At 37.7% G+C, this 57,671-nt stretch carries 54 protein-coding genes (1 of these 54 running past the window's edge); 23 read left to right on the top strand and 31 right to left on the bottom strand.

Annotated elements, in window-relative coordinates:
- Positions 1 to 62: 62 nt before the first annotated feature.
- Positions 63 to 980 carry a phosphate ABC transporter substrate-binding protein gene (locus ND855_RS00885; RefSeq protein WP_265356772.1) on the bottom strand — a complete coding sequence of 306 codons (918 nt, stop codon included), beginning with the start codon at positions 978 to 980 and terminating at the stop codon, positions 63 to 65.
- A gap of 106 nt (positions 981 to 1,086) precedes the next feature.
- Between ND855_RS00885 and ND855_RS00880 the strand changes: the two genes are divergently transcribed.
- On the top strand, positions 1,087 to 2,439 hold the full coding sequence (locus tag ND855_RS00880; protein ID WP_265356771.1) for an OmpA family protein: 1,353 nt from the start codon (positions 1,087 to 1,089) through the stop codon (positions 2,437 to 2,439).
- On the opposite strand, the gene ND855_RS00875 is transcribed toward ND855_RS00880, so the two are convergent.
- Both ND855_RS00875 and ND855_RS00870 read right to left on the bottom strand, forming a co-directional pair.
- Positions 2,436 to 3,704, bottom strand: coding sequence for a lysophospholipid acyltransferase family protein (locus ND855_RS00875; protein WP_265356770.1), 1,269 nt, complete (start codon positions 3,702 to 3,704; stop codon positions 2,436 to 2,438). The two genes, ND855_RS00880 and ND855_RS00875, sit on opposite strands and share 4 nt — an antisense overlap.
- Positions 3,705 to 3,752: 48 nt before the next feature.
- Complete coding sequence (locus tag ND855_RS00870) at positions 3,753 to 6,089, bottom strand: sulfatase (RefSeq protein ID WP_265356769.1); 2,337 nt, start codon at positions 6,087 to 6,089, stop codon at positions 3,753 to 3,755.
- An 83-nt stretch (positions 6,090 to 6,172) separates the two neighbouring features.
- Here ND855_RS00870 and ND855_RS00865 point away from each other — a divergent pair, with 83 nt between their 5' ends.
- From ND855_RS00865 to ND855_RS00850, 4 genes are all read left to right on the top strand, one after another.
- Complete coding sequence (locus ND855_RS00865; protein WP_265356768.1) at positions 6,173 to 7,039, top strand: alpha/beta hydrolase; 867 nt, start codon at positions 6,173 to 6,175, stop codon at positions 7,037 to 7,039.
- Positions 7,040 to 7,052: 13 nt separating this feature from the next.
- Entirely contained in the window at positions 7,053 to 7,490 is a 438-nt protein-coding gene (locus tag ND855_RS00860; protein WP_265356767.1) for an FAS1-like dehydratase domain-containing protein, read from the top strand.
- 17 nt (positions 7,491 to 7,507) lie between these two features.
- Positions 7,508 to 7,927, top strand: coding sequence for a MaoC/PaaZ C-terminal domain-containing protein (locus ND855_RS00855; protein WP_100725826.1), 420 nt, complete (start codon positions 7,508 to 7,510; stop codon positions 7,925 to 7,927).
- Positions 7,928 to 8,066: 139 nt separating this feature from the next.
- Positions 8,067 to 8,492 (top strand): PH domain-containing protein, encoded by a 426-nt coding sequence (locus tag ND855_RS00850; protein WP_265356766.1) that lies wholly within the window; start codon positions 8,067 to 8,069, stop codon positions 8,490 to 8,492.
- 117 nt (positions 8,493 to 8,609) lie between these two features.
- On the opposite strand, the gene ND855_RS00845 is transcribed toward ND855_RS00850, so the two are convergent.
- The 8 genes from ND855_RS00845 to ND855_RS00810 all read right to left on the bottom strand — a co-directional run bounded on the left by ND855_RS00845 (position 8,610) and on the right by ND855_RS00810 (position 16,756).
- The gene (locus ND855_RS00845) at positions 8,610 to 9,194 is read right to left on the bottom strand and encodes a WG repeat-containing protein (protein WP_265356765.1); all 585 of its coding nucleotides are present in this window, start codon (positions 9,192 to 9,194) and stop codon (positions 8,610 to 8,612) included.
- A 17-nt stretch (positions 9,195 to 9,211) separates the two neighbouring features.
- Entirely contained in the window at positions 9,212 to 9,880 is a 669-nt protein-coding gene (locus tag ND855_RS00840) for a M15 family metallopeptidase (RefSeq protein WP_265356764.1), read from the bottom strand.
- Positions 9,881 to 9,973: 93 nt separating this feature from the next.
- Positions 9,974 to 10,855: a VanW family protein gene (locus ND855_RS00835; protein ID WP_265356763.1), complete on the bottom strand. Its 882-nt coding sequence runs from the start codon at positions 10,853 to 10,855 to the stop codon at positions 9,974 to 9,976.
- Positions 10,845 to 12,116: a hypothetical protein gene (locus tag ND855_RS00830; RefSeq protein ID WP_265356762.1), complete on the bottom strand. Its 1,272-nt coding sequence runs from the start codon at positions 12,114 to 12,116 to the stop codon at positions 10,845 to 10,847. Before ND855_RS00830 ends, ND855_RS00835 begins: the two co-directional genes overlap by 11 nt.
- A 5-nt stretch (positions 12,117 to 12,121) precedes the next feature.
- A complete protein-coding gene (locus ND855_RS00825; RefSeq protein ID WP_265356761.1) occupies positions 12,122 to 13,414 on the bottom strand; it encodes a discoidin domain-containing protein in 1,293 nt (430 codons plus the stop codon).
- 68 nt (positions 13,415 to 13,482) lie between these two features.
- Positions 13,483 to 13,797, bottom strand: a complete 315-nt coding sequence (gene trxA, locus ND855_RS00820; protein WP_100716857.1) for a thioredoxin — start codon at positions 13,795 to 13,797, stop codon at positions 13,483 to 13,485.
- 68 nt (positions 13,798 to 13,865) lie between these two features.
- Complete coding sequence (locus tag ND855_RS00815; RefSeq protein WP_265356760.1) at positions 13,866 to 14,873, bottom strand: MBL fold metallo-hydrolase; 1,008 nt, start codon at positions 14,871 to 14,873, stop codon at positions 13,866 to 13,868.
- Positions 14,874 to 14,893: 20 nt separating this feature from the next.
- Positions 14,894 to 16,756: a gamma-glutamyltransferase family protein gene (locus ND855_RS00810; protein ID WP_265356759.1), complete on the bottom strand. Its 1,863-nt coding sequence runs from the start codon at positions 16,754 to 16,756 to the stop codon at positions 14,894 to 14,896.
- A 357-nt stretch (positions 16,757 to 17,113) separates the two neighbouring features.
- Between ND855_RS00810 and ND855_RS00805 the strand changes: the two genes are divergently transcribed.
- Positions 17,114 to 18,166 carry an SDR family oxidoreductase gene (locus tag ND855_RS00805; protein ID WP_265359318.1) on the top strand — a complete coding sequence of 351 codons (1,053 nt, stop codon included), beginning with the start codon at positions 17,114 to 17,116 and terminating at the stop codon, positions 18,164 to 18,166.
- Between the two features lie 195 nt (positions 18,167 to 18,361).
- Entirely contained in the window at positions 18,362 to 18,955 is a 594-nt protein-coding gene (locus tag ND855_RS00800) for a DUF4269 domain-containing protein (RefSeq protein WP_322113551.1), read from the top strand.
- Here ND855_RS00800 and ND855_RS00795 read toward each other — a convergent pair.
- A complete protein-coding gene (locus tag ND855_RS00795; RefSeq protein WP_265356757.1) occupies positions 18,952 to 19,557 on the bottom strand; it encodes an alpha-ketoglutarate-dependent dioxygenase AlkB family protein in 606 nt (201 codons plus the stop codon). The two genes, ND855_RS00800 and ND855_RS00795, sit on opposite strands and share 4 nt — an antisense overlap.
- A 141-nt stretch (positions 19,558 to 19,698) precedes the next feature.
- Here ND855_RS00795 and ND855_RS00790 point away from each other — a divergent pair, with 141 nt between their 5' ends.
- Genes ND855_RS00790 through ND855_RS00775 form a run of 4 tightly spaced genes read left to right on the top strand, consistent with a single transcriptional unit; the run spans position 19,699 to position 21,915 of the window.
- Complete coding sequence (locus ND855_RS00790) at positions 19,699 to 19,935, top strand: hypothetical protein (RefSeq protein WP_265356756.1); 237 nt, start codon at positions 19,699 to 19,701, stop codon at positions 19,933 to 19,935.
- Positions 19,935 to 21,077, top strand: a complete 1,143-nt coding sequence (locus tag ND855_RS00785) for a suppressor of fused domain protein (protein ID WP_265356755.1) — start codon at positions 19,935 to 19,937, stop codon at positions 21,075 to 21,077. The genes ND855_RS00790 and ND855_RS00785 overlap by 1 nt, the downstream gene beginning before the upstream one ends.
- Before the next feature lie 60 nt (positions 21,078 to 21,137).
- Positions 21,138 to 21,719, top strand: coding sequence for a hypothetical protein (locus ND855_RS00780; protein WP_100716866.1), 582 nt, complete (start codon positions 21,138 to 21,140; stop codon positions 21,717 to 21,719).
- A gap of 25 nt (positions 21,720 to 21,744) precedes the next feature.
- A complete protein-coding gene (locus ND855_RS00775) occupies positions 21,745 to 21,915 on the top strand; it encodes a hypothetical protein (RefSeq protein WP_165779507.1) in 171 nt (56 codons plus the stop codon).
- A 137-nt stretch (positions 21,916 to 22,052) separates the two neighbouring features.
- Here ND855_RS00775 and ND855_RS00770 read toward each other — a convergent pair whose 3' ends face one another.
- Positions 22,053 to 23,072 carry a synaptic vesicle VAT-1 family membrane protein gene (locus tag ND855_RS00770; RefSeq protein ID WP_265356754.1) on the bottom strand — a complete coding sequence of 340 codons (1,020 nt, stop codon included), beginning with the start codon at positions 23,070 to 23,072 and terminating at the stop codon, positions 22,053 to 22,055.
- A gap of 77 nt (positions 23,073 to 23,149) precedes the next feature.
- Between ND855_RS00770 and gcvT the strand changes: the two genes are divergently transcribed.
- The 5 genes from gcvT to ND855_RS00745 all read left to right on the top strand — a co-directional run bounded on the left by gcvT (position 23,150) and on the right by ND855_RS00745 (position 29,046).
- Positions 23,150 to 24,262, top strand: a complete 1,113-nt coding sequence (gene gcvT / locus ND855_RS00765; protein WP_265356753.1) for a glycine cleavage system aminomethyltransferase GcvT — start codon at positions 23,150 to 23,152, stop codon at positions 24,260 to 24,262.
- A 24-nt stretch (positions 24,263 to 24,286) separates the two neighbouring features.
- Complete coding sequence (gcvH, locus tag ND855_RS00760) at positions 24,287 to 24,679, top strand: glycine cleavage system protein GcvH (RefSeq protein WP_135619853.1); 393 nt, start codon at positions 24,287 to 24,289, stop codon at positions 24,677 to 24,679.
- A 16-nt stretch (positions 24,680 to 24,695) separates the two neighbouring features.
- The gene (gcvP, locus tag ND855_RS00755) at positions 24,696 to 27,611 is read left to right on the top strand and encodes an aminomethyl-transferring glycine dehydrogenase (protein ID WP_265356752.1); all 2,916 of its coding nucleotides are present in this window, start codon (positions 24,696 to 24,698) and stop codon (positions 27,609 to 27,611) included.
- 14 nt (positions 27,612 to 27,625) lie between these two features.
- Positions 27,626 to 27,952 carry a (2Fe-2S) ferredoxin domain-containing protein gene (locus ND855_RS00750; protein WP_265356751.1) on the top strand — a complete coding sequence of 109 codons (327 nt, stop codon included), beginning with the start codon at positions 27,626 to 27,628 and terminating at the stop codon, positions 27,950 to 27,952.
- A gap of 317 nt (positions 27,953 to 28,269) precedes the next feature.
- Positions 28,270 to 29,046, top strand: coding sequence for a c-type cytochrome (locus ND855_RS00745; RefSeq protein ID WP_265359317.1), 777 nt, complete (start codon positions 28,270 to 28,272; stop codon positions 29,044 to 29,046).
- Between the two features lie 43 nt (positions 29,047 to 29,089).
- Here the strand turns inward: ND855_RS00745 and ND855_RS00740 are convergent, their stop codons facing one another.
- From ND855_RS00740 to ND855_RS00720, 5 genes are all read right to left on the bottom strand, one after another.
- A complete protein-coding gene (locus tag ND855_RS00740) occupies positions 29,090 to 31,543 on the bottom strand; it encodes a C1 family peptidase (RefSeq protein WP_322113550.1) in 2,454 nt (817 codons plus the stop codon).
- Positions 31,540 to 32,187, bottom strand: coding sequence for a hypothetical protein (locus ND855_RS00735; RefSeq protein WP_265356749.1), 648 nt, complete (start codon positions 32,185 to 32,187; stop codon positions 31,540 to 31,542). The genes ND855_RS00740 and ND855_RS00735 overlap by 4 nt, the downstream gene beginning before the upstream one ends.
- A gap of 172 nt (positions 32,188 to 32,359) precedes the next feature.
- Entirely contained in the window at positions 32,360 to 34,060 is a 1,701-nt protein-coding gene (locus ND855_RS00730; RefSeq protein WP_265356748.1) for a hypothetical protein, read from the bottom strand.
- 37 nt (positions 34,061 to 34,097) lie between these two features.
- Positions 34,098 to 37,472: a methylmalonyl-CoA mutase family protein gene (locus tag ND855_RS00725; protein WP_265356747.1), complete on the bottom strand. Its 3,375-nt coding sequence runs from the start codon at positions 37,470 to 37,472 to the stop codon at positions 34,098 to 34,100.
- A gap of 102 nt (positions 37,473 to 37,574) precedes the next feature.
- Positions 37,575 to 38,396 (bottom strand): lysophospholipid acyltransferase family protein, encoded by an 822-nt coding sequence (locus ND855_RS00720; protein WP_265359316.1) that lies wholly within the window; start codon positions 38,394 to 38,396, stop codon positions 37,575 to 37,577.
- 71 nt (positions 38,397 to 38,467) lie between these two features.
- On the opposite strand from ND855_RS00720, the gene ND855_RS00715 reads away from it, so the two are divergent.
- Together ND855_RS00715 and ND855_RS00710 are read left to right on the top strand one after the other, a co-directional pair.
- Positions 38,468 to 39,475, top strand: coding sequence for a phosphatase PAP2 family protein (locus tag ND855_RS00715; protein WP_265356746.1), 1,008 nt, complete (start codon positions 38,468 to 38,470; stop codon positions 39,473 to 39,475).
- A 3-nt stretch (positions 39,476 to 39,478) separates the two neighbouring features.
- Entirely contained in the window at positions 39,479 to 40,756 is a 1,278-nt protein-coding gene (locus tag ND855_RS00710) for an oligosaccharide flippase family protein (RefSeq protein ID WP_265356745.1), read from the top strand.
- Here the strand turns inward: ND855_RS00710 and ND855_RS00705 are convergent.
- Positions 40,734 to 41,360 carry a hypothetical protein gene (locus tag ND855_RS00705; protein ID WP_322113510.1) on the bottom strand — a complete coding sequence of 209 codons (627 nt, stop codon included), beginning with the start codon at positions 41,358 to 41,360 and terminating at the stop codon, positions 40,734 to 40,736. The genes ND855_RS00710 and ND855_RS00705 overlap by 23 nt on opposite strands.
- Here ND855_RS00705 and ND855_RS00700 point away from each other — a divergent pair.
- Positions 41,317 to 42,789 (top strand): hypothetical protein, encoded by a 1,473-nt coding sequence (locus ND855_RS00700; protein WP_265356743.1) that lies wholly within the window; start codon positions 41,317 to 41,319, stop codon positions 42,787 to 42,789. The genes ND855_RS00705 and ND855_RS00700 overlap by 44 nt on opposite strands.
- On the opposite strand, the gene ND855_RS00695 is transcribed toward ND855_RS00700, so the two are convergent.
- From ND855_RS00695 to ND855_RS00680, 4 genes are all read right to left on the bottom strand, one after another.
- Positions 42,780 to 43,685, bottom strand: coding sequence for an ATP-binding response regulator (locus ND855_RS00695; RefSeq protein ID WP_265356742.1), 906 nt, complete (start codon positions 43,683 to 43,685; stop codon positions 42,780 to 42,782). The genes ND855_RS00700 and ND855_RS00695 overlap by 10 nt on opposite strands.
- Positions 43,686 to 43,747: 62 nt before the next feature.
- The gene (locus ND855_RS00690; protein WP_265356741.1) at positions 43,748 to 45,112 is read right to left on the bottom strand and encodes a PDZ domain-containing protein; all 1,365 of its coding nucleotides are present in this window, start codon (positions 45,110 to 45,112) and stop codon (positions 43,748 to 43,750) included.
- A complete protein-coding gene (locus ND855_RS00685; protein ID WP_265356740.1) occupies positions 45,099 to 46,556 on the bottom strand; it encodes a S1C family serine protease in 1,458 nt (485 codons plus the stop codon). The genes ND855_RS00690 and ND855_RS00685 overlap by 14 nt, the downstream gene beginning before the upstream one ends.
- Positions 46,549 to 47,424, bottom strand: coding sequence for an LIC11113 family protein (locus ND855_RS00680; protein WP_265356739.1), 876 nt, complete (start codon positions 47,422 to 47,424; stop codon positions 46,549 to 46,551). Before ND855_RS00680 ends, ND855_RS00685 begins: the two co-directional genes overlap by 8 nt.
- A gap of 172 nt (positions 47,425 to 47,596) precedes the next feature.
- On the opposite strand from ND855_RS00680, the gene ND855_RS00675 reads away from it, so the two are divergent.
- From ND855_RS00675 to ND855_RS00665, 3 genes are read left to right on the top strand one after another with little or no spacing between them, the layout of a single operon-like run.
- The gene (locus tag ND855_RS00675; RefSeq protein ID WP_265356738.1) at positions 47,597 to 48,448 is read left to right on the top strand and encodes a sulfurtransferase; all 852 of its coding nucleotides are present in this window, start codon (positions 47,597 to 47,599) and stop codon (positions 48,446 to 48,448) included.
- A gap of 60 nt (positions 48,449 to 48,508) precedes the next feature.
- Positions 48,509 to 50,743 (top strand): alpha-glucosidase, encoded by a 2,235-nt coding sequence (locus ND855_RS00670; RefSeq protein WP_265356737.1) that lies wholly within the window; start codon positions 48,509 to 48,511, stop codon positions 50,741 to 50,743.
- 13 nt (positions 50,744 to 50,756) lie between these two features.
- Complete coding sequence (locus ND855_RS00665) at positions 50,757 to 51,584, top strand: metallophosphoesterase (RefSeq protein WP_265356736.1); 828 nt, start codon at positions 50,757 to 50,759, stop codon at positions 51,582 to 51,584.
- Here the strand turns inward: ND855_RS00665 and ND855_RS00660 are convergent.
- The 7 genes from ND855_RS00660 to flgN form a co-directional block, all read right to left on the bottom strand.
- Positions 51,581 to 51,988: an OsmC family protein gene (locus ND855_RS00660; protein WP_265356735.1), complete on the bottom strand. Its 408-nt coding sequence runs from the start codon at positions 51,986 to 51,988 to the stop codon at positions 51,581 to 51,583. The genes ND855_RS00665 and ND855_RS00660 overlap by 4 nt on opposite strands.
- Entirely contained in the window at positions 51,985 to 52,659 is a 675-nt protein-coding gene (locus ND855_RS00655) for a lysophospholipid acyltransferase family protein (protein WP_265356734.1), read from the bottom strand. Before ND855_RS00655 ends, ND855_RS00660 begins: the two co-directional genes overlap by 4 nt.
- 61 nt (positions 52,660 to 52,720) lie before the next feature.
- Positions 52,721 to 52,960 (bottom strand): carbon storage regulator CsrA, encoded by a 240-nt coding sequence (gene csrA, locus ND855_RS00650; RefSeq protein WP_012390131.1) that lies wholly within the window; start codon positions 52,958 to 52,960, stop codon positions 52,721 to 52,723.
- A 3-nt stretch (positions 52,961 to 52,963) separates the two neighbouring features.
- Positions 52,964 to 53,425: a flagellar assembly protein FliW gene (fliW, locus tag ND855_RS00645; RefSeq protein ID WP_265359315.1), complete on the bottom strand. Its 462-nt coding sequence runs from the start codon at positions 53,423 to 53,425 to the stop codon at positions 52,964 to 52,966.
- 52 nt (positions 53,426 to 53,477) lie between these two features.
- Positions 53,478 to 54,743 carry a flagellar hook-associated protein 3 gene (locus ND855_RS00640; RefSeq protein ID WP_265359314.1) on the bottom strand — a complete coding sequence of 422 codons (1,266 nt, stop codon included), beginning with the start codon at positions 54,741 to 54,743 and terminating at the stop codon, positions 53,478 to 53,480.
- Between the two features lie 5 nt (positions 54,744 to 54,748).
- Positions 54,749 to 56,662: a flagellar hook-associated protein FlgK gene (gene flgK, locus ND855_RS00635; RefSeq protein WP_265356733.1), complete on the bottom strand. Its 1,914-nt coding sequence runs from the start codon at positions 56,660 to 56,662 to the stop codon at positions 54,749 to 54,751.
- A 9-nt stretch (positions 56,663 to 56,671) separates the two neighbouring features.
- On the bottom strand, positions 56,672 to 57,184 hold the full coding sequence (flgN, locus tag ND855_RS00630; protein ID WP_265355780.1) for a flagellar export chaperone FlgN: 513 nt from the start codon (positions 57,182 to 57,184) through the stop codon (positions 56,672 to 56,674).
- 86 nt (positions 57,185 to 57,270) lie between these two features.
- Between flgN and ND855_RS00625 the strand changes: the two genes are divergently transcribed.
- Positions 57,271 to 57,450: a DUF1289 domain-containing protein gene (locus ND855_RS00625; RefSeq protein WP_265356732.1), complete on the top strand. Its 180-nt coding sequence runs from the start codon at positions 57,271 to 57,273 to the stop codon at positions 57,448 to 57,450.
- A gap of 1 nt (position 57,451) precedes the next feature.
- Here ND855_RS00625 and ND855_RS00620 read toward each other — a convergent pair whose 3' ends face one another.
- Positions 57,452 to 57,671 carry the 3' portion of an LIC10235 family protein gene (locus tag ND855_RS00620; RefSeq protein ID WP_012390137.1) on the bottom strand. It continues 68 nt past the right edge of the window, so the window shows 220 of its 288 coding nt (coding positions 69-288); the start codon falls outside the window, past its right edge; its stop codon occupies positions 57,452 to 57,454.

The raw sequence follows: 57,671 nt of genomic DNA, 5'->3' as shown, positions 1-57,671 counted from the left end.
CATTGCTGACCGTATGGAACGATTTGGTTTCGTATTTTAATTTGAGAGGTTATTACCTACCCCTATTTCACTGGCTCTGCAGAAACTTCCACTTCGGGCAACGAAGACCTTAGATACCCTGATTGTAACACAGCCACCTGCCCTTGTTCGCTTGTGAGATACGTCACGAAGGCATCTATTTTATCACCTTGGTCTGTTTTATAGATGATAAATAGTTCACGAGCTAGTTTGTATTTACGATCATAAACATTACGAATGGATGGAGTCACATAAGGTTCATCTTTTGATGATGTTTTTGCATACTCAAGTGCTTTTAACTTATCTTTGTGATCCACAAGAGCAGAACCCATTCCCATATAACCGATGCTATTTGGATTTTCTTGGATGTACTTTGCCATTTCAGCATTGTCCTTCACAATTTTAGCATTGGGTGAAAACACATTGGATTTATAGGTATTAAATTCTTTATCACCCAAATCCCTTCTTTTTAGAATATGATTTTGAAAGTAGTCTTGTGTACCAGATTTGTCATTTCGAATTACGATGGAAATAGGTGCATCTTGGCCTCCTACTTCTTTCCAGTTTTTGATTTTCCCAGAAAAAATATCAGATGTTTGCACCAGGTGGAGTTTGGAAACAGGATTGTTTGGATTCACAACAATAGCCACACCGTCGTAAGCTAGACGTACAATTTCCAGGTTTCCAGTTTTTCGTAAATCATCATACTCAGCTTGGTTCAGTGCTCGAGAAGAAACTGCCATATCAATTTCTCCCTTTCGTAATCGGTCAATTCCAGATTCCGAACCACCACCTTCGACTGTTACACGAACATTTGAATTGACCTTCTCATATTCAGTACCCAAAAATCGCATCATACTATTCATGGTTTCTGATCCAGCCACTTTAAGGGTTTGTTTGTCCTTACATGCGACAAAATTAATTGTAATCAAAATGTAAAAAAGCAGAGAAAGGTTTTTCATCGTAAATCAGGTAAAGCCCAAATTCAATCCTCCGTCAATCGCAAAAACCCGTTGTTTTTTCCAAAACCCCTCTCAGTTTTTCGAAAAAAACCCCGATCTTTGCAAAGTGAAGACCAAAGGCCATTCGATCCTCATTTGTTTTGTAACAATCCTACCATTCTTGGAATTGTTTGCAGGCCCGCCTGAAAAAACCCAGTTCCAGTGGAAATGGACCAATAACCAAGTATTGGAACTGAATGAATACCATGATGTTTTCTTTCGTGTAGGAACAAAAACCGTTGAACGAGAAGATAAAAACCGAGTTGTGATGAAAACCAAACAATGTTCGCATGACTCTTGTTTGGTGAATGCTTGGTTTGATACTTATATGAGGTATGGTAAAACTTCAGGTCCATTTTGGAAGGACAAAGAATTTTTATCCGATTTTACACTCTTTCGAAATGGTCGTTATGAAGTACCAAACGAATTTATCATGCCAAACCTTCGTAGTTTTCCTTCCTTCCCTGAAAATGCGGTTTCCGTATCCGATGTTTGGAAATTACCTGCAGAAGAGTCCTTTGACTTTTCTAGTGAACGTATCCGAGTCAAAGTCACACCCGAATATACCTTCCAAGGAATTTTTCCATGGAAAGAAGGGAACTATTCAGGTAATTGTGAAAAAATCACTTACACTTACCCTATTTTTTATACAAAATCTGAATCAGATAAGATGGCACCTAACGTTCCTTATAAGATATTTGGTTTTGCAACAGGAACTGTTTTTTTCAATGCAACCAAAGGTGTGCCTGAATTCAAAGAAGTTAAACTTTCTTATACCTTCATATATCCAAATGGCACAGTCCAAGAAGCAAACTTTCATATCAAAGGAGTTTATTTTTTACGGAACCAAGTGAATGCAAAAGATAAAGAGTCCATTCGCGAAGATATCCTAAATGATTTGATTGTAGGTTATACAAAAGATGGATACCCAAATGGTGTTCCAACTGGACCTTCGTATCGACCAGGGAATCAAAATCCAGATCCAAATTCTCTTTCCACTCCCGTTACGGAAAGTGAAGACCCAAACAAAATTGCAGACCAATTGCCTGTAAAAGTGCGTACTTCGGAAGATGGGATCGTGTTTTCATTGGATTCCATTTTATTTGATTTTAATGATAGCAAATTAAAACCAGATGCAGAATCCGCAGTTGCCAAAATTGCAGAAATTTTAAAAAAATACCCCGATCGTGAAATCAGAGTTTCTGGTCACACGGACAATATTGGAAAAAAAGAGTACAATCAAAAATTATCTGAGGAGAGGGCAAAGTCCGTTTTACATTCATTAGTTGATAATTACAAAATGGATGAAAAACAAATTTCTTTTCGAGGGTATGCCGATGATTTACCTATTGTTCCAAACGACTCAGAAGAAAATCGTCACAAAAACAGAAGGGTAGAAATCACACTCGTTCTCGATTAACCAATTTGTAAATCAAGTCCTACTGAATAAGGTGGAACCAAAGGTTCACTTTCCTTTTTTCCACGTTCCATCAGTTTTTCCATTTCCTTTCTGATATCACCAAGCAACAAATGATAACTATCTTTTTTGTTTGTTTTGTATTTTTCAAAATAAGGAGCAAGCGGAATGGAACGTGATGCGTAAACATACGCTTTTTTGGCTCTCATTTCTGATTTTCCGAATATATGCCTTTCAAAACTACATATCCACTCCATGAGTCGTTCTGCAGATGGCCATTGGATGAGATTTTTGGGCTGGGTGATGAGAAATGCATAGGCAGTCTCTACCAATTGTTTGGCTCGGCGGATATTTTGATCCGTTAGGTGTTTTGGGGTAGATTCCAATGGAATGCCCGCATCAATTCGGTCCAAAGCATGGAATAAAATTCGGATCTTTTGGATGGCATTGTCTGAATCTTGGAATTTGATATGTAAAATTTGGCCTGCCAAGTTCAGAGCAGTGTGCCTTGCCCTTCCCAATCGATAGTCAAAATCCTTTCCATTGATTTCTGATTTTGGGATCCCAAGTTCAAATTCCGTTTCTTCTAACATTACACGACCCACAGTCAAAAATCTGCGAAGAACCGTCCTCCCACCTGGGTATAATTTTAACTTACGTTCGATCCGTGATAAAGATGTTTCAATGTCTTTTAAGATGGAATCTCGTGTGCCGGAAATTTTATATTTCACAAAGGTTGGTTGTAAAAAAAGTTCAGCATGTGGATCTTTTTTTTTGGCTTCTTCCAATCCCCAATATATGAGTTGTGCTGTACTCGGTAAAAAGGAAACCAAATTATCATTTTCTCCTGACATGATCCCTTCAGGATACATAACAAGTTTTCCGCCATTTTCGGATAATATTTGTTTGGTGGTTCGAATCATCTTTCGATTGGAACTTCCATGTAATACAGAAAATGCTCCAACACGTTTGATGAGTTCACCAACAATTCCAAATCCCCAATTGAAAATACTACGTGATGCCATATAATGAAATCTTGTTCCAATTGAATTGGCAACTTGGTAAGCGATGATGGATTCCATATCCGTGGGTTGGTTAAAAAGATACACAACTCGTTTGTCTTTTGTTTCTTTCAGACGAAGTTCATCTTCTTTGGAAATCACCACTCCATCTAAGTTAAACAAAAGTTTTGTGAGAATGGGAAAACCCAAATCCAATCCCAAAGCAACAGGAAATTCAAAACGAGGAGCGATAAAAGTATCTTTCATAGAACTGTGTAATTAGACTAAGGAAAATGCCATATTCTCTACGAGCAATTATTCGTGAATGTATCCCCAGGTTTCTAATATTTTTTTCACTTCCTTTCCCATCTCTTTTTGTACTTCCGACTCACCTGATCCACTGAAAGCTCCATCGTTGTAAACCCATGGAAGTGGTGATGCGTACAGACCATCAGGTTGTCGTTCCGATACGATTAAGTCTTCGATATGAGTCATTGACTTTTGGAATTCCAATCCATACTTTCCAAAACGAACAGGGATCGTTTTTCCATTCCGTGTGAATTGGAAGTAGGCACCGAGTTCGGGGTTCACTGTCCTCAGAATGATTTCTTCAGACAGATCTTGTTTTGGTTCTTTGGATGAGGCATTGGAACCCTTACGATCCTTCGATTCTTTTGTTACGGAAATTGTTTTGGCAGAACCAGAAGCGATTTGCACTGTCGGAGGTGCAACCCAATCATAAACAGAACCTTGTACACTCATTGACATAAAATCACGACAGACAGTTTCCTCACAAGGAGGGATCCAAATCCGAAGTCCATTCCGTTTGAGAAAATTTTCATTACGGAAGTCCGCCCTTGCTTGTTGCAAAAGAATTTCCCCTTCTGTTCCAAGACTTAAGTTTCGTAACTCCTTAGGATCTTGTTTTAAGTCGTAAAGTTCTTCTGCCATGGTATGAGGTTCACCTGCGGAAGTTCGCCTAACAGTCGTAAATCCAGGATACCTGCGAATGTATTTATAATTCTCAGTTCTAACAGATTCTGACATTCGTCCCTCTGTATAAATATAGGTCTCCTTGGGACAAGGAGTCGAGTTTCGAATGCATGATGCATAATCGACACCTTGGTAAGTCGAATTTTTAGGCAATAAATCCAAAAATCCTAATATGGTAGGTGCTAATGATAATAGAGAAGACTGGCCTGAAATTCGAATTTGTGAGTTCTTTCCTATGTTATCGACAATGGACTTAGGCAGTTTGATAAAATATGGCACATTGATTTCTTCATCATAATGAGTTTCCCCATGGCCAAACCTTGTTTGCATGATGAAGTGGTAACTATAATCATGTTCTGGACTAAAGAGTTCCCCGTGGTCCCCAGTTACAATGATCATCGTTTCATCATAGGTTCCAAGTTCTTTCAATTTTCTTACTAACCTGCCAATTTCCCTGTCCGTATAATGCATTTCACCTAAGTAACGTTGCACGGGAGATTCATATCGAAAAAATTCCGAATCAGGGATAATACTTCTCACTACCTTCATATCTTCTGGAGGAGGTGAATAGGATGCATGTGGAGTGTTCAAATTAAAGTGCAAAAAATATGGGATGTCTTTTTTTTCAGTCACAAACTCAATCGCATGGTTTGTGAGAATTTCTGTATCCACAATGTCCATCCCTACTTGGTAGGAATTGTGAAACCCCAAATCCAAACCCACAGTTGTATAATCCAAAAAGAAAACATTATTCATAATGGTCTTTGAATAATAACCAGCTTCCCGAAAGGTTTTTGCTAAATTATCTCTTTTTTTACCGTAATACACTTTTCGTTGGTATGGTTTTGTCGAAAACCATGAATTCCCCAAACCAAGGTTAGATGAATATTCGGAATGGAAAAAAGACATCATGGAAGGTTTTGTCCAATTTCCATTGGCAAAAGGATTTTCAAAAAACACTGATTCTTTTGCCATCTGGTCAATGTTAGGAGTTACGGAATGGCGAAATCCGTATGCTCCAATAAAATCCTTCCTTGCAGAGTCAATGACAATGAGAATTACAGACTTAGGTTTTTGAGCGGAAACCAGTGTATCTAACCATTCCCATGGGTATAACAAAGGTTCGCCGATATACAAATCACTATCTTTACTTTCCCAAACGAGACGTAAATCACCTTCGAGTGTAACTAACGTTTCCTTCTTATTCCATTGTTCTTTAGCGGCGCCAGTAAAATCCCATTCTTCGAGGATTTGGGACTGGGTATATAATTTCAATTTTCCGGAGACAGAGGGTTGGAATTCTTTTTCGCCTAACAAACCAACAAGTGATGAAAATTTGTATTTCCCTTTTGGAAGGGTAAATTGGTATTCTTGGCCTGGTGGGAAATAAATGGCATCAAGGGAATGGTTTAAAAAAATCTCTTTGTTTGTATTGAAGGTGATTTGCGTATTTTCCCATTTTCGAGAAAGAGGAAGGCCACTTTGCCTACCTGGATTTTTTTTCCAATGGTATGTGCGATTGTCTGTTCCGATTTTGAATTTGGACTTAGCATTTTTTAATTCCAAAACCAAATCCACTGGGAAACGGGATTCCGATTTGTTCAAACACTGAATGAGACAAAAACAAAGGATGGGGGCGAAGGTTAGGATCTTTCGCATTTGGAACCAGTTTGCAAAACAGGTTTCCTAAGAATAGGAAAAGTTGTTTCTTTTTAGGTTTCCATCATCCATCCTTGACATCTATGAGTAATTGGGAACAAGCCTACTCCCGCGTGGAGTCTACCTTTCTAAACAAAGATGGTGGTAAAATTTATTACCAGATCTACCGACCTAAGTCAGGAGTCAAACGTGTGCTCGTTGTCCACCATGGGATTGGGGAACACGGCGGACGTTACAATTTTTTGTTAGAAGCAATGGCGGAACGTAATTATGCCATTTACCTCATCGACTGCCGAGGCCATGGTAAATCCGATGGACGCCGAGGTGTCATTACCCATTTTTCTGATTTTTTTGCAGACTTAAAACAACTCATTGATATCGCCAAACAAAACGAAGGTGTCAGTAAAGTTACCTTACTTGGACACTCAATGGGTGCTGCGGTTACGTTTCTTTATACAGCGACTGACAACTACCAAAATGATTTGGATGCTTACATTTGTAGCGCCCTTCCCATCAAAGTCAAAACTGACCTTGTGATGGACATTAAAAAAGCAGCAGGTGGTTTTTTAGCAAAAGCTTTGCCAACTCTCACCATCCCAACGGGACTCAATGTGAACCTCATTTCACGTGACAAATCAATTGTGGATGCCTATGTCAAAGACCCACTCGTACATGGAAATGTATGTACGTATCTTGGTGATTACCTTCTTAACTGTTACACACTTGCTTTGGAATCTGCAGAGAAAATCAAAGTTCCAATCTATATGTTCCATGGAAAAGAAGATCAAATTGCTCTTCCAGAAGGAACTGTGGATGCATTTGAACGTGTCGCCTCAAAAGACAAAACCATGAGACTTTTTGATGATTTATACCATGAAACCATGAACGAACTTCCTAAAGACAGAGCTCTCGTCTTTAAAGAGTTAGTTGCATGGATCGACAAACACTAAGGAGAAAATGCCAATGGCAATAACAAAAGATATAGTTGGAAAAAAACTAGATCGTTTTGATTTCACAGTGGAACGAGGAAAAATTAAAGAATTTTGCCTCGCCATCAACGAAAAAAACCCAATCTATTTTGACGTAGAAGAAGCAAAAAAAGCAGGATACTCTGATGTTCCCGCTCCCCCTACTTTCCCTACTGTCATCATGTTTTGGGGTTACCCAAAAATTTGGAACGATATGGCGGAACTCGGTATCGACCTTTCCAAAATCCTTCACTTGAAAGAAGAATATACGTACCACAAAATCCTTTATCCGGGCAAAGTGTACGCACAATCTGAAATCTCCGACGTAAAAGTGGGAAGAGCAGAAATTGTAACTTTCAAAACAACAATCTATGATGAAAAAGAAGATCCTATCCTTTCAGCAGAGATGGCGATTTTCATTCGTAAGGATTAATTCCAAGGAGGTAAACTATGGCAAAAATTCAATTTGATAAAGTAGAAGTTGGTCAAACTCTTCCTCCACTCGATATCCCTGTGATCGAACATGCAAATTTAGTTCGTTATGCGGGAGCATCTGGAGATTTTAACCCAATCCATAACGACCCTGATTTCGCAAGAAAAGCAGGACTCGATGGAACCATCTCACACGGTATGTATGTGATGGCACAAGTGGGAAGACTTTGTACTTCTTGGGCTGACCAAAAAGACATCGCTTATTTTGGTGTGACATTCAAAGCTATGACAAAACTCGGCGAAAAACTCACAATTGTGGGAACCATCAAAAAGAAATTTGAAAAAGATGGTAAAAAAACAGTAACCGTACTTGTAGAAGCAAAAAACGAAGCTGGCGAAGTAAAAGCTGGTGGAGATTTAGTCGTTAACGCAGTATAGCCAACTAATAGCACGCAGGTCATGGAATGGAGTAAAAACTTTTTCATGATTCTGTGTGTTTGATTGAGAAATATTCTTACTACAAACAATCATCGTAGATTCAATAGAGTAATGGAAAACAAATACCAAGGAATCCTACATGTTAAGCGAAAACACAGTCAAATCTCAAATACTTTCCCTCATCTCTCACCTTCCTCATCTCAACATTGATATTTTATACCTTTACGTTCCAGAGTTCAAAATCCTCCACCAATTCTTAGAGGAAGATGAAATCGTCGATGGTTATACCATAAGCATTCTGGAAACCAAACAGAAACGCTACACTGCAGGAAAATGGTTATTCGTTTTAACAAATAAAAGGTTTCATTTGTTACGGAATCCAGCCTTTAGCGAGCCAACTCATATTCCAATCGAATTCAATTCGATCAAAACTTGTAACACAAAAAAAGGATGGTTCTTTGGAAAAATCTTTCTAGAAACTCAAGGTGAAACATTTGGATTGATCCAAATTGGCAAAAAAGATTATTCCTTCTTTTTACCAGTGTTGACACCGCATCTAAAATAACGATTGTGGGTGCGAATCACAATAAGGAAATTTTGAAGTCAATTTTAGCTTTTATTTTCTTTTAAATCATCCATTTTAAAATTGTACACCAATCCGCTTTATTCACCCCAGTTCCCTCTATTGTAACTTTACCGTCACCGATTTCCCTGTTCGTTTCACTTCCACACTTCGTTTTCTAGAATCAATGGTTAGGATTGCCTCATATTCGATCGGTAGGACTAGTTTTCCTTTTTTGTCGATCAGCCCAAAAAGACCTCCCTCGATTCGTTTATGTTCCCCTTCCGGTATCAGCTGACATCCGTTACATACTATGGCATATCCATTTTCAAATGGGTAGGCAAAATCATACTTTGCCTCGATGACCTTTTGACAACGTTCATTGTGAAACCCCATCTTTCCCTCTTCCACATACCGTGCTCGCGATTCCACAATGTAGTCAGGACCATTGTCATAGAGAAAACTTTCTAATAAAAGTTGGTTCTTTGTATTGATACAGACCCATTTGTTTTTTGAAACCACAAAGGCCACACCCGATTTGGTAAATTCCATAGTTTGTTCGTACTGAGGTTTTATGACTACTTTGCCTTTTTTGTCTTTGAAACCATACAATCCACTTTCTTCAAAGGAAGTGATCCCTTCTGATTGGGCAAACAAGGAACCAGTCAATAGCAATAACGAAATGAAAAAATACTTTTGTAACATTTATTTCCTCGATAAAACTAATCTTCTAATCTTTCAAACGGAATGTCCAACACTTCAAATTCATTACATTCCAAAAAATCAAAATGCCACCATTCTGTTTTGTTCACACGAAAACCAAATTGAGATAGTACTTGGATGAGGGTATCTCGATTTTTTTTGGTAATTGGATCTGCAACAGGAGCCTCTGCCCAAGCTGCTTTCTCAAAAGAATCATATTTGGTTGGCATTTTGAGTTCTTGTTTTGTATTTGTATCCACTAAAGTTAGATCAATCGCACAACCTTTGTTATGCCTTGATCCTGTTTTAGGTGAGGCAACATATCGGGTATCTTTAATAATTTCATAAAAAGTAACAGTTGCTCGGTAGGGTCTATAGGCATCATAAATTTGTATAGAATAACCAAGTTTTAAAAATTCCATTTGGGCATTGTGTAGGGCTTCGGCCACTGGTTTTCTCGCAAATGCTTTTGCTACTTTATAAATCTTTTGCCCCGTAAAATTATCAGTTGTTGCATATTTGATATCCAATAGAATCTCAGGAATCGTTTCTAAATTGACTAACTCTCGATTGGGATCATTTTGATAAGAGGATTTGTATTCTTTTTCTCCGAATACAAGAAGACCTGTTGGTTTTGGTTCTGCCTCTATCGAGAAAATGATGAGAATAATCATTTGGAATATTCTCATACAAACGGAGATCCATCTACATTTTATATCCATCATCCTTCTATTGCCAATTCCATTTGTTTTGTTTGTGAACCATTTCCATTTTAATTGATTTTAGCCAGAAGTTGAGACTTTGGTTTCCTTAGATTCTAAAAGTGGTTCATACATCATCCAAGCGATGTTTTCAGTCACCAATTGGTCCTCGATCATTCCATTTGTTTCTTTGGAAACTACCTTCCTACGAATGGTATTTCGTCTTGTATAACCACCCCACGGTTCTGCACAAAATGCATGGTAAGATTCATACACGAAATAAGAATAAGGAATCTCTAATTGGGTTTTCCATTCACCATATAACTCATCTTTGTCGATCCAAAGGTGGAGGACAAATGGTTGTTTTGTTGTGTTTTGGATTTGTAAATCAATGTAATTATAAGATAATGTAGCACCTGATCCAAAAGGAAGTGTACGATTGGAATCTGGAAAGATATCAAAACTATGGCGCCATCTTTCTTTTACAGTTAACGGTGTGTGTAGTGTCATCCAATAGATTAAATTTGCCATCTGGCAAAGTCCCCCACCCGTTCGTTCTACAAAACTTCCGTTTTTCAATTGCATCCCTGGCAGATATCCTTTTTTTTTCGTAGGTTTTCCTACCAGATACCAAAAGGAAAATACTTCGCCTGGCGATAATATGATTCCATTTAACTTACTTATGGCAATCGAGAGATTTACTTTTTTGTTCTCTTGTAAGTACATAGGTACATCTTTCAGTTTACGGTAAATGGGAGAATGATGAGTGAAGATGGAAATAGGATACTCTTTTTCCAAACTGTCCGAATGAATACGATGAGTTGCAAATGTATTTCGTTCGCATAACCAACGCAAATATCGTTTCCACTGAAAATAAAGTTTTCCTAAAAATAAGCGGAGTTCACTTCTGTGTACTTTTTTTGGAAATACTGAAGAAGAACGATTCCAGATTCTAAATTCCATAATTTTGTTTTCTCTGGATAAAACTAGGTCGTTTACGATAGGGATTTTTCCAAGACTTGGCCACAGAAAGTAGTTTTGAATTTCTTTTTTCCAACCAATGGATATAATGATTCCATTCGTCTTCTAAAACCAATTGGTACTCACCTAAAGGTTCAATATAAGAAAAAATATCCAAACCATTCTCCTTACTTGCTCTAAGGTTTTCCATTCTGATTCCATATACAAGACGATAAATCTTTGTCTGAAATGGCATTTCGCGAATCGCCTTTTCATCTGGTTCCCATGACATACAGTCTCTTCGGAAATGGAAATGATAGTACTCACAAAAACCATGGTGGGCAACTAGTAAACCATTGTCTGGTATGGATGCTGCTTTTTCTCCCGGATTCCACATCAATTCATAAGGATAACTAAATAGATGCGGGGATTGGACTAAGGTAGTAACCCACAATATAAAACTCATCAGTGTGATAAATCCTTCTTTGCGATTACCTAAAGTAAATAGAGAGCCAATTAGTAGTATAGAAATTAGGATCCGAAATTGGATATCGGCAAAATGAAAGATAGGTACAACAAGTAACAGACCCAAAAAAGAAATGGTTTTCTCAATAGGTTCATGGGACAACAGGGAATTTTTTCCAAAAACCAGACGCATCCAGTCCCATAGTATCCCAAATCCAACCATACCATAGGCTGCAAAGATCGGAAACGTTTTAGTATCTACCACCAAACGTTCATTTGTTTCTGATTTAACTAAGAGAGGTAAAACCAAAGCAGATAGAAAAAGAATCATATCATACTTTCTTGGGAGATGGAATAATATCCAAACTCCAAGTCCTATTACACCAACCATCGCGTGAAACCATGTAGCAAAAACTAAAAATATCAATGAACCAATCCATCTGATGATAGGTCTTGAGATCAATTTTGAAAAATATAGTGCGATACTAAGAAAGAGAAATCCAAGAGCCCAGGCTTGTTTTGGATATAAAAAACCCAAAACAAAAACCATGGCAGAAGGAAAAACATTCCATTTGTCAATCGGTGTCTTTAATAAAAAACGAGAGAGATAAAGACAAAATAGGAGCCAAACAACCGTTACTAATTGAAAGTAAAATAGGTTATCTTCACTCACTCCCATAAGAGAGAAAAGAAAGGCAACAATCCGAAAAACAGGAGACCTATCTGGTGAATGCAATTCCCCCGTTTCTAAAAGGGAAATTGCTTGGACACCATACCAATAAATATCTTTTCCAAACAAAGGTATTAATTCGAAATTTGGACTTTTTTGCCGACCATCTGGATGCCATTCCCAGATTTTTTCACAAGCAGGGTATCACCAAAGATCACTGTCGATTTTTCTTCAGTGGTTTCTGAATAAGGGCTGTTTACATCCAAACTTTGGGTTACTACCTTATGATCCCTGCCAAAAATTTTGATTTTGGCTTCAGTGGCATTCGCCTCCAAAAAAACCCAATTTCCATCTAACACACGTTTCTCTTTTAAATCATCTAACCAAATCACAAATGAACCATTTGATCTAAATACATAATCCATTCTGCCTTCTGGTATATCTGCAAAGTAAGCTTTGTTGACAATGCCTGCCAAAATTGTGTTTTTTGATTTTTTCAAGATTTCATCTTTGAATTGATTTGCATTTTGGTCCATCACAGTGAAACGTTTTCCATTTTCACCTAAGAAAATGATCTCAGCAATGACCGTGTCTTTCCAAGTTTTTCCTGTCCTTACCTTTTGAATGGTAAATGTGAAAGTTTTGCCAGAAAGAATTTTAGGAAAAAATATCCTTTGCCCACCTTGTTTGTCAGCGATCGGAAGCGTAAAAGAATCAGTCCCATTTGAAACAAGTAATTCCGTTACAGATCCATTCTTATAAAAAAGTGCATCTAATCTTTGGTAACCGTTAAAGATTTCGATTCCAGCTAAATCAATTTGTTTCTCGAGTTCTACTTGGAAGGATTCACCAACTCCATCCGTTTTTACACCTTCCACCCATGCAAAATCGATACTTCCATCAAACATACCATAGGCGGGATAATTCGGAAGCGTACTACTTGCTGTAACTTGTCCTTCTATTGGTTCTGGGTATACAACATCGAGTTTTTTTCCATTTTTAAAAAAAGAAACAGTTTTGATTCCATTTGCTCCATCGGGCAAAAGATAAATGACATGAATTCCATTGGATTTGATTTTTAGAGGAGTTTCTTTCGAACAATCAAAATTAGTAGCGTAACTTCCATCTTTGTAAAGAGAAACATATCCTTTTTTCTCTTGGCATTCAATGGAGATTTCATTGAAGTAAGCACGACCATCGGTTTTTCCTGCTTGGTTCCATTTGGCACCATTGGAAAAAAAGATAGTAATCCCATCCAAACTTGTCTCCGGTTTCCAAAGTTTCCCTGGAATGAAAACATTGATTGGATTTGTTCCATCTGCAGATGACGCAGCTTGGATCCGTTCAATGACAATCGAAGTTTCGATTGGACTGTTTTTACAAATTAAGATAACAAATGACAAAAGAGTAAAAATTACTTTCTTCAAGAAGGATTACCTCAGCAGAAACAAAGTTTCTGATTCTCTTTTGTTTGATTCAAGTAAAAAAAGATTCGCTAAATGAAACCACCAAAGACTTTTTTAAACTCCTCACTTCGCATAGCACCAGAAATACGATGAACTTCTTTTCCATTCTTAAATAAAATGAATGTCGGGATTCCAGAAATTCCATATCTGTTTGCAATCTCTTGTTTTTCATCCGTATTCACTTTAATGATGGAAACTTTCCCTTTCCAATCTTTGGCAAGTTTTTCAAGTTCTGGAGCCACCATCTTACATGGTCCACACCAAGGTGCCCAAAAATCCACAAGGATTGGTTTCTCATGAGTTTGGAGTAAGGTTTCAAAACTTTTGGGATAGGTTTCTGACATATTCTCCCTCCTAAACATTAGACTATATACCCATAAGGGTATATAGAAAAAATCGCAAATCCATTCCTTTAAAACAAATCAATGGATTCAAAACCTTGCAATAACTGAACTTGGATTTGATCCTTGGTTGTCCTTTGTAATAAAATATTCATATTCGAATCAAAATCATCACCTAATTTTAAATTAGGCTCCAATGGTTTTGCCAAAGGTAAGAAAAAATTATCCCAATGGATGGGTATGACCAGACTAGGTTTTAATTTTTGTACCGTTTCATTATAATAAGATTCTTGAAAGGTTATCGGTTGTAATGACAACTGCGCTATGCCTAAGAACAGTACGTCTGCATTGATTCGATCATAAGCTCCAGCTAGGTAATTAGTGCTACTTTTGATCACGATTCTGTGTTTCCCATGTTCGATGAGAAAATCAAATGTTCCTCCTTCTATGTATTCCATTGCTTTCAATGGTTGGGAAAGAGGTGAAGTGATATCAGGAAAATTTGGATCAGTGGCATTTGTTTTTCCAAAAATCTTAAAAGGAGGAGTGTGTTTTGATTCTAAAACAGTAATGGAAAATTTTCCTAGTTTGATTGGTTTTCCCAATTGGAATTTTTCCATATTTTCCTGATTTAAACCAGCACCAATTCCAACATTAATCGTGGAACTGGAGCCATATAACTTTGCATTGGTGAACTTAGCAACATAGGGTGCATCCATGACATGATCATAATGAGAATGGCAAACAAAAACTCCTTTTAATCGGTAGATCTTTGCTTTTTCTAAAACTGATTTGATGAGATGAGGATTAGATTCAATTTTAGAAAAGGCAGTTTGCCACAAAGAAGGTCTCGAAAAAAAACCATCCGTCAATATTTGTGTTTCACCATCATCTAATAGGATCGATGAAGTACCTAAGAAAGTGGCCCGAATTTTCCCTTTTCCAATAATTGTATTTGAATTTTCATGAGGAAAAAATGATTCATAAAAACTTAAGTTCCCAGAAGCCTGAAAACTACATTTTACAAACAAAAATAAACAAATTCCTAGGAAAAGAATTTTCGTTGTTAGTTGATTCATTGGCCTCATTTGTATTTCCCTTACTTGCCTTCAGCCCAAGATTCTTCTCTCGGATCAGCTACACCCAATAATCTATTGTTTTTAGTATCATTTAACACAGCACAAACGGCACCAAAATCATTATCAAAATGACCTTTTTCATAAACCTTATACCCTTTTTCCTTCAATGCATCGGAAACAGATTGGTACAAAGATGATTCCAATTCAATTCCTCCAGGTCTATAAACATGTGGAGAAAAACTATCGGGCCAATTTACAGAACGAAACCTTGGAGCTTCTACTGCTTTTTGAGGGTCCATCCCAAACACAACTATGTTTAAAAAAAACTGAATCATCGCTTGGCTTTGTACATCACCACCTGGTGTTCCAAAACTCATCCATAACTTTCCATTCTTTAAAACCATACCTGGGTTAGGTGTAATTCGAGGCCGTTTGCCAGGGACAAGAGATGATGGATGATTTGGGTCCAAACGAAATTGAGTCATACGAATGCCAAGTGTAAGACCCGTTCCAGGAACCATTGGTGACTGAGGAAAATCACTTGGAGTTAAGGAAACTGCATTTCCAAATGAGTCAACGATACTGATATATGTAGTATCTTTCCCATATTTAATTTCACTTACAGAATGATTCTCTTCATTGTTAGATGGAATTGTTTTAGAGTTTGGTTTTTGTTTGGAATACAACCAAGGATTTCCAAATGGAGGAGTTTTACCAAATGCAGATTTTTGGAAAAGTAAACGTCGTATTTTTGCATACTGTTTTGATAACAAACCATCCAATGGAACATCAAAATACTTTGGATCCCCAAAATATGTTTCACGGTCGGCTATTGCAAGTTCAATGGCTTGTGAGACTGTGTGAATGTATTCAGGAGAATTATGACCCATTGATTTTAAATCGATACCATCTAACATTTGCAAAACCATAGGAACAACTGGACCTTGTGTCCAAGTTTGGTTTGCTAAAATTTGGTAATCACGGAACTCACCTACAACTGGTTTTTCCCATCCTCCAGAATAATTTGTGAGATCTTCTTTCGTAAACAGACCACCCTTTTCTTCGTGAAGTTTGACAATCACATCGGATATTGGACCTTTATAAAAATAATTTCTTACAGCTTCTAATGCTTGTTTTCTGGAATTTCCTTTTTTAAGTGCTAACTTCTCTTCATTTGCCATCAACTTCCATGTACTAGCTAAATCACTTCGTTTTGTTAGTTCACCTTCACGAATGGAATACCACCATTTTTTTTCTAAATACACTTCGGAATTATATGGCATTAAAATTGTGAAACCCAATCTTTTATACAAAGGTAAATCTAAATTCTTCACAAGGATTTTGTTTGCAGGGAAACCCTCTTCTGCCGTTTGGATTGCTGGTTCCACTAATTCAGAAAACGATTTGGTTCCATGATCCTGTAACAAACGTACAATGACATCCGGTGATGCAGGTAACAATTGCGACAAAATAGAATTTTTTGGCATCACCTCATAACCTTTCTCTTTAAACCACTGAATCGTTGCTTTTTTGGGAGCTGTTCCTGCTCCTATATAACTTTTTACTTGTCCCGATTTTTTATCGTAAACCAATGTTGGTGCAACTGATGGAAAACTAGCGGCTTCACCATTTGTTACATTTAACACTAGTAAGGCCGCAACAGCAGCATCCACTGCATTACCACCCTCTTCTAAAACTTTGATAGCCGCTTTTGTCGCTATCGGATTTCCAGTGGCAACCATATATTTTTTGCCAACACTCACATCTCTTGAACTACCTTGAGGATCCACATAATTGGAAACAATAGGTCTCCTGCTCCCTAAACATTGGAAGAAAATCAGTGAACAAATAATGAAAAAGTTGTGTTGGATCATTCGATTCATAGGTAACCTATAACTAGAAATTTCTAATTACTCTAAATGAAATTTATTTCATGTCGAATATTTTTTTGGGGCGCCATTTCCGGCTCTACGCTGCAATCTTTGTTTCACAAAGGATTTCCGCTGCGATCCGGGGCGCAAGTCTACCATTTAACTTTGATTTGCAAGCGAGAGGGATTTGGAGGACTTGGTTTCACTTTGCCACTTGGTGGAAAAGTGAAACGGGAGCGAACGCGGACTCCGGAAAAGCCCGGACCCACCGGGTCTCGCCAAACAAAAACAAACAAAAGCAATTTTTGTTTTGTATGATCCCATTCGATTTACATTCGGAAAAGGAATGAATTGAGTCTAAATCATAATATGAAATCGATCAATGCAGAAAAGCCCGTTGTTGTCACTGGAGGTTCAGGATACATTGCTTCCTGGATCGTTAAATATTTGTTAGAAGATGGAAAGAAAGTTAAAACTACAATTCGAAGTTTAAAAGATACTTCTAAAATTCAACATTTATTGGAATTAAAAGAAAAGTTCAAAGACAATCTAACCCTGACTGAAGCTGATTTAATGTTGGAAGGTAGTTTTGATAAAGCGATCGAAGGTGCAGAGTTGGTCATCCATACTGCATCACCTTTTTTTGTGGCAGGAGTCAAAGATGCAAAAAAACAATTAATTGACCCAGCCTTACAAGGGACAAGGAATGTTCTGGAATCATGTAATCGAATTCCATCTGTCAAACGAGTTGTTTTGACTTCGAGTGTTGCCGCCATTCATGGAGACAATATAGATTCTTTGTTAGTTCCTAACCAAACATTTACGGAAGATCATTGGAATACAACAAGTAGTTTGACTCACCAACCATATGCTTATTCCAAAACATTAGCTGAAAAAGAAGCATGGGAAATTCAAAAGAAACAATCTCGTTGGGATTTAGTAGTCATCAATCCTTCCTTTGTGATGGGCCCATCAGTTTCCAAACGTTTGGATGGAACTAGTGTTGAGTTTATGCGAAACATGTTAAAAGGAATTTTTCGTACGGGTGTTCCCGATACAAAAATGGGATTTGTGGATGTAAGAGATGTTGCAAAAGCTCATATCTTAGCAGGCTTTAATCCTAATGCGAAAGGAAGGCATATCACTTCTGCCGAAGTATTGCCTATGTTAGGTTTTGCAAAAATCATTAAGGAAAATTTTGGAAACAAATATTCTGTTCCAACTGGTACTCTTCCAAAAGCACTCGTTTATCTCATTGGTCCATTTTTTGGTTTATCTTGGGGTTATACCAAAAATAATATTGGGCAACCTTTAAACTTAAGTAATGAATATAGCAAATCGGATTTAGGACTCACCTATCGTTCGCTAAAAGATACAATTATTGACCATGTCAACCAAATGGAAACAGCTGGTTTGTTGTAACCTTTCAACGTGTAACATACTTGGTTGAGGATTGGTGAAACTGCGAAGTTTTCTTGAAAATTTTAGGTAAGTTTGAATTCCCAAGAGACAAGCGTTAGATTTTATGGTAGGAGTTCGGGCAGGAAATTTCACCCACAAGCCCACCTCCACCACCCAATTAGGGTGGGGGCCGGTAACGGACACATGAGACATAATATGCAATCGTTAGAAACCAATCCGTTTTTGTTACCTGACTACTTGCAGATGGGAAATCCCAGACAACAAGAATTGTGGGAAGATTTAGAGAAATGGAAAATTCTAAAAAACTTAATTGGTTTTAAACCTACTCTTGCTGGGACAATCCCCATCGGAATTGATACAAAGACCAGTGATGTTGATATTTTGGCGAAATTCAATGTTCCTTCTCATTTACAAAAAATCTGTTATGCAAAGTTTCGAAATTTGCCCAATTATTCCTTTTCCGAAAAAACAATCTCCCTTCGGGTAACACTGATTTGTCGATTCTCCACTCCTAAATTTAATTACGAAATATTTGCACAGTCAATTGAACCAACTGAACAGTATGCATGGATTCATATGATGGTAGAACAAAGATTTTTAAACCTTGCAAACCATTCTTTTCGCGAAAATATTCTTCACTTAAAAGAAAGTGGTAAAAAAACAGAACATGTTTTTTGTGAATTATTGGGTTTAAGTGGAGATCCTTTTAAAACATTACTCCAATGGAATCAGAAATCGGATGATGATTACAAAGAATTATTATCCAAACAAGGATATTTAAACTTCTAAACAATCCCAAATTGGCGAAAGGTCAAATTGATCCTAGGCCGTTTGATCTTGAGAGTTTTTGGTAAAGAATGAAGCCAATGGCCTTGGATTTCATCTTTCATTAGCAGTAAACTTCCTGGTTCCAATCTCAATTCCACAAGAGTATTTTTTTTCTTATGTTTGAATCTAAAAATACGCTCTATACCCAAACTCACAGAAGCAATCGTTGAATTTTGTTTGAGAGAAGTTTCATCATCACTATGCCACGCCATTCCCTCCGATCCATCATGGTATAAATTTAAGAGGCAAGAATTGAATGTTTCATTTGTTTTTGTTTCAACTTTCTCTTTTAAACTGAGAAGTTCTTTTGTCCAAGGGATGGCTGTTTTGGTTGTTCCCGAATACCGATACGAAAATCCATTTTCCGCATACCAAGCAACACTCCTTTTCGTGATGATGTGTTTGCCATACAAGATCGCTTCATCTTGTTTCCACTCGATCGAATTTTGAAAGGTCTCAAAAAATTTATGGCTCGTTTCTGAATCTAAAAAATCTGGGATGTACAACAAAGTTCCGTCAAAAGGCAGAAGATTGGTTGTTGGATTTTGTTGGAATAAATTCATATGCCTAAGGTTTTTTCAGAATATGGAAAATGAGTTTGCGATTGCCCTTGAACAACATACTAGAAATCACTTAAATTTCATCCCTTTTTGTCGAAAATTTTAGTTGGATTCCCTTCGATCCATTAGAATCTATACGATAGTATGACCCCTACGCGAACAATACAAGCTTTCATCGATGCCAAAAAAGAAAACACCACACCTTCCGCAGAGGTTTGGAATTCTTTAAAAGGATACCGCCAATGGAACGAACCAGAACTCATTGGTCTAAGGAATGCTTCCGGGTATTATCCTGATATTTACTTTGAAACTGGAATGGATGAAACCATTTCCAAACTACTCGCAAAATTTAAAGAGAAAGTGGTACCACACAAATTTTAATGAATCCCATCACCCCAAAAGTTTTATACCAAGAAGCAAATCCTTACGGTTCATTCACTGCCTTCCTAGAAGATGATGGAAGAACCATTTATTTATACTTACAATCACATAACAATCCAGAGTGGCCGATGAAAACACTTTGGGTTCGTAACTTAATCGATGCACCTGATGCGAGAAAAGAAGAAGATTTTGATTTGGGACTTGCTCCAGTCTTAACTCAATCAGAAATCACTGATCCAAAAGCGCAGTCTACTCTATCGGAAGACCAAATCCATTTTATTTGGTCAGAAGAAGGAGATGCAGTCGCCTTATTTGTTGATGAAGAATTACAAGCGTATCTTCCCTCTTGGTCTGGGATTAAAGGCATTCATGGTTATTCGAAGTTTGCGAAAGAAGAAGCACCCACTGCGTCTCCACTCGGTGATCCGAACAATGGTGTGATTGCAGAACGTGTAAAAGGGAATCGTAAATACTGGGAATCTGTTGCTGAGAAAGACCATTGGAAAAAAGCACAAAAACTAAGATTGGAGTTTTTAGAATCCAAACTTGGAAAACACGAGACCTATTGGTCTGCAGATGGAGGAAAGTATCCATCACTTGGAATTGCTTCCTTTTTACCGAAAGAATTTCCTGGGATTAAAATTTTTTCAACGATTGGGATGAGTGTACAAAACCAACCAAGTATTGAACTCTATCACAAAGACTATGAAAACTTTTCACGTATAGAACTTGTATTTGCCATCCAACTCTTAAAAGATTCTCCAGATAAATCAGAAACATGGATCCAACATGTTTTAGGTGAGATGGTGAAGTTTCCTTGGAATACAGGCATTTGGTTTGGTCACTCGCATACGATTCAAAATCCACGCAAAGATCCTGATCAATTGTATTTGGATTTCAATTGGTTTGTGTTTAGAAATATCACAGATGAACTCGACCAAGGTTCGAATGAAGTGTTGCCAAAACTGAACGGACTCATCACTGAGAATGGAAAACGTGCAAACTTTCTTTTTTTAACTCCAATATCAACTGAAGAACGAATTTGTTTTATGAGAGAAGGATCACAAAAGTTTTGGGAGACTTGGAAAAAAGAAGGTTATACTTTTTTTCATGATTCCGAAAGGCGAATGTTAGAATTCTAGTTCTAATTTTTAAAAAAAATCCGAATCAAACTCTAAAATCTGTCCGTTACTCAATATGATATGGCAGAGACGTATACAAAGTATTTCAATTTAGAGTTTGAACCCTTTTCTTTAGAAAGAATCCTCGAAGAAAGACAAGATTCCGCAGGATTTTTCCTCTCTACCGTATTCCAGAAACGGTTTTCAGAAGAAGTGAATCTAAAACGCCACGAAGACCAAAAATTATGGATCCAATCAAAGAATCTTCGTTACGTAGTTCTAGATGGAATCCAAAAAATTTCCGATGAAAATGGCAGATTAGAACCAACCAACATCCTCTACTTACTTGTTTTTTTTGATTTTAACTCCATCACAGAGTATGGATTCGAAGAAGTCTGCAATGTGCTCATCAAACGTTATGATTTGCCTTCTCTCATCCTTAAAATGCCTGACAATGACCATTTAGAAATATGGGGAAAGGATCATTCGAGAAAAAGTTATAAGAATGTGATCCATCCTAACATTGAATCACTGATGAAAGCACTCTTTGATTCGATCAATAAGAAGGATCATTTTCAATTCATTGGCATTGAAAGATCAAATTCGGAAAAAAAATCAGGATTTTTAATGACGAGAAGGGGTTTTACACGGGCAATTGCGTAAATTTTTCCCATTGATACCCTTATAAATGAAAAAACCCGCAGGTTTTGCGGGTTCACACAATCTTACTTCGATAGTTTCGAAGGAAGAATCGAATCTAAGTTATTTCTTAGATTTTTTCTTTGCAGCTTTTTTCTTAGCGGCTTTCTTTTTTGCGGCTTTCTTTTTAGCAACCATTGTGATCGTCCTTATCTTTTGATTTCAAAACACGGCTGTCCTTGGCAAACAGAGAGTGAATTGATACGACATAATTAAATCATATCATTTTAAATGTAAAGAAATTTTATTTTTTGCATGAATTTTTATTCAAAATAAAAAAACAGGCTAATACTCATTCTACGGAACATTGATAACAATCTTACCAATTGTTTGACCTGATTGCATTGTACGGAGTGCATCATGCAAAGAATCGAACGTAAACTCATGCCCAATCGTTTGTTTTGGTAAAGAATGCATCATTAAATCCGAAAAATGTTTTCGAAGATCATCAATTTCATTCCACAACCATATTAAATTGAATCCCATCACCGATTTATTGTCTGAAATCATTGATAATGGATCAATTTTTGGTCTTGTGAGGTATGAAGACACGATTGAAAACCAATTGATGAATGATTTTGAAGGTGTGAAGTTTGCACTTCCATACGTTACAAGTCTTCCCATTGGTGCTAAAAGATCATAACTGTCCTGAAAATAACGACCACCTAAACATTCTAAAACGATTTTTAATGGTGCTCCATCTAGAATTTTTTTCATTTCAACTTTAAAATTAGGAGATCGAACGAGAAATTTTTCATAACCAACCTCTTTTAGGATCGAAAACTTACGAGAATCACCTACAAGTCCAATCGCAATTGCTTTTTTTTTCTGAATGATATGACCTGCCATGATACCAACACCACCTGCAGCACTATGAACTAATACATGATCTCCTTCTTTTACTTGTGCGAGTGGAACAAGTGCATAGTATGCAGTGAGTGCTTGCACTGCAAATGATGCTCCATCTTGCATACTCCAATCCTTTGGAAGTGCAAAAATTGTTTTTTCTGAAATGTTGAGATGAGTTGTATATGCACCAAAGCGAGTCACACCAAAAACAAGGTCGCCAACCTCAAAATCCTTAACATTTGGGCCTATTTTGATGATTTTTCCTGAAAATTCTAATCCTGGAACAAAACTTTCTTTTGGAGTTGCTGAGTACAAACCATAAACAGAAAAAACATCCGCAAAGTTTAGTCCAATCGCTTTCACTTCGATTGTGACTTCATCTCCTTCAGGAGGAGGTAAGAGTTCTTTTTTTCTTTGTAAGTTGCGGATGGATCCAGTTTTTTCGATGCGGTAGGCTTCTCTATGCATAATGAGTTAAAAAAAATTCAATTCCAGTACCATGAAACCATTTTTCTATGGTATAAGAGTCTACATAAGAGAATACCGTGGAACTAAAACAAACACCCTTACACTCAATTCATAAAGAAATGGGAGCCAAGATGGTTCCTTTTGGCGGATGGGATATGCCTGTTCAGTATACAGGGATCATCCAAGAACATCTAACAACTAGATCGAACGCAGGTCTCTTTGATGTGTCCCATATGGGTGAAATTTTTGTCACCGGAGATGCCAAAGATGTTTTGGAATTTTTAGAATCTGTCACATGTAATCTCATTTCTTCCATGAAAGATGGCCAAGTGCAATACAATGCAGTTGTGAATGAGAATGGTGGGCTAGTTGATGATATCACTGTTTATAAATTCAATGATTCAAAATATATGATTTGTTCCAATGCATCCAATTATGAAGCCGTTACCAAACATTTACTTAAATATGTAAAAGGAAACGTAACTGTAGTTGATGATAGTAAAAATTGGCACCAAATTGCCTTACAAGGCCCAAAAGCAGATGAAATTTTTGCAAACTACTTAGGAAAAGATTTATCTTCCATCCTTTATTATCATTTTACAGAAATGAATTGGAAAGGAGAGACAATCATCGTGTCTCGCACCGGTTATACGGGAGAAGATGGATTTGAAATTTATACATCTAACCAATTGGGTGTCAGTCTTTGGAAAGAATTATTAGATGCTGGAAAAAACTTGGGACTTGTTCCCGTTGGTCTTGGTGCACGTGATACACTTCGTTTAGAAGCCAAGTATCCTTTGTATGGACATGAATTGAACGCAGAGTGGACACCAGTAGAATCTGGAATCAATTTCATCGTAAAAGAAAAATCTAAACCTTACCTTGGGTATGAACGGATCATCGCAGATAAAAAAAATGGCCCAAAAGCAAAAGTTGTGGGGATCCGATTGATGGAACCAGGAGTTTTACGCGAAAATTTTCCCATTTTTTCCGCGGAAGGGAAAGAAATTGGCAAATCAACCTCAGGAACCCACTCCCCAAGCCGGAAGGAATCCCTAGGACTTGCTTATCTTCAGACCGAATTCACAAAAAACCAAACGGAAGTATTTGTGGAGATTCGTGGGCAGAAGAAATTGGCTAAAGTAGAGACTGGTGCCTTCATCCAAGGCAGTGTCCGAAACAATCGCTAAACCAAAGATGTAAGGAAAAAAACCATGGCAGACACACAAGCAAAAGACGGTTATTATTATACAGAAAAACATGAATGGGTGAAGGTAGAGGGTGATGTAGCTCTTGTTGGAATCACTGACTTCGCACAAAATGCATTAGGTGACATTGTTTTCATCGACCTTCCAAAACCTGGAAAACAAATCAAAGCAAAAGATAGTTTAGGAACGATCGAGTCTGTAAAAGCAGCAGAAGATTTATATTCCCCTATCTCTGGTGAGGTGGTGGAAACCAACGCGTCTCTTGGTTCCAATCCACAATCTGTGAATGCTGAACCTTTTGATACTTGGATGGTAAAATTAAAAAACATCCAAACATCGGAGCTAGGAGGCCTACTCTCCGCCGCTCAATACAAAGAATACGTTTCCAAATTGGATTAATAGGAGTTATTTTCAAGTGAGTTCCGTAAAACCTTCATCGCCCATCCATTCCCCTTACGAAGAAACATTAGAACCAAGTGACACATTCTTACGACGTCATGTTGGTGTGACAGAAGAAACTGTTTCTGAAATGCTTTCTATCATTGGTTATAAGGAATTGGATGATCTGATTAGTGATGCCGTACCCGAAAACATTCGGTTACGTAAAGAACTCGATTTACCAAAACCAATTGGAGAATATGCTCTCCAAAAAGATTTAAAGAAGATTGTTTCCAAAAACAAAATCTACAGATCCTATTTGGGACTTGGATACTATTCTTGTATCACTCCACCAGTGATCCAAAGAAACATTTTAGAAAATCCAGGTTGGTACACTGCGTACACTCCGTACCAAGCAGAGATTGCGCAAGGAAGGATGGAAGCACTCATCAACTTCCAAACGATGATCACAGATCTAACAGGGATGGAAATTGCCAATGCATCTCTCCTTGATGAGGGAACAGCTGCGGCAGAAGCAATGAATATGTTGTATTCTTTAAAAGAAGACAACCAAGGAAAATCTTTCTTTGTTTCGCAATCGGTTCACCCACAAACCTTAGATGTGATCCGCACTCGTGCCATTCCACTTGGAATCAACATTGTTGTGGGCTCGTTTAAGAAAATGGTTCCTTCCAATGATTTTTTTGGAGCGATTGTCCAATACCCATCTACTGATGGAACCATTTATGATTTTAGCGAATTCATTGAAAGCCTACACAAAGTAGGTGCCAAAACAGTTGTGGCGGCTGATCTACTCGCACTCACCATTTTAAAATCACCAGGCGAAATGAATGCAGACGTGGTTGTCGGAACTACGCAACGTTTTGGATTGCCACTTGGTTTTGGTGGTCCTCATGCTGGTTACTTTGCAACGAAAGAAGAATACAAACGAAATATGCCAGGACGCCTCATTGGTGTTTCCAAAGATTCACAAGGGAAACCAGGTTACCGACTTAGTTTACAAACACGGGAACAACACATTCGCCGAGACAAAGCGACATCTAACATTTGTACAGCGCAAGTTTTACTAGCGGTTTTATCATCGATGTATGCAGTGTATCATGGTCCAAAAGGACTCAAACAAATTGCATCTCGTGTTCATAGAATGACAACCATTCTTGCTACTGGACTTGAAAAGTTAGGATACAAAATCATCTCACAGCCTTACTTTGATACCATTCGAGTAGAACTTTCTAAAATCTCATCAGCAGAAATTATCCACTATGCAGAAGAAAGAGAAATCAACATTCGACAAGTTTCTGGTCACGTCGTTAGCATTTCTTTAGATGAAACAACAAACATAAAAGACATCAAAGATTTACTTGAAGTCTTTAACGAAAACAAAGCCCTTCATTTTCCATTAGAAGACTTAACGACAAAAGAAGAATGGAAAATTCCTGAACTACTGGAAAGAAAATCGTCTTACTTAACTCATCCAGTTTTTAATAGTTACCATACGGAAACAGAGATGTTACGTTACATCCGTAGATTGGAAGCAAAGGATTTATCCTTAACCACTTCAATGATTGCACTTGGTTCTTGCACAATGAAACTGAATGCATCAACAGAGATGTATCCAGTCACTTGGCCAGAACTATCGAACATCCATCCCTTTGTTCCCGAAAACCAAACAGAAGGATACCGAACTCTTTTTAGCCAATTGGAAAAATGGTTATGTGAAATCACAGGATTTGCGGAAGTATCACTCCAACCAAACGCTGGATCCCAAGGAGAATACGCTGGTTTACTTGCCATTCGTAACTTCCACCAAAGCCGCAATGACATGCACAGAGATATCTGTCTTATCCCAATTTCTGCTCACGGTACAAATCCTGCCTCTGCAGTAATGGCAGGATTCAAAGTGGTACCTGTGAATTGTGATCTCAATGGGAACATTGATGTAGAAGACCTAAAGAAAAAAGCAATTGAATACAAAGACAAGTTAGGTGCCCTAATGGTAACCTATCCGTCTACACATGGTGTATTCGAAGCTTCCATCAAAGAAATTTGCCAAACCATCCACGACAATGGTGGGCAAGTTTATATGGATGGTGCCAATATGAACGCACAGGTAGGATTAACACGACCTGGTGATATTGGTGCCGATGTATGCCATTTGAACTTACATAAGACATTTTGTATCCCACATGGTGGTGGTGGTCCTGGAGTTGGTCCGATTGGTGTTGCTGAACACTTAGCTCCTTTTTTACCAGGGCATAGTCTTGTCGAAAATGGATCGAATAACAGCCAGTGGGCGGTGTCTGCAGCTCCATGGGGATCTGCTTCTATCATCGTGATCTCATGGGCGTACATTGCGATGTTAGGTTTTGAAGGTCTACGATTTGCGACAAAAATTGCCATCCTCAATGCCAACTACATCGCCAAAAAATTAGAATCTGCATTCCCAGTATTGTACCGAGGAAACAAAGGTCTTGTGGCACATGAGTGTATTTTGGATATGCGCGGATTCAAAAAAACGAGTGGAATCGAAGTGGAAGATATCGCCAAACGATTGATCGACTATGGATTTCACTCTCCTACCATGTCATTCCCTGTTCCAGGAACTCTCATGGTAGAACCAACTGAGTCAGAATCTAAAGAAGAGTTGGACCGATTCATTGATTCCATGTTATCAATTGCAAAGGAAATCAAAGATATCGAGTCTGGTGTTTTATCCAAAGAAGATAACCCTCTCAAAAACTCTCCTCACACTGCTGACATGGTGATTAGCGATGCTTGGAATCATGCCTATCCAAGGGAACGGGCAGCGTATCCTCTTCCTTGGCTTCGTACACGGAAATTTTGGCCGAGTGTAGGACGTGTGGACAATGTATACGGTGATCGAAACTTAGTTTGTTCCTGCATACCGATGGAAAATTACGTCGTTTCCTAAGGACTAAATTATTTATGTTTTACGAAAAACATATCTTTGTTTGTGAAAACCAGAGGGCACCCGGCGAACGGGTGTCATGTGGAAACCAAGGTTCCATTGAACTTCTCAAATTATTAAAACAAAAGGCAGCCAAAGCTGGAATTCAATATAAGTTTCGTGTACAAAAATCGGGATGTCTCGATCGTTGTGAACTAGGTCCGATCCAAGTCTCATACCCTGAAGGCAAGTGGTTTAACATGAAATCAGAAGCCGATGTAGAAACCATCTTAGAATACTACTTAAAGACAGACCAACCAGACAAATACAACCATCTCGTTGTCGCAGACAATACCCCCATCTAAAAACGAACACAACGAACTCCTAACATGAACATTTGTTAGTTATTTTTTTTGGCGATATGTAGAAAACTGGCATCAAAAAGGTTTTGATGGTAGGTTGGCGTCAATGGGTGGCGGGTGGATAACCCCACCCATTGATCAGGGCGGGGAGACCAGATTCACAACTTCCCCCCAAAATCCCACTTGACCAATTCCCCCACTACGATCCAATTCCTCCACTTATGAAAAAAATTTCTCGAATACTCCTTATCTTTTTCGTAACGGTGATCCTAGTCCTTTCCGTTTTTGTTACTGCTGTTTATCTCATCAGCTACAACCGAATGGGAAAAACATACTCCGTAAAACCTACTCCTGTTCCTAAATTTGTTTCCAACCTAGACATTCTAGAAGGCAAACGCCTTTACCAGTCTAGAGGTTGTGGTGATTGCCATGACGTCAATGGTAGTGGAAAAACTTTTATCGATGACCCCGCAATTGGAACAATTTCAGGTGCAAACCTAACAGCTGGTAAAGGCGGAATTTTAAACGATCGAACAGATGAAGAATTGGCTGTCGCCATTCGCCATGGTGTTGGAAAAAATGGACGTGCACTAATCTTCATGCCATCCACTGATTTTCATGGAATGACAAATGAAGATGTTGGGAAATTAATTTCTTATCTTCGATCTTCCGCTCCAGTGGACAAAGAACAAGGAGAGATCAAACCAGGACCACTTGGCAGATTTTTATTTGTCATCGGAGAAATTCCCGTATTAGTCTCAGCAGAACAAATCAATCATGAAACAAATCATCTTGAAAATTTAAAACCTACAGTATCGCTAGAATATGGTAAGTATGTTGCTGCTACTTGCACTGGATGCCATGGAATGAAGTTAGTCGGTGGTCCAATCCAAGGAGCTCCTCCTGAATGGCCACCAGCACAAAACATTACGAAAGCAGGACTTTCTCATTATACAGAGGTTAGTTTTATTGAATCCATCCGAACAGGAAAACGTCCAGATGGATCAGAGATCAAGTTTCCAATGCCTTGGCAAAGTTTAGCCAAATTAACAGATACAGAGCTAAAAGCACTTTGGCTGTATTTGCAAAGCATTTAAAAACAAAATTCACAATTCCCTTTTCTGAAGGGAATTGACTCGATTAATTTTCTTTTTCGAAACTCAGTTCCATTCCATTTTCAATTTCTTTAATGGATTGGAACTGAACTAACGAATTGCCTTCCAATACATTGGAAAGTTCTAAACTAAATCCTTTTGTTTTGATCATTTTACTCCCAGGCGTCCAAGATCCAGAAAATTGTTTGATTTCCCTATCATTTAACTTTAATTTTGCGACAAAATCTTGTCCGTTACCTGTGATTTCCATCTGTAAGTTTTGTGGACCTAATTTTGGATTCCAATACATAGAAGTCCATTTTCCCGTAAATTGATTTGGCAATTCTTCAAGAGACATTGTCCTCTTTTTTACAACGGATTTTGGTTCATTCCAAAAAACCGAAACAAAATTAGAATCTTTGGATTCAGCACCAAACTCTGATTTGGAACGTACAGTGTATAAAAAAAGTTCTCCGGATTTTCCAGGAAACATTTCTGAAAAACTTGTCTTTTTTGAATCCACACTTGATACAAATTCCAATTTGCCGGGTTTACCATTTTGAATTGGTTTTCGATAGATATAATATTCGAAACTATCCTTAACAGAATCCCATTTCAAACTTACCATTTTATCTTTTCCAACTGGGTTTGTAATCAATTGTTTTGGAGCGGGAAGTGTCACACCACCTGCACGTTTTGTTAAACCAGGATCCGTTTTTCCAAAGGCAACTTCACTAGGCTCCGCATAACCTAAGTCATTTGCGGAAATCACTGTATATAGAAATGTTTTTCCGTTTTGAATGGATGTATCTGAATCTGTATAAGAAGTTCCAGATACTTCGAATTGGCCTGAAGGTTCTGCATTCTCATCAAATCGGAATAAAAAATAATTTTTTGCACCAGGAGCAGCTTTCCAATTCAACTGAATTTTATTTGCATAATCTCCGTTTGATGCAGATAACTTACTTACTTGGTTTGGTAATAAAGACTGGTTTGCTACTTCAACAGCAATGGAATCACTCCAATCTGATGATTGTTTGGAGCTGATGACAGCATTGACACGGTAATAATTCACTTCTCCTGATTTCGGAGAGTTATCCACATAATCTGGTGATTTACTTGTCCCAATGGTTTTCCATTTAAATGTCGAATCTGATTTAGCAATTGTATAGTTCGTAACACCATCAATTTCAGACCAAGCCAATTGGACACTTGTTGAGTTTCCATTCGAAAAAACAACTCCACTAAGTCCAACAACTTGTGTCAAATTTCCATCTTGTGATGGTTCCGACGATGTAAATCCTTCTACTTCTAATGATGCAACTGAAACATCTTCAGCTCCAATAGCTAAAATTCGATACGCATAAGTAGAGTTTGGTGAAACGGATACGTCGATAAAACTTGGTTTGTCTGAATATGCTAAGTCATAAAAATCAGATTCTTCCTTTCTTTGAATTAAGTAAGCAACTGCAGATTCTTGGTGTTTCCAAGTCAGGAGAATTTTATTATCAAAGTCACCTTTAGAAACTTTAATTTCAGTCGGAGCTAAAATAGGTTTTTTGGCGGGATTGACACTTACAATTGGTGTAGGTGTATTCTGTGGTGTTGGTTCATCTATAATCGCATATGTTTCTTGCCCAACTTTGGCTAACATCGAATAAGATACCCATCCAAATCCATTATCACCCCAGTTTGTTCCCCATGAGTTTTGTAATTTAAATGCACCTTTTTTACCCGATTTCGATTTTTTATTATCATCATATCCAACAATTGTCATGGCATGGCCACCATAACTTTGGCCACTATTCACATCATAAACAGTTGCGCCCTTTAATTTATAAAATGCATCATCGATGATCATACCAACCATCACAACATTCTTACCAGCTAATACGCGCTTGATTTCATCTGGGTTTTTGAAATTCAATCGAGAGAAAGATTTTATTTTATATTTAAGCGCTTCTTGTTTAGATTCTTGTGTTGGTTGTGACAAATAATCTTTGTCTGTGTAAGGCATGCTACTCCATGGTGCAACACCATTGGATTTTAAAAATTCCATCGTTTTGTAATAGTACAATCCTTTGTCTTCTCCCCCATTTTGTTGGTTATAAATAAATGCGGGAGAAAACACAAAGTTTCCTTTCCCACCTGCAAACGGTGGATCATATTCAGTGCTTTGGCCTTTATTTTTTAAAAGATATGATTTGATCGCATAACCAGTAGCCCATGCAACACAACTGTTTTGTCTTCCCTGGTTTCCGACAGGAGGCATTTGGGATGACAAGTCAATTGAACTTGGTAAGTCTTCAAACGAATTAAAATCACGTTTGAGGGGAATTGTATCTTGGACTTCTTTTGGGCTAGGGATGTATCCACAAGAAAAGGTTCCAGGTTTACAACCAGGGGAACGGACACTACTTGGGTCAAACTCTTCCGCAAAAGTTGTATGGAATGAGAATAATACAACTCCGAGTATTAATGATTTTATTTTCAGATTCATGGTTTCATCCTTTCTATATACTTTATAATGTTCTTTTTTTGTTTCCATTCCGGTTGCTGAATTTCTTCTAATCGATAGTAAAACTTTGATTTGGTGGACCCAAGTTGAAATTCTACAAAATTATAGCTGATACCTGTGATTTGTTCTTCTGGAATTTCTTCATAAGGGAATTGTGAGATTCCCATTTCCAAAAAACGATTCATCCATTTCTCATATTGGATAGATGGTATTTCTTTCGTTTCTTCTAATTGCAGATTTCCATTCTTCACGATTTTTCGAGTTAAGTGAATTGTTTTAGAGTCTGTCCACAGGTGGAATTGTTTTGCATACCGATATTCGGGTGCAACAGCTCCAGAACTTTCTTCCCAAACCAAATCCATCGGTTTCCAATTTCCCTTATGGTTTTTCAAATTTGTATGAAGTGAATGAATCTGATTAGATCCGTTTTTCTGTTTCAGATTTAGATTTTGTTTTATCCTTACAGTTCGTTTTCCTTTTTTAGAAGGCCGAGAGGAAGATAAATTCGAATTGGTTTTCGTATTCACTTTTTTATGTTTCAGTTTTGTTGATTGAGCAGTCGGATTCGAATTTTCATCCGTAGATTCAATTTGATTTTTTGTCTCCACTGGATTTGGATTCGCCATGATTTCTCCTCCTACAATTGACCAGAAGGCCAAGGATAGAAATATCTTTACCAGAAACACCAAAGTGGATAGATTCCATCTTGTTTCCGAAAGAAAACAAGACATTTTTTTTAATGGAAACGCTGTTCGAAAAATGGAAGAAATGTTCCAGTTCTAAAATTGTAAAACTGAATTAACTATTTCCAATCTCTGATTTAAGCCATTTTTTCTCGCCAATAGATTTTTTCATATTTTCAATTAGAGCAACAGAAATGTTTGTATTGAGTTTTACCATATCTGGGTCTTGTGCAACAAGGATCATCTCATCAATCAAATAATCAATTAGGTTCTCTATGGATTTTCGACCTGATGGATCAGTTGCCATTGCAACTGTAGCTTGTGAAATCGCAGAATAAATGGTCAAACTAATTTGTTTGGTTAGGTTTGCTTGCATTTCTTTTGGAAGTAAAGAAATGGGTTTCATATTGGCTGATACTCTTTCTGATATTTCCGTTACTAAATTCTGAACCAACGCTTGTAAATTTGGATTCTGTGCTGATTGTGCTATATTTTTTAATGCTACTTTTTTTAACTCTGTTCGGTTTTGGTCGATGGCATTTACCAATTGATCAAGAGAATTTCCTGAGCGAACTTCGTTTTGTGTTTCTGTTAAAATTTGAATGGTAACAATATCGGAAATCTCTTCTTTAATGATATTTGAATAATAACGTAATGTTTTACTAATCAAATCATTTCCTAATATTTTGGTGAATTGATTGGTTTGTAACATTAAATAGATTTTATAGACACGAACCAAACGGAAAAAACGAAATTCTACAATTGGAATGAGTCCCAAAACGTCATACCAATGGTAAATAGGATATAAAAACCAAGCAATGTATGTTTTGTTTTTGATGGCTAACAACCAACTGAGTATAAACTCTGCTAAAAAGAAAAATAAAAATGGAGCATCTAACAGTAAATAGTTATTAACAGGCGTTCCATCAGAAGAAATTGCTCGGTAATAATTTAAGGCAAAGTATTCTTGAAAGTTTACATTAAAAAACTCAATTTTTTGTTCCAATGATCGATTTTGGTCTCTCCAAAACCATGCAAAAGCAACAACCGTGGATGGAATTCGATCCCGATTTAAAATTGGGTCTAATTCTTGTCTTAGTTTTAAATCTCGTGCTTTTGTTTTATGTGGTTGGTATTCATTTTTGATCTTTGTTTGGATATCCAATAAAAATTGTGTTTGGCCAGACATAGCAAATGGATTGTTTTCCACAATCTCTAACATTCGTTTGTCCATTTTTTGGATAATAGACAAAATCTCTTTTGATTCATTTGTCTCAATACTTAACCGATTGATAAAAGCATATTTTTCAGAAAGTTCACTTAAAGTTGTGATTTCGTCTGTCTCTTCCATAACACTAAAGAAGTCATTCAATTGGAAAAGTATCTCCTCTACTCTCTTTCGTCGTAATTGAATGTCTTCGATTTGGATTGCCGCTTCAAATCCAACATAAAGAGAATCAAATTTCTCATTAGCAACTTGTGTTTTAAGAGTTGTTAAGACTTTATAAATTTCTTCTCGTGTGTTTTTTCTTTGGTTTTCTCGAAACTCATCATCTCGCAATTGAGTTAGGTATTTTAGATCATCCACCAAATCAGTGTAAGCTGTTGTGGTTCGATGTGGTTCTATCCCTAAAATGGGTTTGTCATACATGGAAAGGATTTCTGGGAATTTATGAAAATAAAATGGCCTTAAGCTCAGATAACTCAAATCAAATATGATAAGAGCCAAATTTCCCAGGACAACAAACACCATTGTGATGTCCCATAAGAGAGGAATTCCCAATTTGTGTTTTTTAATCAAATCCCAGGAAATCATAACATTACCAAGGGTAGATTTTTTCTACCCCATCCTTTTACATATTGCGGCGGTACTGACCTCCCACTTCATACAACGCATGTGAGATCTGCCCTAAAGACGCCACTTTCACTGTTTCTAGTAACTCTTGAAAGATATTTTCTTTGGCACGAGCTACTTGTTTTAATTTTGTGATCGCGGATTCCGTTTTGCCAACATTTGCTTTTTGAAATGCCTTCAAATTGCCAATTTGTTGTTGTTTCTCCTCATCTGTCGAACGGATCACTTCCCCAGGAATCACTGTTGGGGAACCATTTCGATTGAGGAAAGTATTCACTCCGATAATTGGATATTCACCAGTGTGTTTTAAAGTTTCATAGTGGAGGGACTCTTCTTGGATTTTATTCCTTTGGTACATTCTTTCCATTGCACCGAGCACTCCCCCACGTTCTGTCAATCGATTGAATTCGGTGAGAATTGCCTCTTCTACCAAGTTGGTAAGTTCTTCAATGATGAAAGCACCTTGTAATGGATTTTCATTTTTAGCAAGACCTAACTCACGATTGATGATCAGTTGGATGGCAACTGCTCGTCGTACCGATTCTTCCGTAGGAGTTGTAATTGCCTCATCATAAGCATTGGTATGGAGAGAATTACAATTATCATAAATAGCATATAATGCTTGCAATGTGGTTCTAATGTCATTAAAGTCAATCTCTTGAGAGTGTAAAGACCTACCTGATGTTTGGATGTGATACTTTAACATCTGTGAACGTTCATTGGCTCTGTATTTGAACTTCATAGCTTTCGCCCAAATCCGTCTTGCCACACGTCCAATCACTGAATACTCAGGATCAATTCCATTGGAAAAAAAGAAGGACAAGTTCGGAGCAAAGTCATTGATGTCCATCCCACGGCTAAGATAATATTCCACATAAGTAAATCCATTTGCTAAAGTAAATGCAACCTGTGTGATAGGATTGGCACCTGCTTCTGCTATGTGGTAACCACTGATGGAAACGGAATAAAAATTTCGAACTTGGTTTTGTATAAAATGGTATTGGATATCTCCCATCATCTTTAACGCAAATTCTGTCGAAAAGATACAAGTATTTTGGGCTTGGTCTTCCTTGAGGATATCTGCTTGGACAGTTCCTCTTACTTGGGAAAGGGCATCTTTTTTTAATTTCTCATATGTATCTTTTGGAAGGACTTCATCTCCCGTAACTCCAAGTAAGAGTAATCCCAAACCATTATTTGTTTCTGGTAAGTTTCCATCAAACTTGGGAACCGGTAATCCTTTTGAATCAAATATGGATTTGATTTTGGATTTAACCTCTTCTGTTTTTCCTTCCGCACGAATGTACTTTTCACATGCCTGGTCAATGGCTGCATTGAGAAAAAAAGCAAGGACCATTGGTGCAGGTCCGTTGATTGTCATGGACACAGATGTAGAAGGATCACAAAGATCAAATCCTGAATAAAGTTTTTTTGCATCGTCTAACGTAGCGACATTAACACCAGAGTTTCCAATTTTTCCATAAATATCAGGTCGAATGTCTGGATCCTCTCCATACAATGTCACCGAATCAAATGCAGTTGACAGACGTTTGGCGGGCATACCAGAGCTCAAATAATGGAACCTTCGATTGGTTCGTTCTGGTCCACCTTCGCCTGCAAACATACGCGTTGGATCTTCTCCACTTCGTTTGTATGGATACACTCCTGCCGTATATGGGAAAAATCCTGGAAAGTTTTCTTGGTAAGACCATTCTAAAATATCACCCCAATCCACAAATCTTGGAGTGGCAATTTTTGGAATTTTCAAATGGCTCAATGATACAGTATAATTATCAACTTTGATTTCTTTGCCACGGACAAAGTATGAATATTGTTCCTTACGAAAGGATTCAATTTTTTCTGACCAAGTTTCTATGATATTCCTCGAATCCACAGATAAGGAATTCCAAGTTGTTTGGTATTCAGATTCCAAATCTACAACTGATTTTCCTTTTTTGGAAAGTAATGTTATGGCACCTTTCAGTTGGTAGGCGGAACGTGCAAGGTCAGATTCTTTTTTGATCCATTCCGCATTTCGATCAATTTCTTCTTTGATTTCTGTTAAGTAACGAACACGGTCAGGAGGTAAAACAACAGATGCTTCTCTTCCAACTTGGTTTTTTTGGTATTTTGATTTCCAATCTAATTTTGATTTTTGAATGACTACCCCCATCAAATGGGCATACAATTCATCCGTACCAGCATCTTGGAATTGCGATGCAATCGTTCCAAACACTGGCATACTATCAACGGAATCATTGAATAAATTGCGGGAACGTTGGTATTGTTTTTTTACATCTCGTAATGCATCAAGTGCACCACGTTTGTCAAATTTATTGATCGCAATCACATCTGCATAATCGATCATATCAATTTTTTCCAATTGAGTGGCAGCCCCATATTCTGGTGTCATCACATACAAAGAAACATCTGCCACTTCTGTGATTTCAGAATCACTTTGCCCAATTCCTGCTGTTTCCACAATGATGAGATCATAACCAGCAGTCTTAAGAATCTGAATAGCCCCTTTGACACTACGGTTTAGGGCAATGTTTGCTTCTCTAGTGGCAAACGAACGCATGTAAACCCTTTCATTAAATATGGAATTCATACGAATACGATCACCAAGTAGCGCACCACCTGTTTTTCGTTTGGAAGGGTCTACCGATAAAATTGCAATGGTTTGGTTTGGAAAATCATCCAGATAACGACGAACGAGTTCATCCGTTAGTGATGATTTTCCAGCTCCACCTGTTCCAGTAATCCCAAGGACAGGAATTGTTTTTTTGGCAGGTGGAAATTCCAAATTGATTGAATACTTAGTTTTTTCTTGTAAAAGAGAAAATTCCATCTGTGTGATGGCTTGCCCTAATGCTAAATAGTTTTTCTTTTGAATGTGTGACGCCAAATCACCGTTAAATGATAGCGGTGTTGGGAAATCAGATTGTTTGACCACATCATTGATCATACCTTGAAGTCCAAGGGTACGACCTTCATCAGGTGAATAAATATGTGCAACGCCGTATTGATGTAAAACCTGAATTTCAGAAGGTAAAATGGTTCCACCACCACCACCAAACACCCGAATGTGGCTAGCCCCTTCTTTTTTTAACAAATCAATCATGTATTGGAAGTATTCTACATGGCCACCTTGGTAACTGGTGATCGCAATTCCTTGGACATCTTCTTGGATGGCACATTGGACAATTTCTTGGACACTGCGGTTGTGTCCTAAGTGGATCACTTCGACTCCACTTTGTTGTAGGATCCTACGCATGATATTAATGGAAGCATCGTGTCCGTCAAAAAGAGAAGCCGCCGTCACAAAGCGGATTTTGTTTTGAGGGGAGTATGTTAAAATTTCGGTGCTCATAGAGAACAACGTTCTATGAGCATAGTCCTGGATTCAATTGGAAAATGTGACGAGAATGACATAACTACTCAGATCATGCCATATTTTCGTTAAAAGTCGAGACTAAAGGATGGATTCTGCCTGTTTCATCAAATCTCTCACCTTGTTTTCCAAGATTTCGGTGAGTTCCTTGGCGGCTTTTTTCTCAGGGCCAGTCGGAAATTCTGAAGGTAGAATGGGTTTTCCAATCTGGTACCGAATTTTCGTTTTGAACGCATCCCCAGTGAGAAATGCTTTGGGTTTGGACATATTGGTAGCACCCACAATCCCAGATGGTATGATGGGAACACCCGCACGGATCGCAAGTTTTGCTGCCATCGCCCGAAAGGATTGTAATTCTCCTGTTTCGGAACGTGAACCTTCTGGGTAGATGGAAAGAAGTTCGCCTTCTTTCATCAGATCCACCATGTAATTCTCTAGTTTTTCATAGTATTCCATCGCTGCACGTTTGTCCATTTCTGATTCTTTCGCGGCATTGCGAATGATGGGCATACTACCCCAATTGATGAGATTTTTTTTCACCACACTTCCTAGTGAGTTCAATAAAACTTCAATCACTGGTTTTGTGAGACTGAGAGGTGGGTAATGAAAAGGAGAGTTTTTATGGTTGATAATGGCCATAATCTCTTCTTGGGGATGGAAAAGTTCATATTTTCCCAAATAAACAATCTTACGATCAGCGAAGGCACCTTGGACTGGAATGTCCAAATAATCGGTATGATTGGAGATGATAAGTGCCCCACCTGATTCAGGGATATTCTCGGAACCAGCTACTTTTACGTCATAAATGAGCTCTAAGAGGTTACGGAGGATGGTTTTTGGCACCTCACGAGGAATCACAAACAAACTTTCTAAAATATCAGCGGGATTTGGGTTAGGTTCCATAGAAACATCACATATTTCAAAATAAAACTTTATGAAATCAAGTTCGATTTTCATCTTAGATGGAAAATCCTATGAAAGAACTCTTTTTAGCCGAAACATCCCCATGGTTCTCACCAGGTCCTCTTGATGCCTTACACATCTTGGACCCATCCCTAGGAGGAATCTTTTTTGCGATTTCTACCATCTGCCATTATTTGGGTGGAAGTAGTTTTTTCCTTGGTCTTATCTCTTTTGTTTATCTTTATTACCGACCAAAACTTGCTTTTGAACTTTCTTTGGGATTACTCACCTCAGGGATTGCCGTTTCACTGTTTAAATTTTATTTTGAAAGCCCAAGACCATTCCCATATCCTGAAACATTTGATGAAAAAGCGTTTGGGTTACCATCTGGCCATGTATATTCAGCGATTGTCGTATGGGGTCTGTTAGCGTATCGTATTCCCAAATTATGGTTTCGAATTTTATCCATACTCATCATATTGTTTATGCCATTTTCCAGAATGTATCTAAAAGTACATTATTTAGGGGACGTGACATTAGGATTTGGATTGGGTGTTCTACACTTAATCATTGTTTTGTTATTATTAAATAAATATTACACAAACAAAGCAGAAACGTTTCTTTTTACAAACCAATATAGAACATTGGGTTTATTGGGAATTGTACTTACTTTGCTACCGATAACTCTCGATTCTCCTTTCTTAACAGAGGAACACCACCATAGTTTATCTGGAGTTTTGATGGCAAGTGGTGCACTCGGAGGGTTTTGGCTTGGAATCTTATTTTACCCAAGATTTAGCAAAAAAGAATTTTTGAATTGGAGTATGCCTAAACCCAATTTTCAAATTGATTCGGAAGATTTCTCGGTTTTTTGGAAAACTTTTTTTGTAAGACTTTCCATCTTGGTCATTGTGATGGCATTGTTTTATGTAATCCCAGGAATTTTGATTAAAAAAACAGTTTGGAAAGATGATTTGTTTCTACGATACATTCGATATTTAGTGGTTAGTTTTGCATTAGTATGCATTGTTCCACTTATTTTACAAAAGATCCAAAAAGGAAAGTTTTTGCAAAACTAGTACATGCAAAAAATTAAAAAAATCTTCCAACTTCTCAAAGTCGAATTGATGAAAGAAGGAGTTTTAAAAAACTCTTTCTTTGTTAGTAGTTCCAAGGCAATTTCGGCAGTCACCAATCTTGTATTTATGATTTATTCCGTCAATTTGCTAAGCAAAGCGGAAAATGGAAAACTACAATACTTTTTAGGATTCCTTCCTGTAGTCCTTGCGATTGCAGAGTTTGGATTGCCCAATGCACTCATCAAATACATCTCACCCATAGCCGAAAAAAAAGAAAATCCCGGAGCCATTTTAAATGCATCTCTTAGGATTAAATTTTATTCTTTTTTATTCTTATCAGTCATTACGATCATTGCCTATTTTACCAGTAACGAAAACTATTTAGTCCTCTTACTTTTGTTATTTGGCGGAATCATCATATCCTTTATTTCCTATTTTGAAAGTTTATTTGTATCCTATCGGAAATATAAATCATTATCCCTTTGGAATCCCCTTCCAAATATCATTCGATTAGCTTTACTTTTTTACTTTTCTGAAACGAACGAACATCCGTTAACTTATATGGATATTCTTGCAATCTTTTGTATTGCACCAATATTTGTTTTATTTTTGTTTTTTGTTTTTTTTGGAAAAGAAGAGATTTCATTTTCGGCAGATCCATCAGAAGTCCGATTGAACGAAAAAAAACTCCTTCTTTTTAATTTATGGGCTTTTGCAGCTTCCATATTTGCAATTTTATCCGATAGGATGGAGATTTTCTTTTTAAATCAATTCCATCCACCTGAAATTGTTGCCGACTATGGCACCGCCTTACAATTGTTTAGTGGATTTATCATCATTCTTGCAACATTTAACTCTATCATTTATCCAAAAATGGCAAGGTTAGCAGAAACAGATGAATTCCCAACGGTTTTAAAAAAGTCCGTTTTTTTAGGCGGAATGATAGCAATTTGTTTGGCACCAGGAATTTTACTCGCTGAACCCATTTTAACTTTGTTATTCGGAACGAAGTATACTAACTCAATTTCTGTTTTTAAAATTCTTTATCCCAACTTTTTATTACAGTTGGTATTTGCTCCACTAGGGACTGCATTATTTGCTTTGGGATTACCTAGATTACTCGCAGGTCTAGCCTTACTAAGACTATTATTTGGTGCTTTGTTTGACTATTGGATCATCCCTGACTTTGGTGCAAACGGAGCTGCTGTTTCTCTATTTTTAGGTCAAATTGTATCGTGGTTATTACTGACAGGATATTTTATGGCTTACTTTCGGAAATAACGTATTCGTAGATTTTTTTATAATTAGAGATAAGAACTTCCCATTCATTGGGTCCGATATTATTTTTATATAACATCTGATAGGCGTCTTTTACCGATTTACCTTCTGCTAAATACTCTTTTAGTTTCAAAATTACAATCTTAAATTGGATTGAGTCTAATTGTATGTCATAGTCCCTATTGATTTTTGCACCTGATGACATTTCAAATTCTCTTACAAAAAATTCCGAAAGTGCTAAAATGCCATAACCTTTCTCACTAATAGGTTGTAATTCAGTTCTTGTTTTTGCCCATGCTAACAAAAATAAGGAAGGAACTGGTGGATAATCACCTAACAAAGTACCATCTGGTAATTGTAATTTTTGCGAAAACCTTACGATTGCTCTCGCTAATTCCTTTTTACGTCTCAAGGAAATTTTGGATGCATCTTTTTGTGTTAAATAAGAAACAATCACCGCCTCTTCTTTACTATGGTCTGTTTTTTCAAAAAATCGACTCAGGTCGAAGGAAAAACGAGTGTCAGCTTCCCTGTAAGAGAAAATAACCAACAGAAGAGGGAAAATGAGAAGAAATCCATGCCGATATTTCAAAAGTATTTTCTTCATCCCTTCTAGTATCGGGATTGTTTGTTTCCTCATTCTTTCTTTTTTTCAATTCCTTGGTGCCCAGTCCTATTCTGACTCTGTAAGGGACGATGACAGAGCCAATCGTCTATTTGGAATCGTTAAGGTGGAAGAACGCCAAAATTTGCTCCCCCATCCTTCTGAAAAAAATGGATTCGGATTCCAGTCGTCCGTCGTATCGGGAGGCAAATTCCAATCCCAAAAAGGTGGAATCGATTCAGAAAAAGCCAACAGGTACCATTCAGAAGGCATTCTGACGACACCAACTTTATTTTCGTTCACCCAATCAACATGGACATCTGGATTTTTTGTCGCACCTCGAGTCACACTCAGTGAGTCTCGCATCACAAATAAAGAAGTGAAAACCGTATATGACTCAGAAGTGAGTTTCCTTTTCACAAAGGAAATTTCCAAAATCCAACTCTCTATGGAAGTTGGCCGTGGTTACAATCGACTCGACCGTTATGGATTTGTTTTTGTGGGAATGGCCAATTCCATCTTTTTGTCTCTGAACACTCAATATGGATTTCGCCTAACGGGAATTCGTTTAAATGCCAAACCTGAATTAGAAAATTGGTTTGGGCCCCCTTGGACAGGATACCGAAGGGAATTTTATGGTGGTCGTATCTCCTCAGAAAAAATACTTTTTTGGGAAGAATTTCGGCTGTTTCATTTTGTGTACGAAGACCCCAATCACAATACAAATGTTACTCTAGGATCAGGCCAAAAAGTCTCAGGCAGGTATTCTTATTCGGGAATCGAATTCCAATCCAAACCTTTTTTCGAAACATGGAGCTTTGATTTTACAACCATCAGGCTTTTAGGAGAATCAAAATCTTCTAGTTCTCCATGGTCTGAATCAAAAATAGCAACCAATTCGTATTTGGGGTATTTTTCTTTACACACTCAAAATGAAAAATTGAGTTTCGCTTTGGCAGGTTTAGTCACCAAAAAAGATGAAAAAGATAGAACTGATTCAAATAGCAATGGTTATGCGTCTAGTTTCGCCGAACCTAGAGTAATGGGAGGTTATTCTTCCTTTTTACTTTACCAATCCTTAGATTTTGTCCATCCACCTCTGTTCCGAGATCGTCCAATTTCGGCAAATCCCAATTTTGAAAACAAAGGAAATCAGATATTTGGACTTCAATTGGGTTGGGATTGGAATTCCTGGATTCGCAGTGATCTATTTATCAACCGTTCTGATTCCATTTTAGGAAAAGGAAATGAGGTGATTGGTAAATTGAGTCTACAAGCAAAAGACTTTGGAAATTTAGTTTCCCAATTTAGTCTTTCTTATACGGAAATGGATCCTAGAAAAAATAAAGTTCTCATCACGGAACCATTTACAGAGAAAGAACCTAACAAAGAATACCTAAGGTTTTATGTTTCTTTAGGAATTCAGTTTTGATTGGCATTTCCTGCAATCCGATTCCAAGTTTTAAAAAATCGAACTTCATTTCCTTTTTCATTATAAACAATAGAATCAATATTCATTTTTGCTAAAAAAATCCCTCGTCCACTCACTAAATTGGCACTTGGATTTTCAATTGGGTTGGGTATTTGAGAAACCGCAAATCCATTCCCTTCATCACGAATCACAATCGTAACACCCACATCATCCATTAGTAATTCTACAAAAACAGATGAATTATTACCGGCACATCGTTCATCAACATACTTAAAATAATCTTGGTTAGATTCTAAACATTCCTGTTTTTCAGCATAACTCACACCTGCAACACCATGTTCGATTGCATTTGCCAATAATTCATACAATACAATTTTTATGGAGATTAAATCTTCAGGTGAAGCATGTGGTGAATTTAAGATTTGTTTGGTTAAAAAGGCAATATAGGAAGTTAACTTTTTAATTTGAGGTTTTAATTTGATTTTGCAGTCACCACTGAATTGTGTAATTTCACCACTATTATAAAGTAAGGTGAGATCAATGTCTGCATTTTCAAACTTTTTAATTCGAGAGCGGAGAGCTTCCATTCGGAATGGTTTTAGAAAAAAATCAACGGCTCCCATACGAAACACATCGATTGCAATTTGAATGTCACTATCTCCCGTGATTACCAAAAAGGGAGTTTGGTTTCCATCGGCCCTTAATTTTTGAATGAATTGGATTCCATTTAATTTTGGTAAGCTGATGTCAGAAATGATTAAATCAAAAGTGTTTTGGTTGGCAATAGCAAGAGCCTCCATCCCGTCGGAGGCTAATGTAACATTAAATTCGTCTTTGAAGTATTCCCAAAACAATTCACGAATTGTTTCTTCGTCGTCAACAAATAGGATTTTCATAAGGAATGGCTTAGGGAATTAGAATGTCCTAGCATTAACAATTGTAAATCTATTTTTGATTTTTAGTCTTCCAAGTTGTACGAACGTCCCAATTTGTACGTAGACTGAAGTTCTTGTTGCAATTCCAGAATCTCTTTTTTGGTAAAAAATGCGATTTTTCCTCCAGACAATTCAAACGCGTAATAGGCGGACTCTTCTGATTGTAAAAGAGATTTTAATTGGCTAAGGGAGCTAATGCGAGTTCCATTTACCTTCTCTAAGACTAAATCTTGGAAGTCTTGGTATCCTAGGTTACCTTCTAGGGGAAAAACACGACTGAGGATTACAATTTTTTCCCTGACTGGGTGGACTTTCTTTTGGTAATAGTCAGACAAATACACCAATTTTTTTTCCGACTTCACCCTGTATTCCGAACCAAATTCTTTGAGATAGGCATTGGAAAGTTCCGTAAAGAAAAATCCTCCAACAATCAAATACAAAGGTCTGCGATCTTTTGCTTCCTCTGGGATTAAAAAATCATTAGAATCATAGGCCCTTAAATCATATGAAATACTGAGACTTTGAAAATTACGATGTAGTTTCAGTTGGATCGTTTCACCTAATTCTCGCAAACGTCCATCGGGTTTACGTAATAACAAATCCAAGATTTTATCAGCCCGGTCCCATTCATCTACTTTCGTAAGCGAAAAAGAATTGATCATGGTAACCAAGTCACCAGGGAATAAATTATAAGCAGGCCCAACTCCGGGAATCACTTCTGAAACTAAAAGTGGATTTGGAAATGATTTTGAATAATATTCTTTCTCCGAAGGAGTTAAATTCACATCAAATAAGAATCCTGGGTGAGGGAATGACTTACCACCAGATCGTAAAAACAATTCTACATATTCGGTTGGGATTAAAAAATCAGAAATCGTAATTCCGCATAACAATTGATTTTTGAAGAAAAAATCAGACTCTTCTGTTTTTTTCTGATCCAACATCAATACTTTGATTGGAGTCTTTGAAAAAGGCAAATAAACATATCGAGATTTTCCAGTAGGACAATGTTTGTCTGTCAGTTTTAAATCCAAACCTACTGGTTTTGGCAATTTCTGCATCCCTTTTGATTCTAATAATAGAAACCCAGTTTCACCATCATAAGCCTTAATTGACAATTTTGGTACTGAATAATCAAATGATTCAAATTCCGCATATACGGGGTTTTGTTTGGAAAGAGTGACACCAAAAAACATTCCCTTTCCTAAGTGGATGATATTTAATTTGCGATTGAATGGTTCACCAACTAACCATGGATTTTGGTGGCTAATCTTCTGAAAGGTTACCCTTGCTTCAATGACACGTTTGTCTTCAAACTCTTCCGCAAAAAGATTGGAAGTGATTAATACTAAAAATGATACAAGGACAATCGACTTAAATTTCTTCATAATTGGCACCATATCTTTTTTTAACTCTTTGGTTCATCTGGTAAATGGATTCAGGTCGTAACACAATTGGTAGATCCATTCCTCTAAATTTTAGTACAATCACTCCGCGTTTATTTTCTTTCCAAAGGGATTTAAATTCACTTAAATCTTTTGGAACTCGTCCATTAATCGACTCTACAACTTTGTATTTATATTTTTTATACTTTGATGTTTCTGGATCACTAAAGGCATAACTCAAAACAATATCTCTAGTTGTATAACGATAGAGAAGGTCTTGGATAAAATAACTGTAGTGGTATTGTAACGAACTATCTAAATCACCATCTTCCGAGTGGAAAAAAGATCGTGTAATTGGTTGGAAAACAAAACCTGCCTGTAAAAAATAATCTTCAGTTCCATCTCGATAGAGTTCCAATGCATAGTTTTTTTGCAAATTGACTTCTGCTTGGTTCGGTTTCCCTGCTCGATAAAAATTGATTGTAACTTTTGAATTCAATTGTTTGTCTTCAATCCAATCAATGATGAATTCTTTTTTATTGGAAGATGTAAGTTCACCATCATTTGAGATGGAAATTCCATCCACTGCCGTCACAAAATCTTTTTCTTTTAATACTTTCGAAAATGTAGAAGAAGGATAAATTCGATTCACAAAAATCCCTGTTTCACTTGCAGGTACTTTCATCGCTTGTTTTAAACTTTTTGGATTTCCATTTTGGAATGTAAATCCTAGATTCGGAAACCCATCATATTTCCCATCATTGATATCTTCTAAAAAATGACGGATGATGTCATTGGAGATCAAATACGCAATCCCTTGTTCTAATGTACTGATCTGGAATACAAGACCAACAACCTTTCCATTTTGAACAGCGGGTCCACCAGAATTGCCTGGTTGGATATTTGCCGATATTTTCAATACATTTCTATAATCTAACCCAGAGTAGGTGTATCGATTTTTTTCAAAACGTAAGATGGATCCTTTTTCGACAGATAAACTATCATTACCATTTGGAAAACCTAATAACAATACATCCGATCCTAAATTGGGAATTCCTTCCAATAAACTTAATGAAGTTGTTTGTTCCGAAAAATCGGGATCATTCACTTGTAATAACGCTAAGTCACAATCATAACCAATGAATTTTACATCCGCTAGGTATTCTTTTTTAGTGAAACTACTCTTCACTAAAATTCGTTTTGCATCACGAACTACATGTGCATTGGTTAATATAGTTTGATTGGGTAATACCAATCCTGAACCAAACCCTGTATAAAGATTTTTTTTCATCCAAGGTTGGGTTTTATTTTCAGTGTTAAACCCTTCATTCCGTATAAGGACTACGGAACGAAAAATTGAATCCACTGCAGGTTCTGATTCAGTTTGTGAAAATACTGTCTCACTCCATAATAATAAACTGAGACAAATTAAGATGATTTTATTCATAATACAGAATTACATTCTCCCAAATGATTTGAGTTTCTGAAATTTTTTTTAGGAGAGCCTTCCCTAAGACTCGTTCTCCTGGTTTTGGATCTTTCCAAATGGTATTCGAAACCATCAATTCTCCTGAAGGTGACGAAGATGCACGTATCAATCGATAGACCGAGTCTTTAACGCATGTGATGCGAAAGACATAAGAAACTGTTTGATCCCAGTAAAAACTTTGGTCTTTTTCTACAAATTCCAGCGGACAGGAAGAATCAAAAAAGATTTCTAAATTGGAAGGTACTTCTTTTCGTCTCTTTGGATTTTCCGCAATGGATTGGAAATAAAACAAGTTTGGATTTTGAATTGGTTGGTAAGAGGTTACCTTAGTAGATTTTTGATTTCGTATCTGATTTACTTTTTTTTGAGGGTAATCTAAATCTGTATCATCAAAATTAGTCTTTGTACTTTCGTTTGCATTAGATCCAACAAAATTAAATCCTGATTGGATTTCCAAATATTGTTTTTTACCAATTCGTTGAACAGACTTTAAACGGAATTCATCTTTCGGTAAATTGGTTCTATTCTGAGATAAAAATTCGATAAAAATTGGTTCTTCTGTTGATTGGCAACTGAGTCTGTAATAAGTTACAGATGAGATTTTTGATGCCAACTCAATTTGGCAATTTTCATCATTCGTAGGGTATACACTACGATTCCGTATTTTTTGTTCGAAGTTTTTTGAAATTTTACCTTGTTTCCAATGAATGATTTCATCGTTCAAAGATTGTAACGAATGAACCTTTGGAATTTTGTCAGCAGATAGATTGGCTAACGAAAATAGACTTAAAATGACTGAGAATGATATTGAAACATGCCAATTCATGGTTTACCGACTATCTTTAATATCGGATTCTATACCCCTCGGAATCAACTCTTGAACAATTGATTTCTTTTCTCATTATGTCCCAGACCAGCTTTGAATTTTTTTTTTGGTTTTCAGACTTTCAAAAATTCGAGGGGGGGAAAAGTAATGTAAGAAATAGGAGAATACTTTTTTGAACTGGAACTTTCTTAAAACCGAAATAGAACCTGGTGACTTCCTCATCGATTGTCGTTCCCAATCAGCATATGAAGAAGAAACATTAGAAGGTGCCTACTACTATCCATTTATCAAAAAAGCGTTCGGCTCCGACCCAGAATCCCAAAAAAAATTATATGGCCCGATGGCTGCTGTGGTCCAAGAGTTTCAAAAATCAAAAAAGACTCGAATCATTGTTTTTGATGAAGGAATGGGGATGTTTTCCACTCGTATGGTGTATTTACTCCGTGGAATGGGAATCAAAGATGCTTATGTTCTTGGTCAAAAATGGCCTGCTAATGGTAAAAAAGCAAAAGGAGAACTCAAAATCGAACCTCCTGTTGCGGATAAGGCAAAACCAATTGAAGGTGTTGTTGATAAAGCCTTCATGGAACGAAATCTTACGAAATTACAAATCTTTGATGCAAGGACTATGGAAGAATACGAAGGTCGTCTTCCACGTCTCACTGCTCCAGAAGAAGGAACACTCTGTGGCCGTTTGCCAGGAGCTTTCCTCTGGGATTGGAGGAATTTGTATGATGGAGAAGCCAATCTCATCGAACGTTCTATTTTCAAAAAACGCCTGAATGGTTTTCCTTTTATGCCCGAAAGGCCAACTGTGATTTATGATTACAATGGTGCCAGATCCTGTTTGTTAGCTCTTATGTTACGAGAAGCAGGATATATTGACGTTACTACTTACCAAGGTTCTTGGTTTGAATGGCGTAAATCCAACTTACCCAAACAAGCTGTTGCCGTTTTTGGTGCTAAACAAGGCGCACAAACAGCAGCACCTAGGGTAGGTGGTGTTGATCGAAAGAAAGTCTAAAAAAAGATTTACGTAACTTAAGACCATCGGTTCACTAAGCTCTCGCTCTTGGAGGATCCGATGGTTTTTCGTTTTTTATCCCTTTGTTGTATCTTTTTATTCCTAGAATGTGCCTCTCATGTTCTCACGCCTACTCCCATTCAGGAAGAAACCTTCCAAGTTTCTAAACAAATCCAATGGATTCAAAAACCAACTGAGCTTGCTCTGAAAAACACATCCTTTGACAAAAACTTCATCAAGCTCTCGTTAGATGAACCTTTCCTGTCAGTATCCGAAGTAGAAACCGTTTCCAAATACCGGATGGCTTCTTTTAAATTTGAAGAATCGACGAAACGGACTTGTTCCGAACAAACGGTGGATTCCATCAAAAAAGAAATTGGGAAAATTACCATCCTTGGTAAATTAACAGGGAAAAATTGTTCTTCCGATTACCAAGTCAACTTTGTCGCAAAATCTGATACCGAAATTGAGTTCAAAATCACTGTCTCTGATGAAAACCTAAATCGAATCCAACTTGTGTATGCGTCTCAACCAGATGAAAAGTTTTTTGGACTCGGGGAACAATTCACCTATGATGAGTTCAAAGGGAAAAAACCCTTTTTTTTCACTGAAGAACAAGGAATTGGTCGTGGAGACCAACCCATCACCACAGGAGCCAATTTACTCGCAGGAGCTGGTGGAAACGCATACACAACTTATGCCCCGATCCCCCATTACATCAGTTCCGAAAATCGATCTGTCTTTTTTGAGAACAGTGGTTATGCGAAATTTGATTTTGATCACGCCAAAAAAACTAAAGTTGAATTTTGGGACTTTCAATCTGAAAAATCAATTTCTGGATCCATATGGCTTGGCACTTCTGCCAAATCACTCATCGAAACCTACACAAAAAAAACAGGACGTTTCCCCAAACTTCCAGAGTGGGCGTATGGAACTTGGTTAGGTGTCCAAGGGGGAACAGAAAAAGTTTCAGCTATCGTAAAACAAGCTAAAGACGCTGGTAACCCCGTCACAGCACTTTGGATCCAAGACTGGTGTGGAAGGCGTGTTACCAATTTTGGTGACCAACTCAAATGGCGCTGGTATGCAGATGAAACCCTCTATCCAGATTTCAAAAAATTTGTGAAATCAATGAATGATCAAAACGTGCAGGTATTAGGTTATATCAATTCTTTCTTAGCTGATACCGACCCCAAAAAACCTGGTGATGATTTTACAAACCCCCTTCTCACAGAAGCAAAATCCAAAGGGTATCTTGTTAAAAATGCGAAAGGCGAGGATTACCTCATCCAAACGGTTGGTTTTCCCGCTTACCTCATTGATCTTACCAATCCTTTAGCTGTGAAATGGACAAAGGACCTCATCAAAAAGAATTTAATTGGAATGGGTCTTTCTGGATGGATGGCCGACTTCGGGGAATGGTTACCCTATGATGCCAAACTTCACTCAGGTGTGGATGCAAAAGTGTACCACAACCGTTACCCAGTGGATTGGGCAAGGATCAATCGTGAAGCCATCAAAGAAGCAGGGATGGAAGGAAAAATTGTCTTTTTTACAAGAGCTGGGTATAGTTATTCTAATGCCTATTCCACTCTTTTTTGGGAAGGAGACCAAATGGTCAGTTTTGGAACCAATGATGGACTCCCTTCTTCTATCGTTGGACTCACAACATCAGGTATCAGCGGTTATGCGTTAAACCATAGTGATATTGGCGGATATACAACCATATCGAATCCATTAAAAAACTACCACCGCACAAAAGAATTATTACTCCGATGGGCAGAAGTTTCTGCTTTTACCCCTGTGTTTCGTACACACGAAGGCAACAGGCCTCTTAAAAACTGGCAAGTTTACACATATACAAAACCTGACGGAACAAAATCACTTGGGGATGAAGATACAGTCCAACTGTTTGCAAAAATTGCTAGGATCCACTTTGCCTTAAAGCCATACATCCAAAGTTTGGTGGAAGAAGCATCCAAAACAGGACTTCCTGTTGTGAGACACAATGCAATAGTGGAACCAGAAGACAAAATTCTTCTCAATTACAAATACCAGTTTTTCTTAGGAGATGATGTACTCGTCGCACCTGTTGTAGAATCAAATGAAATTGTACAAGATGTATACTTACCTCGAGGGAAATGGACACATTTTTGGACAGGCACGACGTATGAAGGAAATCGAAAAATACAAATCTCTGCACCGATTGGAAAACCACCTGCTTTTATCCGCGTGGGAGGTAAATCAGAAACATTAATTCGTTCTTCCTTAGAAAGTATACGGAATAAAAATTAAGGATCCAACTCAGATGAAATTTGCATTGATTGGAGACATCCACGGCTATTGGAACCAAAAAGACATTGAATACTTCAATGAGTCTGATTATGACTTTTTATTTTTTACCGGTGACCTAAGAGGGAATCCAAAACTAGGCAAGGTTTCGTTCCAAGGACTCACCAAACGCGCGTATATGATACCTGGGAATTGGGATGGAACAAGCCTTACTTCCGTGATCGGAGAAATTGTACACTCCAAACTTCTCATCCAATCAGGTCATTTAAGGCAAGGTAGAAGGTTACAAAAACTATCCGAACGTGTGAAACCGATCACAATCCTTGGTTATAGTTCACTTGTACTGTCTCAAGAATTGGATTTGTCTCTCATTGTGGGTCGACCACATGCAATGGGTGGAGGACTTAGTTTTTTGCCTCACTTAAAAAAAACCTATCACGTTACCGATATGGAAACTTCCATTGAGACATATAAACGACTGATTGATGGAACAAAGGAAAAACATTTACTCTTCCTTTCGCATAACGGGCCTTTTGGGCTCGGTTCAGCTAAAAATGCGATGTATGGAGCTGAATTTAAAAAGGAAGGTGGTGATTGGGGTGATGTCGATTTAACAGAAGCCATTCAATATGCCAAATCAATTGGGAAAAAAGTTCCCCTTGTCCTATCTGGCCATATGCACCATTCCATTAGCAAAACCAAAGAAAGGGAAACACATGAATATACTGGTGGGACTTTTTACGTGAATGGAGCCAAAGTCCCAAGGATCAGAGAAGGGAAACATTTTCACACAAAGATCGAATGGACAGGGGGATCTGCCACTGTCATCCCCATGTGGGTTTAAGAGAGTAAAAGAGTTTCGATTTCGATTTTCCCAGTGAGAATTTTGTGAACGGGGCAAGCATTGGCAACTGAATACAACCGTTCCCTTTCCTCTGGTTTTAAATTTCCTTTGAGAGTGACTTCGCGAACGAATTTGTGATCCTCAGGTGACCGTTTATCAATTGTTACTTGGACAGAAACGGAATCTAATGCATACCCTTTTCTATCTGCATACATTCGTATTGTAATCGAAGTACATGCTCCTAAGGAAGATGCAAGAAGTTCTGTCGGCATAGGACCAAGATCTGTGCCTTCTTTATCTGCTGGTTCGTCTGCTATCCAATGGTGTTTGCCTTTTGAGATTTTGGTTTCGTATTTTGTGTTTTCCGTTGTGACAATCACTTTGTCTTCGAATACTGCTGTCATTTGGATTCTCCTTTACGAATTCGTTCCGCTTCCTGAATCGCTTTCTCCCTATTTTTTAACATAGCTTCTTCAACTTTCAATCTCATATTTTCAAATTCCACCTCGTTTAACTCACGAGGAACGTAAATTGGTTCCCCATACGAAACAACAAAGGTTGTAAACGGTTTTGGAACCCTATGTTTGTCCCACGCCTTTTCCAAAATCCATTGCCTTGAACATTCATAATGAAAAGGAACGATAGGAACTTGTGTGACTTGTGCAGCTGCAATGATTCCAGGTTGTAGAATTAGCGCAGGTCCTCTTGGTCCATCAGGTGTAAATGCAGCAGGTAATCCTTTTTTCAAATGTTGGATCATTGCTTTTAGTGCTTTTGATCCACCTTTAGAACTACTGCCTCGAATACTTGAATTCCCAAAACGGTGAACCACTTGGTTGATAAAATCTCCGTCTTTCGATTCTGAAATCAAGACAGCCACGTTTTTATTTCGATGAAGGTAAGGAGAGTACAATACGTTCGTATGCCAAATGGAATAGATGTATGGTTTTTTATTTTTAAATATTTCTTCGTATTGTTCGTTTTTGATGATGCGAAATCGCGATGTGAGGTCGATGAATCGTTGTAGCCAAACGATAATGAGTGGTAAAAGCCAAACTAATATTTTTCGTTTCAAGAGATAAATTCACTCCCTGGAGTTTGTTTCCAGAGAATGTTTTGATTAGAGAAAGATCAAGTTAAGTTTTCTTCTTAAATAGGTCTCCCAATTTACCTAAGTCTTCTGGTTTGATGTTTGTACCTGCAGCCTTTTTGTTCTCTTCTTGGATTTCTTTGTACACTTCTGCTCTATGTACAGAAACATTTTTAGGAGCTTTGACACCAATCTTAACTTGATCCCCTTTGATATCAACGATGACAATTTCAATGTCATCACCTATCATAATGGATTGGTTACTTCTCCTTGCTAAAACTAACACGAGCTAAACCTTTTCGGAAGACATTTCTTCCATTGACTCTATGATATTTTTGCGAATTGGATGGTTTTCATCTCTAGAAATACATTGTTTTCCTTTTCCTTCTTTTCCATTCAGGATGATTGGCCCTTGCAAATTGGCAGTCATTCCTTTTGGATTGTCATGAGGAATAGTCACAATGAGAAATATTATCCCTTCTTTCCAACTAGTTAATCCAATATCATGTAACTCTTCGTCACTGATTGCAGGTTTGTAATGATTCATAAACAGTTCGGGTTGGATTACAATGAATGCAAGACCCGACTCTTTTGTGGATTGTAACCATTTGAATGGACTTTCTGCACTTTCTTCGATCAGTGCATATTCATCAAATTCTTCAAATCCAAGTAACCCTTGAGGGAATTTAAGAATTTGTTTTGAATCCACTTGGATGGTTCCGAAAGGTTTTGTATGAATCGTTACCGACATTCTAGTTCCTGTTGTTTCTAATCTTTCTAATGTGCCTGTCATTTAATCCCAATTACCTTAGGAAATCCATCAAAGTTGGTTTGATGATTTTAGATCCAACATTGAGCGCATAACTATGAATTGTTTCTAACCACTTCATGTTCATAATCGTTTCCGGAAAATCAATTCCTTCATTTTTAGCAAGAAGTTCCGTCATGTACATCTTATCATAAGAAACTCGTTCTTCATGTTGTTCCAATCGATTCATACGAGCACCGATGGTAGCACGATGGCGTAGAATATTTTCCAATGCTAAGTCCAAATCACCTAAATCGCGACCACCAATTCTTTCTTGGTCTTTTTGGATGAGGTCATTTCGAAGTTGGATGAGAGTATCAAAAACAGAAAGTCCTGTTACCGTTGCTGATTTAGAATAATTATTTGGTGGTTCACTTGCACTTGGTTCAATGAGTCCAATGTCACGTAACACAGTTCCACCGTCTACATCCTCTAGCCAAATTTGGTGAGGTGCTGTGGAAGAAATTGAAATGTTATCTTGGGCAAGTTTACTTGCTTTTACTTCCAAAGGAGCGTTATTGATTTTATCAATCACATCATCAATGGTATCACCCACAGAGATATGGATTTCTACTCCATCAATTTTGAACTTTTGGTCAGAAGTAGCTTGGTAAGCAGAGTTGTCCACTTTGGAAGTAACACTGACGTTTGTTCCCCAAAACACTTTGTTCCCTGGGATCGTGATAGGGATGTATTCTCCTTTTTCAATCTCACGGAGTTGTTCGCCAATGTCCCCGCGGTATTCCACACCCACGTATTGGTTTTTCAGTTCTAGACCTTGCAAACCCTTAATTTTTGATTCAATTGGTTCAAATGGAGGTCTTTCAATTACATGACCACCAAACAAAGGTTGTCCCGTCGCATCACGTGCGTTAGCGAGATCCACGATGGCACGTAAGTGTTGGTCAATTTCTTTTCCAATGGCAACTTCGAGTTCAAATCCTTTGTCCCCTTGGTAAATACCATTTCCAGCTTGTACGGTTAACACACGAACTCGTTGGAAAATTTCACCCATCTTATCGAGGACCCCATCAATCTGTTGCAGACGTTGGTATCCATCCCCAATGTTTTCTTCGTACTGAGAGAGTTCATTGAGGCGAGATCTAAAGTACATTTGGTTTGTGGCCGCACCCGGATCATCTGAAGGTTTACGGATTTTTAATCCAGTCCCTAGTTGCGTTTGGGTTTCGTCCATTGCCACTTGGTGGCGGTTTAAATTCCGCACCAAGGAATTGTTCTGCATCATGTTAGTAATTCTGATCATGATTATACACCTAACCTATTGATGATGGTATCTAACATTTCATTGAGTGTGGAGATCATCCGAGCCGAGGCATTATAAGATTGTTGGAACTGAACCATATTGGCCATCTCCTCATCTAAATTCACACCCATAACTGATTGGCGCATGTTTTCTAATTCCACCATCAGTTCGTTTTGTGTCGTATACTCTTGTTTCGCTTCACGAGCTTCGGTTCCCAGTCTTGAAATCAGTGAGTTGTAAAAATCATCAGTTGTTTTGGAATAATCAAACATCACTGGTTTTTCACGCAGAGCCGCTGCGATAAGAAGTGCATTGGATCCGTCTTTTTGACCGTTTGGTGAATTGTAATCACCGGAACCATTCACATCTTTACCTCGACCTGCGGCAATATTAGCTGGGTTATTTCTCACATCATCAGACATTTTAAAGAATGAAGAGGGGTGGTACATCGGTGTGAGTGTGATGTCTTGTGCATTCGCTTGGAATTTATTGATCTCACCAATTTTTCGGTAATCAAACGATCCCGATACACCAGAGGCAGTCAAAATTCCAGTGAGACCCACAAGGAGTTCTCCAGAATCTTCCAAGTGGCGGATCATAAAGTTTTCTTTTTTGTCTTGTGGGTTTGTCGTACTCTTTAGCGCCAATTGGTTGTCATGCGACATGTAAGCCACAACACCAGTTTCAGAACGATTGATTCGTTTGATAACCGCATTTAAGGTATCATCTTTGGAATACGGTACAAGGATTTCTGTTTCGCCTCCAGGACTTGCTTTTAAAAATCGCATGGTCCCTGAGATTCCAATGGGGCGATCAGGATCAAGAGAAGTGCGACCTGTCACTCGAAACACTGCTGTTTTATCGTTGAGTCCATCACCATCAGTATCGATTTCCCCGAAGGTATTGGTAGCAAGAGCTCTTTGTTCAAAGAAGTTCACATTGGTTTTGCCATTCAGTCCAAATCCATCTTTATGGATTTCGTTGATCACATCCATGGCATTGATCGCAAGTGCATCCACAGCATTGATTTTTTCGACTAAGATTCTATCTCTGATTTCGTAAAGGGCTTGGATACTCCCTTTTCTCAGGAGAACTGTATCGCCAGTTTCAGACCATTTTAAATCAAGTAGTCCATCATTGTTTGGATTCCCTACCAAATCAATTTTGTGAACCTTTTGCCCTTGGATGAGGATTTGTTGGCCAATAAAAACCATCAGTTCATCTTCATCGTTACGTCCGATGGTGATGTCAGCCATCCCAGCTAATTCTTGTAAAAGCTCGTCTCTTCTATCCAAAAGGTCATTTGGATTGTCACCTAATGCTTGTGATTTCGTAATTTTTTCATTAAGAGATTTGATGTTTTCGGAAACAGTATTGAGGTGGTTTACTTTTGCTTCAATTTCCCGATTCGATTGGTCACGGAGAAGAGAAAGTTTTCTGTAAACATCTTCCATACGTGAACCAAGTGCTTCGGCTTTTTCCTGCACAACGGCTCTATGCGCTGTTTCTTCAGGATAGTTCGAAAGGTCTTCCCAAGAAGACCAAAACTGATCCATCATGGACCTAAGTGTCGTTCCCGTTGGCTCATTAAAAACTGTTTCTACTTGGTACAAATAATCATTTTTTTTGCCCCAATATTCTTTTAAGGAAGAGGAATCAATGATGCGATCATCAATAAAATTATCACGAACTCGTTCAATCTCGGAAATTTTTACCCCTTGTCCAATTTGACCAGGAACCTCTGCACGGTTGAAAGCTGGATCATAAATAGGATCCATGCTGTTCATGACAACTCGTTGACGCGCATAATGTTTGTTATCCGCGTTGGAAATATTATGACCTGTGGTTTGGATCGCCTGTTGGTGGACCGAAAGTCCTCGTTTTCCGATTTCTATACCTTGGAATGTTGATCCCATACGATTCTCCTAGGCAGTCGCGTTCAAAATGATCGCGCCTTTTTGGCTCTGCCCACGCCTTGTTGGTTGTTTGTGAGAGGTATACACCTTTTCACGGGATAACTCTTGTAGTGAGTCAACGGTTGCTTGCAAAAATTCTTTTCTGGTTCTTAGAAGTTTTTCGTTTGTGATGATGGCGTCTTTTAAGTCTGCCACCACCTTTTTAAGTTCTAACGCAAACGTTTTGAGTTTAAAATTGGACTCGCGGTCCATTTGGTTTAAAAAATGAGTGAGTGTGATCGAAGATTCGTCTTTTTGGAATTTTTCCTTTTCATAAACATCTTCTATGGTTTTCATCCGAATTCGTTCCAATTCAGAGGCTTCTACCATGATATGATAACTTTCTTTAACAAAGGACTCGAGTGATTTGCCGTCCGCTTGGTGGATGGCGTTTCTTTTTTTGCCTTCCAAATCCAAAAGGCGCTTGTAACAGTCTATTTCTGTAGTAAATAAACTTCTAAGTGATTCTACCCAATCCAACATGCGAATTCCTTTTCCCTTATGGGAAGGATCGACGGATTCCCAAACTAGCTTAGGAAAATTTATAAAAATTTACTATTTTCAGGTCTATGTCTCGAAAATCACCATGTATTAAAATCTGTATGATGGATCCAGAATCTGAGTTTTGTGCTGGTTGTTACCGAACAATCGAAGAAATCGGGGCATGGTCCAGTATGACCGATGAGGAAAAAGAAGCAGTCTGGCAGGAGCTCCCGCGTAGAAAGGCGGGAAACTCTACCAAAGAATAGGTTATTTAGTACCTTTATCAATCTTATTGCGGTGTTCCTCACAGAGTCTATAGAGTTGATCTGTAGATGGATTTTTCTTTGTGACTTTTTTTCCGCATACAATACACAAACCTTGTGCCCTTCTTCTTTTGTATAACAATTGAACTCGTTCGGCACCTGATAAATTGTATTTACTGATTTGAAGACGAACTCCTTTTACCAAATAACTTCCGATGGCAGAC

Source organism: Leptospira paudalimensis, from assembly GCF_026151345.1.
GTDB classification, from domain to species: Bacteria; Spirochaetota; Leptospiria; order Leptospirales; family Leptospiraceae; genus Leptospira_A; species Leptospira_A paudalimensis.
The sequence above is the reverse complement of the archived record's forward strand: the minus strand, read 5'-3'. Positions and strand labels throughout refer to the sequence as shown.

What these genes read in the sequence shown, in the direction of transcription:
- ND855_RS00885 (WP_265356772.1), bottom strand. Translation starts at nt 980, where the DNA reads ATGAAAAACCTTTCTCTGCTTTTTTACATTTTGATTACAATTAATTTT.
- ND855_RS00875 (WP_265356770.1), bottom strand. Translation starts at nt 3,704, where the DNA reads ATGAAAGATACTTTTATCGCTCCTCGTTTTGAATTTCCTGTTGCTTTG.
- ND855_RS00870 (WP_265356769.1), bottom strand. Translation starts at nt 6,089, where the DNA reads ATGCGAAAGATCCTAACCTTCGCCCCCATCCTTTGTTTTTGTCTCATT.
- ND855_RS00865 (WP_265356768.1), top strand. Translation starts at nt 6,173, where the DNA reads ATGAGTAATTGGGAACAAGCCTACTCCCGCGTGGAGTCTACCTTTCTA.
- ND855_RS00860 (WP_265356767.1), top strand. Translation starts at nt 7,053, where the DNA reads ATGGCAATAACAAAAGATATAGTTGGAAAAAAACTAGATCGTTTTGAT.
- ND855_RS00855 (WP_100725826.1), top strand. Translation starts at nt 7,508, where the DNA reads ATGGCAAAAATTCAATTTGATAAAGTAGAAGTTGGTCAAACTCTTCCT.
- ND855_RS00850 (WP_265356766.1), top strand. Translation starts at nt 8,067, where the DNA reads ATGTTAAGCGAAAACACAGTCAAATCTCAAATACTTTCCCTCATCTCT.
- ND855_RS00845 (WP_265356765.1), bottom strand. Translation starts at nt 9,194, where the DNA reads ATGTTACAAAAGTATTTTTTCATTTCGTTATTGCTATTGACTGGTTCC.
- ND855_RS00840 (WP_265356764.1), bottom strand. Translation starts at nt 9,880, where the DNA reads ATGAGAATATTCCAAATGATTATTCTCATCATTTTCTCGATAGAGGCA.
- ND855_RS00835 (WP_265356763.1), bottom strand. Translation starts at nt 10,855, where the DNA reads ATGGAATTTAGAATCTGGAATCGTTCTTCTTCAGTATTTCCAAAAAAA.
- trxA (WP_100716857.1), bottom strand. Translation starts at nt 13,797, where the DNA reads ATGTCAGAAACCTATCCCAAAAGTTTTGAAACCTTACTCCAAACTCAT.
- ND855_RS00815 (WP_265356760.1), bottom strand. Translation starts at nt 14,873, where the DNA reads ATGAATCAACTAACAACGAAAATTCTTTTCCTAGGAATTTGTTTATTT.
- ND855_RS00810 (WP_265356759.1), bottom strand. Translation starts at nt 16,756, where the DNA reads ATGAATCGAATGATCCAACACAACTTTTTCATTATTTGTTCACTGATT.
- ND855_RS00805 (WP_265359318.1), top strand. Translation starts at nt 17,114, where the DNA reads ATGAAATCGATCAATGCAGAAAAGCCCGTTGTTGTCACTGGAGGTTCA.
- ND855_RS00800 (WP_322113551.1), top strand. Translation starts at nt 18,362, where the DNA reads ATGCAATCGTTAGAAACCAATCCGTTTTTGTTACCTGACTACTTGCAG.
- ND855_RS00795 (WP_265356757.1), bottom strand. Translation starts at nt 19,557, where the DNA reads ATGAATTTATTCCAACAAAATCCAACAACCAATCTTCTGCCTTTTGAC.
- ND855_RS00790 (WP_265356756.1), top strand. Translation starts at nt 19,699, where the DNA reads ATGACCCCTACGCGAACAATACAAGCTTTCATCGATGCCAAAAAAGAA.
- ND855_RS00785 (WP_265356755.1), top strand. Translation starts at nt 19,935, where the DNA reads ATGAATCCCATCACCCCAAAAGTTTTATACCAAGAAGCAAATCCTTAC.
- ND855_RS00780 (WP_100716866.1), top strand. Translation starts at nt 21,138, where the DNA reads ATGGCAGAGACGTATACAAAGTATTTCAATTTAGAGTTTGAACCCTTT.
- ND855_RS00775 (WP_165779507.1), top strand. Translation starts at nt 21,745, where the DNA reads ATGAAAAAACCCGCAGGTTTTGCGGGTTCACACAATCTTACTTCGATA.
- ND855_RS00770 (WP_265356754.1), bottom strand. Translation starts at nt 23,072, where the DNA reads ATGCATAGAGAAGCCTACCGCATCGAAAAAACTGGATCCATCCGCAAC.
- gcvH (WP_135619853.1), top strand. Translation starts at nt 24,287, where the DNA reads ATGGCAGACACACAAGCAAAAGACGGTTATTATTATACAGAAAAACAT.
- ND855_RS00750 (WP_265356751.1), top strand. Translation starts at nt 27,626, where the DNA reads ATGTTTTACGAAAAACATATCTTTGTTTGTGAAAACCAGAGGGCACCC.
- ND855_RS00745 (WP_265359317.1), top strand. Translation starts at nt 28,270, where the DNA reads ATGGGAAAAACATACTCCGTAAAACCTACTCCTGTTCCTAAATTTGTT.
- ND855_RS00740 (WP_322113550.1), bottom strand. Translation starts at nt 31,543, where the DNA reads ATGAATCTGAAAATAAAATCATTAATACTCGGAGTTGTATTATTCTCA.
- ND855_RS00735 (WP_265356749.1), bottom strand. Translation starts at nt 32,187, where the DNA reads ATGGCGAATCCAAATCCAGTGGAGACAAAAAATCAAATTGAATCTACG.
- ND855_RS00730 (WP_265356748.1), bottom strand. Translation starts at nt 34,060, where the DNA reads ATGATTTCCTGGGATTTGATTAAAAAACACAAATTGGGAATTCCTCTC.
- ND855_RS00725 (WP_265356747.1), bottom strand. Translation starts at nt 37,472, where the DNA reads ATGAGCACCGAAATTTTAACATACTCCCCTCAAAACAAAATCCGCTTT.
- ND855_RS00720 (WP_265359316.1), bottom strand. Translation starts at nt 38,396, where the DNA reads ATGGAACCTAACCCAAATCCCGCTGATATTTTAGAAAGTTTGTTTGTG.
- ND855_RS00715 (WP_265356746.1), top strand. Translation starts at nt 38,468, where the DNA reads ATGAAAGAACTCTTTTTAGCCGAAACATCCCCATGGTTCTCACCAGGT.
- ND855_RS00710 (WP_265356745.1), top strand. Translation starts at nt 39,479, where the DNA reads ATGCAAAAAATTAAAAAAATCTTCCAACTTCTCAAAGTCGAATTGATG.
- ND855_RS00700 (WP_265356743.1), top strand. Translation starts at nt 41,317, where the DNA reads ATGAGAAGAAATCCATGCCGATATTTCAAAAGTATTTTCTTCATCCCT.
- ND855_RS00705 (WP_322113510.1), bottom strand. Translation starts at nt 41,360, where the DNA reads ATGAAGAAAATACTTTTGAAATATCGGCATGGATTTCTTCTCATTTTC.
- ND855_RS00695 (WP_265356742.1), bottom strand. Translation starts at nt 43,685, where the DNA reads ATGAAAATCCTATTTGTTGACGACGAAGAAACAATTCGTGAATTGTTT.
- ND855_RS00690 (WP_265356741.1), bottom strand. Translation starts at nt 45,112, where the DNA reads ATGAAGAAATTTAAGTCGATTGTCCTTGTATCATTTTTAGTATTAATC.
- ND855_RS00685 (WP_265356740.1), bottom strand. Translation starts at nt 46,556, where the DNA reads ATGAATAAAATCATCTTAATTTGTCTCAGTTTATTATTATGGAGTGAG.
- ND855_RS00680 (WP_265356739.1), bottom strand. Translation starts at nt 47,424, where the DNA reads ATGAATTGGCATGTTTCAATATCATTCTCAGTCATTTTAAGTCTATTT.
- ND855_RS00670 (WP_265356737.1), top strand. Translation starts at nt 48,509, where the DNA reads ATGGTTTTTCGTTTTTTATCCCTTTGTTGTATCTTTTTATTCCTAGAA.
- ND855_RS00665 (WP_265356736.1), top strand. Translation starts at nt 50,757, where the DNA reads ATGAAATTTGCATTGATTGGAGACATCCACGGCTATTGGAACCAAAAA.
- ND855_RS00660 (WP_265356735.1), bottom strand. Translation starts at nt 51,988, where the DNA reads ATGACAGCAGTATTCGAAGACAAAGTGATTGTCACAACGGAAAACACA.
- fliW (WP_265359315.1), bottom strand. Translation starts at nt 53,425, where the DNA reads ATGTCGGTAACGATTCATACAAAACCTTTCGGAACCATCCAAGTGGAT.
- flgK (WP_265356733.1), bottom strand. Translation starts at nt 56,662, where the DNA reads ATGGGATCAACATTCCAAGGTATAGAAATCGGAAAACGAGGACTTTCG.
- flgN (WP_265355780.1), bottom strand. Translation starts at nt 57,184, where the DNA reads ATGTTGGATTGGGTAGAATCACTTAGAAGTTTATTTACTACAGAAATA.
- ND855_RS00625 (WP_265356732.1), top strand. Translation starts at nt 57,271, where the DNA reads ATGTCTCGAAAATCACCATGTATTAAAATCTGTATGATGGATCCAGAA.